This window comes from Streptomyces sp. NPDC058157, from assembly GCF_042884105.1.
In the GTDB taxonomy this organism is placed as follows: Bacteria; Actinomycetota; Actinomycetes; order Streptomycetales; family Streptomycetaceae; genus Streptomyces.
Window position 1 is genome coordinate 34,069 of record NZ_JBHVUQ010000010.1, and the last position, 50,387, is coordinate 84,455.

Here is a 50,387-nt window from a genome sequence, read left to right on the forward strand (position 1 = left end):
GCCGCCCCCCCCCCCCCCCACCACCGGGGTCCGTCCGGGCGGGACGGTCAGGCGATCGAGAAGGTCACGACCGACTGGTAGGTGTCGGCGAACATGAACGGCGGCAGCTGGAGCATCGCCGCGCCGCCCACGGCGAACTCGCCGCCGGTCAGCTCGTCACCGCCGGCCGCCTGCGAGGCGACCTTCATCGGGGTCTCGGTGATCGCGCCCGGCGCGCCCGCGGTGCAGGTGCTGGGGCTGTCGGGGTTGGTCACCGTGCAGGACGGCTGGATGCCGAGCTGGGCCTTGGCCATGGCGTGGCCCGTCGTCTGGTTCAGGAACGGCGTACGGGTCGCCGTGACGTCCCAGCCGAGGGTGCCGCCGCGGAAGTCCTGGACGGTCGCGGCGTTGAACGCGCCGAACACCGACTGGGCCTTGCCGTTGACGGTCACCGAGCCGAAGCTGACGGCGGGCTGGCCGTCCTTGGGGCCGAGGGCCAGCGGCCCGGGCAGCACCTCGACGTCCACCGGGTTCTTGACGCCGGCCTGCTCCTCGACGAACACGAACGGCTTGGCCGGCGGCACCGAGCCGTCGATCTTGATGGCGTCGGCCTTCTTCGTGACGGTGATGTTGCAGGTGGCGGCGCCGGAGGCGTCCGCGGTGCCGGTGCCGGTGTCACCGGTGGCGGCGCCCGCGAGGAGGGCGGAGCAGGTGACCGGGCCGGCCGGGAAGTTGGCGCCGGTGGCGACGACGGCCGTGCCCGCCTTGCCGCTGTTGGGCGTCAGCCTGGTGGTGACCGGGTCCTTGGGGAGGGCCTCGACGGCGATGGAGCCGACGGAGGCGCTGGGGCGCGGGTCGGGGGTGCAGGTGGTGGTGTAGACGGTGCCGCCGAGGTCGGCGTCGGTGACCACCTGGTCGATGGTGATCTGGATGGTGGTGCCCTCGCTGCCGTCCGGGATCTTGATCGTGCCGGAGAAGGCGGGCGGGTCGGACTTCTTGTTGGCTTCCTGGTGGCTGGGGACGGCGGGGCTGGTGACCGTCTGGGCGACCCCGCCGACGAGCAGCTTCGCCTTGATGGTGTTGACCGTGTCGATGGTGAACATCGGGATGACCGGGGTCTCGCCCGGGTCGATGGTGATCGGTACGGTCTCACCCGCCTTGGCGGTGTCCGGCACCGTGATCGTGTAGTCCTGGTTGCCGTTCGCGCCCGGCTGGGGGGCGGGGGCGACGCACTTCACGGGGACGGGAGTGGTCTTGGTCGCGGCCTGCGCCGGCCCGGTCAGGGCCACGACGCCGCCCGTCAGGGCCAGGGACAGCGCGCCCGCCCCGGCCAGCACTCTTCGCTTGAGCGTTCTCGAACTCACTGGGTCGCGACTCCTTCGTCATGACGAACCCTCCCCCCACCCGCTGTGTGGGGGAGGCCGAGCCGGTGCGGATGGCCGTCATTGACGCGTCGCGGTGCAGAGAAGTCAATGGATTGCCCGGGTGCGAAGCACACAGACATTGATGTCCCATCAGACCTGGTGGGACCGGAGGTCGGATACCGACCGGTCGGTGACCGGTGGGCGGGGTTCAGGCGCCCTTGGGTACCTGGAGGAGCAGATTCGGGGTGCCCGCGGGCAAGCCCGTGATCAGGTCCGGGGCGGCGTCGCGGAGCAGGGCCGCGCGGACCTGCTCGGGGGAGTGGACCGTGCCGCCGGCCAGGAGCAGCGCGGCGGCGCCCGCGACGTGCGGGGCGGCCATGGAGGTGCCGGTGGCCCGTGCGAGGGCGGTCGTGGAGCCCTTCCAGGCGGAGACGACGGCCACGCCCGGAGCCGAGAGGTCCACGCAGGGGCCGTGGTTGGAGAAGGAGGGGTGGTGGTCGCTCGCGTCGGTGGCGGCGACCGTGAGGGCCTGCGGGACGCCAGAAGGGGAGCCCAGGCAGGCGTCGCGGCCCTCGTTGCCGGCGGCGACGGTGACGGTGATCCCGTAGGCGGCGGCGCGGATGACGGCGGCGTCCATGGAGTGGCTGCGGGAGCCGCCCAGGCTCATGTTGGCGACGGCGGGCCGCAGCGGCAGGCCGCCGCGGACGACGTCCTTCACCATCCAGTCGAGGCCGCGCAGGATGTGCGACAGCCGCGCGTCGCCCCGGCAGTCGGCCACCTTCACCCCGACGAGGGAGACCCCCTTCGCGACCCCGTACGTGGCCCCGCCGACGGTGGCCGCGACGTGCGTGCCGTGGCCGTTGCAGTCGGCGGAGCCTTCCATCCACAGCGCGTTGTAGCCGGTCCGGGCGCGGCCGCCGAACTCCTGGTGGAGGGTGTTGATCCCGGTGTCGACCACGTAGACCGTGACGCCCTCGCCGGTCGCGGGGTAGGCGTACGCGCCGTCGAGGGGCAGCGCGCGCTGGTCGAGCCGGTCGAGGTGCCAGGGCGCCTGCGGCTGGCTCCCGGGGGCGGTGGGCCGCTCGGGGGCGCGGTCGGCGGGGGCGGCGGGGTCGGAGATCCGGTACACCGCGTCCGGTTCGACGGAGGCCACCCGGGGGTCGGCGGCGAGCGCGGCGGCGCGGGCCGCGGTGGTGGTCACGGCGAACCCGCTGACGGCGGTGTCGTAGACAGCGTCCACCCGGTCGCCCGCCTCCGTCGCCTCGGCGGCCAGGGCACGGGCCGGAGCGCGGGTGGTGGCGTCCTTGAGGACGACGACGTAGGGCGCGGTGGGCGTATCGGCGCCGGCGGCGTGCGCGGCGGGCTGCGGGGGCAGCACGGTGGCCGCCGCCAGCAGGGCGGCGGCCGGGAGGAACGCGGTCATCACGGTCATGCGCCCGATGCTCGGCCCGCCCGGCCACCCCCGCGCGGAGGGTGCGCCGACTGGCCCCACGACACACCACCCCACCGGGCGCGCCGCCCCGACCCCGGCCGCGCCGTCAGGCCACTGACCGTCAGGCGGGCGCGCACGTGCGTCGGGACGGGCGCGCCCTCAGGCCGTGCGCAGGGCCAGTGCGGCGGCGTAGGAGGGGGGTGCCGGGAGGTCGCGCAGGGTCCAGCCCGGCACCCGGGCGGGGGTGGGGGCCGCGCCGACGTAGGGCTCGACCAGGCCGTTGGCGAGGCCCGCTCCGGTGGCCTTGAGGCAGGCCTCCTTGCGGGACCACACCCGGGCCAGCGCCGCCCGCCGCCCGTCCTCCGGCAGCTCGCCGATCTCGGCCACCTCCGCCGGGTGCAGGCTGCTCAGGACGTCGGCCACCGCCGCCGCGCCGGGCAGCGCCTCCACGTCCACGCCCACCGGCACCGCCGCGAAGGCCAGGTACGCCAGCCCGCCGCTGTGGGACAGGGAGAAGTGCACCCCGCCCCCGGCCACCGCGGGCCGCCCGTGCGGGCCGCCGCAGTTCGGGCAGTCCTCACGGACGAGCCGGACCTGCTCGGGGGCCGTGCCCAGGTACGAGCCGAGCAGCACCCGCAGCCCCAGGTGCGAGGCCAGGTAGGTGCGCCGGTCGCCTGGCCGCACCAGACGGGCCGCCCGCTTCCGCTCGTCGGCGTCCAGCAGCGCCTCGGCCCCTTCGGCCTCGTGGCCGCCGATCACCCCGCGCGTGGTGTCCAGCGACCACACCGCCACTGCGGAACCCCTCGGGAGGTCTCCGGTCCGCGGTGCCGCACCGTCGAGTTGGTTCAGTTCCTCGATCACCTCACGAGAGTAGTGGTGGCGGCCGGCGTCCCGGTTAACCTCGTGCTGGAGATCACCGTGGACCAGGGGGAATCACACCGTGCGCAGTGCCGTCGTGACGCCGGAAGACGACCGGATCCGCTGGGTCGAACTCCCGGGGCAGGAGCCGGCCCGCGTCTACCTGCACGGCCTCGGCGCCACCGCCCCCGCCTACTTCGCGGCGAGCGCCGTCCACCCGAGGCTGGCCGGGCGGCGCTCGCTGCTGCTGGACTTCCTCGGGCACGGGCACAGCGACCGGCCCGAGGCCTTCCCGTACACCCTGGAGGCGCACGCCGACACCGTGGCGCGGGCGCTCACCGCCGCCGGCGTCGACGCGGCCGAGGTGATCGCCCACAGCATGGGCGGCGCGGTGGCCATCGTGCTGGCCGCCCGGCACCCGGACCTGGTCTCCCGCCTCGTCCTGGTCGACGCCAACCTGGACCCCCTGCCACCCGCTCCGGGCACGGCGGGCAGCAGCGGGATCGCCTCCTACACGGAGGAGGAGTTCCTGGCCGGCGGCTGGGCCGAGGTCCGCGACCGGGCCGGCGCCCACTGGTGGTCGACCATGCGGCTGGCGGACCGTACCGGGCTGTACCGCAGCGCCGTGCACCTCGCCGCGGGCACGACGCCCACCATGCGCGAGCTGCTGCTGGCGCTGAAGGTCCCGCGCACCTTCCTCCACCCGGAGGCGGACGGCGCCCCCGCCGGGGCCGAGGCCCTGGAGGCCGCCGGGGTCGCCGTCGTCCCCGTCCCCGACTGCGGGCACAACGTCATGCTGGACAACCCCGAGGGCTTCGCACGCGCCGCGGCCGAGGCCCTCGCACGGGACTGACCCGTCAGCGGCGCACGGCCGGGACGGCCCCGGGCCGCGGGTCGGCCGGCGTGCCCTGCGGTATTCGGGACCCCGGGGAGGGCGTTCCGTCGGTCCAGGCGTAGACCTTCTTGCCGCGCACCGACACCTGGTACTGGTAGTGGTCGCGGCACTCGGGCCGTGCCTCGGCCCGGACGTCGCGCGGCCACCAGCGGGCGCCCAGCCGGGGGCCGCCCGCCTTCTTCGCGGGCTCCTCGGCGCACTGCGGTCCGTCGAGGGGCGTCTTCCCCAGGGTGAACCGGATGAGCCGGGCCTTGCCGTCGGCGCGGGCCTGGATCCGTATGTCCGTGGCGTCCTTGGGCATCCAGCTGGGCAGCGCGAGGGCCCGGTCGCCGCGGGTGTGCGCCTCGGCGGCTCCGGCGGTCGCGAAGTGCCGGCCCTTCTCCTTGAAGAACCGGTCGTTGAGGGCGTTGGTGAGCGGGTTGGGCGGGAGATTGGGCAGCGCGAAGGCCGCGGTGGCGAGGGCTCCCACGATGGCTGCGGCGATGACGAGCGGACGACGGTTCATACCGACAAGTGTTCGCGGCGGAAGTCATCACCGCGTCCCTCCCCGGTACCAACTTCGGCTCTGCTGGAAGTCGCATACGGACTCATACCTGAGAGTGGTGCCGGGCGCGGCCGACCCGCTGCGGGCAGCAACGCCCGGGCCCGGCCCGCGTTATAGGGGCAGCCCCGGTCAACCCCCGGTGCGGCGAAGGCCCTCGGAACTCAGCACCGCGGCGGCCGCCGCCCGCCGCCGCGCCCCCGCAGGAACGCCCATGCGCCGCAGCCCCCTTCCCGCCTCCACGCGTCCCCTCCCTGCCCTCACGCGTCCCCTCTCCGCCCCCACGCGTCCGCTCCCCGCCCCCACGCGTCCCCTCCCCGCCCCCGGAGGTCCCCGTCGCCCCCTCGCGCGCCGTCTGTCCGCCTCCGCGGCGGCCGTCGCCGCCGCCCTGCTCCTCCTCGCCTCCCCCGCGTCCGCCGTCCCGGCCCTCCCGGCGGTCCCGGCGGACAAGCCGCAGGTGCTGAGCCGCTGGACGCAGGCCGCCGCGGCCAGCCAGGACGCCTGGCTGGAGGCCCGTGCGCACCGGGCCGACTGGGCCGCGTACGGGTTCGACTGGTCGACGGACTACTGCACGACCTCCCCGGACAACCCCTTCGGCTTCCCGTTCCGCGCGGCGTGCGCCCGCCACGACTTCGGCTACCGCAACTACCGGGCGGCAGGCGCGTTCCAGCCCAACAAGTCCCGGCTGGACGCCGCCTTCCACGCGGACCTCGAACGGGTCTGCGCGCGGTACTCGGGGGGTAAGAAGGCCTCGTGCGACGGTACGGCCTGGACCTACTACCAGGCGGTCAGGGCCTTCGGAGCAGCCGCGGACTCCGGCCCGGCGCCGTCGCCGGCGCCCTGAGCCGCCCGACCGGGCGACGGCCGTTTTGCGCCTGCAAGGATCTGATCGGGTGATTTTTCGCCAGCCGTGGACGGCGTCCCGCCGGGACGCCGCGCAGGGTTCTCCGGCGAAGAGGAGGAAGAGTGCCCCCGGCAGGACTCGAACCTGCGGCCAAGCGCTTAGAAGGCGCCTGCTCTATCCACTGAGCTACGGGGGCCGGTGGTGACCGTGGTGGCCTGGAGCCCCTTGGTGGGGGTGGGACTGCGGTCGGTGCCGGGTCAAGGATAGGGCTCCGGTTGCCTTGTCCCGGTTGCTTCCCTCGCGTGCCACGTTGTGGAGGTTCGGTGAAGCGGTCCCGATAATCGCAGGCAGGTGCGATTCTCGCACCGCTTTTGCGCCGCGGCGGCCTGGGTGTTGTGCACTCGTTATGCCTGCGTCCCACTCGTCCTCCGTGTCCATGATGTCCCACAGGAGTCGCGGTCGGCGCGCAGAGGGCGTATAAGCTTCAAAAATGGTCCCAAATTGGGCATTCTTCGCATGTGGTGACCTTGGATGTTCGGCCTCAGCTGCTCGATGCCCTGTCCGCCCTGCGCGACCGGGTCGCGTCCGTGCGTCTGCCGCTGCCCCTGCCCGGCGCCCCGCGCGCCCGCCAGACCAGAGCCGAGCTGCTCGCGCAGCTCGACGACTACCTCGTACCCCGGCTCAAGGCGCCCGAGGCGCCGATGCTCGCCGTCGTCGGCGGCTCCACCGGAGCCGGTAAGTCCACCCTCGTCAACTCCCTCGTCGGCCGCCAGGTCAGCGAAGCCGGAGTGCTGCGCCCCACCACCCGCACACCGGTGCTCGTCTGCCACCCCGACGACCACCACTGGTTCGCCGGGATGCGGGTCCTGCCCGACCTCATGCGCGTATGGGCACCCCAGGACGAGGACGACCTGCTCCCCGCCCGCAAGGGCCGCCCGCCCGGAACGCACCGCGCCGCCGCCACCCGCGAGCTGCGGATCGAGACCGTCTCCACCCTCCCGCGCGGCCTCGCCCTCCTCGACGCCCCCGACATCGACTCCCTCGTCGTCGAGAACCGGACCCTCGCCGCCCAGCTGATCTGCGCCGCCGACGTCTGGGTCATGGTCACCACCGCGTCGCGGTATGCCGACGCCATCCCCTGGCACCTGCTGCGCACCGCCAAGCAGTACAACGCCACCCTGATCACCGTCCTCGACCGCGTCCCGCACCAGGTGCTCGCCGAGGTCTCGCGCCAGTACGGGGCCCTGCTCACCCGGGCCGGACTGGGCGACCTGCCGCGTTTCACGGTGCCGGAGCTTCCCGAGTCGGCCGGCGGCGGCGGACTGCTGCCCGCCAGCGCCGTCGCCCCGCTGCTCGCCTGGCTCAGCCACCACGTCCAGGACCCGGCCGCCCGCCAGTACGCCGTCGGCCGCACGGCGCTCGGCGCGCTCGACTCCCTCCGGCGCCGCATGCCCGAACTCGCCTCCGCCGTCGCCGCCCAGCACGCCGCCGCCGTCCGGCTGACCTCGGCCGTCGAGGACGCGTACAAGAGGGAGGGCAAGCGGGTGCAGGGCCGCCTCGACAGCGGCGCGGTCCTCGCCGGGGACGCCCTCACCCGCTGGCGCGGCTACCCCCTCGACACCAGCGCCGACGAACTCCTCGACTCCCTGGCCGAATCCCTCGCCGCGCTGCTCCAGTGCGCCGTCGCCGCCGCCGACGAGCGCATCGCCGAGGTGTGGCGCCGCGAACCGGCCGCCGGGGCGGTTCCGCTGCCCGGCCCCGACCGGGAGGCGGCGGAACGTATCGGCATGGCCGTACGGCGCTGGCGGCGCGTGCTGGAGGAACTCGCGGAGGAGGAGGTCGCCAAGCTCGACAGGCAGCCCGCGCCCGACCCCGACGGCATCGCCGCCCTCCTCGTCGCCGCCCTCCTCGGCGGCAAACGGGCCCGCCCGGCGGGGGAGAAGCTCGCCGAGCGGATCGGCGTCCAGGCCGCCGTACGCCTGCGCGACCGGGGCGGGGAACTGGTCAGCGACCACCTCGACCAGGTCCTGCGCGCCGAGCGGGACCGCCGGCTCGCTCCGCTCCAAGCGCTCGAAGTGACCCCGGAACCACAGGCCGAACTGATCGCGGCGCTGTCCGTACTGCAGAAGGAGAGGTGAGGGGGTGACCGCCTTGACCGACCGCGACCGCGATCAGGCCGGAGACCGCGACCACGTCCGCGACCAGAACGGGGACGGGGTGCGCCTGCGCGACCGGGCCGGTGACCGCGTCCGCGACCGGGCCGCCGGCCGGACCGCCGCCCCGGGCACGGACGCGGACACCGGCGGCGACCCGGACCGCACGGACGGGCGCACGGACGGCCGCACGGACGGCCGCACGGGCGGCCGGGCCGCCGAACGCGCGGCCGACCGCTGGGACGACGGCTTCATCGCCCGCTCGCGCCACCGGACCACCCGCAAGGGGGGTTTCGGCAGGGCCCGTTCACGCGGGGCCGAGGACGGGCTCCCGGCCGAGGAGCCGGGGGAGGGGCCGGCCCGGGAGACGGACGAGGAGGGGTACGAGGAGACGTACGAGGGCGAGGAGGCCCTCGTGCGCGCCGTCTCCGGCGCCGGGAGCGACGGCGGCAAGGCCCCCGCGCCCCCGCTCAGCCCCGAGGCCCAGGCCCTGCGGACCCGCCTCGACGCGCTCCGTCAGCTGGTCGGACTCTCCCGCACCCGACTCGACGGGAAGACCCTCGCCGAAGCCGGCCGGGTCCTCGACGAGGCGGCCGCGCGCCGGGGCCTGTCCGCCCAGCACACCGTCGTCGCCGTCGCCGGAGCCACCGGAAGCGGCAAGTCCACGCTGTTCAACTCACTCGCCGGAGTGCAGATCTCGGAGACCGGGCTGCGCCGCCCGACCACCGCCGCGCCGATCGCCTGCAGTTGGTCGGACGGGGCCGCAGGCCTCCTGGACCGGCTGGAGATCCCCGGACGGCTGCGCCGCCGCCCCCGCGAGACCTCCGAGGCCGAAGCCCTGCGCGGGATGGTCCTCGTCGACCTGCCCGACCTGGACTCGGCGCTCGGCGTGCACCGCGAACACGTCGACCGCGTGCTGGCCCTGGTCGACGCCGTGATCTGGGTGGTCGACCCGGAGAAGTACGCGGACGCCGTCCTGCACGAGCGGTACCTGAGGCCGCTGGCCGGGCACGCGGAGGTGACGTTCGTCGTCCTGAACCAGGTGGACCGGCTCCCCGGAGAGGCGGCCGACCTCGTCCTGGACGACCTGCGAAGGCTCCTGGACGAGGACGGCATCGCGCTCGGCGAGCACGGCGAACCCGGTGCCACCGTCCTCGGGCTGTCCGCCCTGACGGGTGAAGGGGTCGGGGAACTGCGCGAGCTCCTCGGACAGTTCACCCAGGAGAAGGGCGCCGCGACCCGGCGGATCGCCGCCGACGTCGACCGGGCCGCCGCCCGCCTGCGCCCGCTGTACGTGGCCGACGGGCACAGCAGCCCCTCCGGGCCCGAGATCGGCGAGACGGCGCGCGCCGAGTTCGAGGACCGGCTCGCCGAGGCCGTCGGGGCGTACGCGGCCGGCCTCGCGGCCGAACGGGCCTGGCGGCGCAACGCCGGAAAGGCCTGCGGCACGCCCTGGCTGCGGCTGTGGCGCTGGTACGAGGACCGGCGCGCCCCCCGTTCGCTGGCCGGACTGTCCGCCCTGGCGGTGATCGGCCGCTCCGCCGCGCCCGTCGCGGCCGGGCCCGCGGAGGAGGAGGTGACCGCCCGGCAGCGGGTGGAACAGGCCGTGCGGACCGTCGCGGACGAGGCGGTCGTCGGGCTGCCCGAGCCGTGGGCGCAGGCCGTACGGGAGACAGCGGTCCGCGGGGCCGCCCGGCTGCCGGAGGCGCTGGACGAGCTGGCCGTGACCCTCGGCCCGGCCGTCCCGGCGCCCGGGGCGAAGCCGCCCCGGCCCGCCTGGTGGCCGGCGGCGGTGCTGGCGCAGGCCGCGATGACGCTGGTGCAGATCTTCGGCGGGCTGTGGCTGGTCGGGCAGATCGCGGGGGTCCTGGAGCCCAGGCTGCTGCCGCCCGTGCTGTTCATGGTGGCGGGCATCGTCGGCGGGCCGCTGGTGGAGTGGGCCTGTTCGATCGCGGCCCGCGGCCCCGCGCGCAGGTACGGGCAGGACGCGGAGCGCAGGCTCCGGCAGGCGGCGGCCGGCTGCGGCCGGGCGCGGGTGCTGGAACCGGTGGCGGCCGAGCTGCTGCGCTACCGGGAGGTGCGCGAGCAGTACGCGACCGTCTCCGCAGGGGGGACGAGGTTGTCCACAACCCGCCAGTAGTCCACAGGCCGCGGCGGTCCGCCGGTGGGACGGGCCAGCATGGTCGTACCTCGTGCGGACGGTCCGCGCGGGTCGTACGGAACGTGGGGAGGCGGCCGGGATGAACGACACCCTGGTGACGCTGGTGGGGCACGTGGCGACGCAGATCGACTTCAAGGAGACGGTGACCGGACCGTCGGCGAGGTTCCGTTTCGCGGTGACCCCGCGGTACTTCGACCGGCGGACCGAGGCTTGGACGGACGGCACGACCAGCTTCTACACCGTGTGGGCGCGACGGGTGCTCGCGGTGAACCTGGCGAGTTCCGTCTCGGTGGGGGAACCGCTCGTGGTGCACGGGCGGTTGAGGGTCAGGGAAGGGCCGCCGGACGGCGAAGGGGTCCGCTGGTTTTCGGCGGACATCGACGCGCTCGCCGTCGGACACGACCTGAACCGTGGAACTGCGGCCTTCCGCAGGGTGGTCAAGACGGAGACCCCGCTGATGGGCCCTCAGAAGGCGGGGGTGGTCTGAGTGTTCGATGAGGCTAGGATTCCCCGGTACTCACGGGCACCTGGGTCTTTGGCCCGAAGGGGAAGACTGTGTCGATTGCTGTTCCCGCGTCCTGCGCGTCCTCCGAGTTCCCCGCCGCGTCCACGGACGGACCGGCCCCCGCCGCGGCGGCCCCGCCGGTGGTTCCGCTTACGAGCGTGCCCGCTGCTTCCGCCGCCTCTGCGGGCCCTGTTCCCGATCCCCGTCCGCTGTTCGACCGCCGTCCGGTTCCCGAACCCCGCGCGGGTGGTCGCATGGATGACGGGCTGCCTGGCGTCGGCGTCGGGGCGGCTTCCGCGGCCGTGGGGAACGCGGTGCGCGGTGCCGTGCGGCGGCCGCTGGCCGTGGCCCTGCTGGCCGCCGCCGCCCTCACCGCCGCCCCGGGGGCCCGCGCCTGGGCCGACGACCAGGCGGTGGCCAGTGCGGCGGCCGGCGGTGCGAGCGCCGTGCTGGACGGGCTGAAGACCTACGGCCAGGCGGTCCTGCACGCCCGGGACGGCTCGGTCCGGCAGATCCCGGCCGGGCTCTACGAGATGCGCGTCGACGGCGGCGGCATGCTCCAGACGTACGGGGTCGGCGTCGCGGGCAACGCGCAGCCGCAGGCCCACTACACCGAGAGCGGCTGGGGCGGCAGCCCCCTCGGGAGCAACGCCGAGGCGGGCGGCCGGATCCGCTGGGTGCTGGAGCACTCCTACCCGCAGCACAACGACCTGGCCGGGCTGGCGAAGGCGGCCGGGGCCGGAGCGCTGACGGCGGAGAGCGCGGCTGCCGGGACCCAGGTGGCGATCTGGCGGCTGGCGGAGGGCGCGCAGGTCGAGGCCACCGACCAGGCGGCCGAGAAGCTGGCCGACTACCTCCAGCGGGAGGCGGGCCGGCTGCCGGAGCCCCCGGCCTCGCTCCGGCTGGACCCCGGCCGGGTCTCCGGTCCGGTGGCGGGACCCGCCGGCAGCCGGATCGGCCCCGTCACGGTCCGCACCGGGGCGCAGAGCGTGTCCGTCACCCCGGACGCGGCGGCCGTGGCCATGGGGGTGCGGGTGGTGGACGCCGACGGGCAGCCGGTGACCGCCGCGGCCGACGGCACCCGCCTGTACTTCGAGGTGCCCGCCGGCACCCCCGACGGGACGGCCTCGGTCATCGTGCAGGGCTCGACCAAGGTGCCGGTCGGGCGGGTCTTCAGCAGCGGGATCCCGGACGAGGCGCAGGTCGTGGCCGGCTCCAGCGAGTCGGCGTCGACCGCCACCGCATCGGCGGTCTGGCCGCAGCCGCCGGCCGGCCCGGCGGGGAAGGTGGGCACCCTGGCCGGCAGCGCCGAGGTGATCCCGACCGGTACCGCCGGTCCGGAGACGCAGTCGCCGGACGAGGAGCGGCTGGCCGTCAGCGGCAGCTCCGCGGCCACCCCGGTGATCGCCTCGCTGGCGGTGGGCCTGGTGGTGCTGGGCGGCATGGTGGTCCTGCTGCTGCGCAAGCGGCCGCTGGAAGGGGAGGAAGGGGAGACGGAGGGCTGAACGGGCGGCGGCGTGCTTCACGCGGGCGGGCCCGGGGTAAGCGCGGGAAATGGCAGATCATGATCAGCGACTGACCTGGCGGGGCACCGCCGCGCAGTGGGACCGGCGGCTGTTCGACGCCGTGGCCCGACGGCACTGGCCCGCGGCCGAGCGGGCGCTGCCCGCGCTCGGGCGGGCCGCCAACCACGGGGTGCTGTGGGGCGGGATCGCCACGGCGCTCACGGCCCTCGGGTCGCCGCGCACCCGCCGGGCCGCGCTGCGGGCGGCCGCCTCGCTCGCGCTGGCCTCCGCCACCGTCAACTCCGTCGGCAAGTGGTCCGTGCGCAGGCCGCGGCCGCTGATGGAGGGGGTGCCGCTGGTACGGCAGCCGGCCGTGCCGCCGTGGACCACCTCCTTCCCGTCCGGGCACTCGGCCTCGGCCTTCGCCTTCACGGCGGGGCTGGCGCTGGAGTCCCCGGTGTGGGGGGCCGCGGTGGCGCCGCTGGCCGCGTCGGTGGCGTTCTCCCGGGTCTACACCGGGGTGCACTACCCGTCGGACGTGGCGGCGGGCGCGCTGCTGGGGGTGGCGGCCGGGTTCGCCGTGCGCGAGCTCGCGCGGGGCGTGCAGCAGGCTCGGGCCGTCCCGGGCGACGAACGGCCGGCGGCCGGGGTGCCCGCGCTGCCGGACGGGGCCGGGCTGACGGTGGTGATGAACACCGGCGCGGGCACGGCCGGGGCCGCGGCGCTCGACGCGCTGCGGGACCGGCTGCCGAAGGCGGAGGTCGTGGAGTGCGGGGGCGAGGAGCTCGCGGCGGAGCTGGCGGCCGCCGCGGCCCGGTCGGCGGTGCTCGGGGTGTGCGGGGGCGACGGCACGGTCAACGCCGCCGCGACCGCCGCGCTGCGGGCCGGCGTGCCGCTCGCGGTGTTCCCCGGGGGCACCCTGAACCACTTCGCCCTCGACCTCGGCCTCACCGGCCCGGAGGACACCTGCCGGGCGATCGCCGAGGGCCAGGCCGTCCGCGTGTCAGTCGGCCGCTTCACCCCGACCGGCACGCCACGGCCCACCCGCCCCGGGCCCGCCCCCGACCGCACGGCCACCTCTGCCGACACCCCGTCCCCGGGGCCCGACACCCCGTCCCCGGGGCCCGACACCCCGTCCCCGGGGCCCGACACCCCGGCCCCGGGGTCCGGCGCCCTCGCGTCCCCGGGACCCGGCCCCCTCGCCTCCCCGGTCTCCGGTCCCGGTGCGGCGCCGGGCCCGGACTCCGGCCACGCCCCGGCTCCGGACTCCGGTGACGTCCCGGCCGCGGGATCCGGTTCCGCCGGGGCCGTGGGCTCCGGGGGAGGGGAGGGGGGCTACTTCCTGAACACCTTCAGCTTCGGGGTGTACCCCGAGCTGCTGCGCCACCGGCTGCGGTGGGCGCCGAGGATCGGCGGCGGGCCGGCCGCGGTCGCGGCCGCCTGGCGGGTGCTGCGCGCCGAACGGCCCGTACGGCTGACGCTGGCCGGGCGGCCCCGCAGCGCCTGGCTGCTTTTCGCCGGCAACGGCACCTACCAGGGCACCGGGCCCACCCCCCGGCGCCGCGACGGACTCGGCGAGGGCCTGCTCGACCTGCGGCTGGTCCACGGCGGCGGCCGGCCCGGCCCCCGCCTGCTCGCCGCCGCCTTCGCCGGACCGCTGACCCGCTCCCCGGCGCACGTGGCCATCCGGGTGCGCCGCCTGCACATCGAGGACATCCCGCCGGGCACCCCCTTCGCCTACGACGGCGAATACGCCCAGGCCCCGTCGGCCCTGCTCCTCGACACCCTCCCCGACGCCCTGCCCGTCTACCGCCCCCGCTGACGGCACGGGCAGACCTCACGGGCCGGCCGGCCCCGGCACCCCCAGGTCGGCCCGCATCACCCCGCGCATCCCGATCCACTGGTCGTTGGCCCGCAGCAGCATCACCCGTATCTCCTCGAAGACCTCCTCCGAGGAGGTGCCGGCCTCCTCCAGCCGCATGACCCGGTCGTACGCCCGGGCGAGCGTCAGAGCCATCGCGTCCAGCTCCGCCAGGACCAGGTCGGAGGCGGCCATCTGGGCCTCGGCGAAGGCGCCGTGCATCGTGTGCCGGGCGTCGTCCAGCGCCGCCCGCGCAGCCGGGGTGACCTCACCCCTGTGCACCCGCCACAGGTGGTTCATCAGCTCGACCCGGTACCGCCGGTAGCCGGCGTTCGCCGCCACGTAGCACCCGCGCCGCTTGTCCCTCTCGGCGACCCGCTGCTCACGCGCCCACTGGGCGTCGGCCGCCCGCTCCTGCCGCTCGAACTGGTCCGACTGCGCCCGTGACAGCAGGCGCTGCGACAGGACGGGGGCCAGGAGCGTCCCCACCACGGCGATCGTCGTACCGGCGAGCGCGACCAGGGTGCTTTCCATTGCTGCAGCGTCCTCCGAAGGATGCGGACCGGACCGGGACCGGCCGCCATCCTGCCGCCCGCCCGGGGCCCCCGCCGGGCTTTTCCGCCACCGGCCGCGCTCAGGCGCAGATCAGGGCGCTGACCATACGCGTTTCCCCCCGGGGATGGACGTACGGCAGTATGGGGTGTATCTGCCCACCATCGATCTGCCGGACGGTTTCTCTTGGCTGAGTTCATCTACACCATGCGCAAGACGCGCAAGGCGCACGGCGACAAGGTGATCCTCGACGACGTGTTCCTGAACTTCCTGCCGGGGGCGAAGATCGGCGTGGTCGGCCCGAACGGCGCCGGCAAGTCGACCGTCCTGAAGATCATGGCGGGCATCGAGCAGCCGTCCAACGGTGACGCCTTCCTGTCGCCCGGCTACTCCGTCGGCATCCTCATGCAGGAGCCCAAGCTCGACGAGTCCAAGACGGTCCTCGAGAACGTCGAGGACGGCGTCGGCGAGATCAAGACCAAGCTCAACCGGTTCAACGCGATCGCCGAGGAAATGGCGACGAACTACACCGACGAGCTCATGGAGGAGATGGGCAAGCTCCAGGACGACCTGGACCACGCCAACGCGTGGGACCTCGACGCCCAGCTGGAGCAGGCCATGGACGCCCTGGGCTGCCCGCCCGGCGACTGGCCGGTCACCAACCTCTCCGGTGGTGAGAAGCGCCGCGTGGCCCTCTGCAAGCTGCTGCTGGAGGCCCCCGACCTGCTGCTCCTCGACGAGCCCACCAACCACCTCGACGCCGAGTCCGTGAACTGGCTGGAGCAGCACCTGGCCCAGTACAAGGGCGCCGTCGTGGCCGTCACCCACGACCGCTACTTCCTCGACAACGTCGCCGAGTGGATCCTCGAGCTCGACCGCGGCCGCGCGCACCCCTACGAGGGCAACTACTCCACCTACCTGGAGAAGAAGGCCGAGCGCCTCAAGGTCGAGGGCAAGAAGGACGAGAAGCGCGCCAAGCGCCTCAAGGAGGAGCTGGAGTGGGTCCGCTCCAACGCCAAGGGCCGCCAGGCCAAGTCCAAGGCCCGTCTCGCCCGCTACGAGGAGATGGCGGCCGAGGCCGACAAGATGCGGAAGCTGGACTTCGAGGAGATCCAGATCCCGCCGGGCCCGCGCCTGGGCTCGATCGTCGTCGAGGTCAACAACCTCTCGAAGGCCTTCGGTGACAAGGTCCTCATCGACGACCTGTCCTTCACCCTGCCGCGCAACGGCATCGTCGGCATCATCGGTCCGAACGGCGCCGGCAAGACCACGCTCTTCAAGATGATCCAGGGCCTGGAGAAGCCGGACTCCGGCGAGATCAAGGTCGGCGAGACCGTCAAGATCTCGTACGTCGACCAGGGCCGCGCCAACATCGACCCCAAGAAGACCCTCTGGGCGGTCGTGTCGGACGAGCTGGACTACATCAACGTCGGCAACGTCGAGATGCCGTCCCGCGCCTACGTCAGCGCCTTCGGCTTCAAGGGCCCGGACCAGCAGAAGCCGGCCGGCGTGCTCTCCGGCGGTGAGCGCAACCGCCTGAACCTCGCGCTCACCCTCAAGCAGGGCGGCAACCTGCTGCTCCTCGACGAGCCCACCAACGACCTCGACGTCGAGACCCTGGGCTCCCTGGAGAACGCGCTGCTCGAGTTCCCCGGTGCGGCCGTGGTCGTCTCCCACGACCGCTGGTTCCTGGACCGGGTGGCCACGCACATCCTGGCCTACGAGGGCGAATCGAAGTGGTTCTGGTTCGAGGGCAACTTCGAGTCCTACGAGAAGAACAAGGTCGAGCGGCTCGGCCCGGACGCCACCCGTCCGCACCGCGCCACCTACAAGAAGCTCACCCGGGGCTAGGTCGCACATGGCCAGACACCACTACCGGTGCCCACTGCGCTGGGCGGACATGGATGCCTTCGGGCACGTCAACAACGTGGTCTTCCTCCGCTACCTGGAGGAGGCGCGCATCGACTTCATGTTCCGCCTGGCGCCCGGTGAGGGCAGCGAGTCCTTCACGGGCGGCTCCGTCGTGGCCCGTCACGAGATCGACTACAAGCTGCCGCTCGTGCACCGGCACGAGCCGGTGCTCATCGAGTCCTGGGTCACCCGGATAGGCGCCGCGTCCCTGACCATCCGCTACGAGGTCAAGGACGAGGCGACCGAGGACGCGCCCGAGACGGTCTACGTCCGGGCCGAGACGGTCGTCGTGCCGTACAACCTCGCCGAGGGGCGGCCGCGCCGCATCACGGACGAGGAGCGGGTCTTCCTCCAGGAGTACCTGGAGGAGCCCGCGAGCCGGGTCGCCGACCGCCGCAAGGGCGCGGAAGGGCGCATCGCGGCATGACCGAACAGCTGCACTTCGCCGACTCCGGGGAGGCGGCGGACCTCGCCGCCTTCCTGGGCCGGCTGGTGCACTACGACCGCGCCGCCGCGGTCCGCCTGCAGGCGCGGGCGGGCGGCGGCGCGCTGGCCGTCTTCGGACGGCCGCCGTCCTTCGAGGTCCTCGCCGTCCGCGCGGTGCGGCTCGCCGCACCCCTCGCGACGCCGCTGGACGTGACCGTGTCGGCGGGCGAGCTGCTGGAGTCGGTCGACGAGGCCGGAGCCGCAACCCGGGTGCCGGGCGCCGTCACCGGCCCGCCCTGGACGGGCGTCCTGCCGCCCCAGGGCGGCTGGCAGCCCGTGCCCGGACTGCCCGCGCCCGAGGCCGTACGGGCGGCCCTCGCCGCGGCCGTGGCCGAGTTCCGGGCCCGGGACGAGGCCCTGCCCCCGCAGCACCGCACCCGCTCCGAGCGTGACCGCATCGGCCGCGAGATCTGGTCGCGGACGCTCGGCGACACCGAGCTCCCGCTGCGCGCCGCCCACGCCGCGCAGTCCCTGGGCTTCCTGCGGCCCGTACGCGCCACCGTGCCGGCCCCCGCGCCCGGCGCCGCCGCGGCCCCCGCCCCGGTGGCGCTGTTCGCCTCCGGCGGCTGGCTGCGGCTCAGCACCCCCTACGGGTCCGTCGCGACCCGCCGTCCCGGCCCGGTCGGCGGGCTCGGCACCCTCCAGGTCCGCCCGGTCTAGAACGTACGGCCCCGCCCTCCAGCGGGGCCGTACGAGGTCTCGGACGTCTCAGCCCGCCGTGTTGATCATCGAGGCGGCCGCGTACGTCAGGTACCGCCACAGCTGCGCCTCGTGCTCCGGCGCCAGGCCCAGCTCGTCCAGGGCCTCCCGCATGTGCTTCAGCCACGCGTCGTGCGCCGCGGAGTCCACCTGGAACGGGGCGTGCCGCATGCGCAGGCGCGGGTGCCCGCGGTTCTCGCTGTACGTGCCCGGGCCGCCCCAGTACTGCATCAGGAACAGCGCGAACCGCTCCTCGGCGGGCCCGAGGTCCCCCTCCGGGTACATCGGACGCAGCAGCGGGTCTTCCGCGACACCCTGGTAGAAGCGGTGGACCAGACGGCGGAAGGTCTCCTCGCCGCCCACCTGCTCGAAGAAGGTCGTCTCCTGGACGTTGCTCTGCGGATCGTCATTCACCCGACCATCGTCTCAGACACCCGGACGGAGGACCCCGGACCTAGGACCGCCCGCCCCCACCGGATCAGGGAGGGCTCGCACGCGGCGGCCGCCCGCCGCACAGTGGAGACATGGGCACGGGCGGCACGGGCGGCAAGGGCGGAGCACACGCGGCGCGCACCCCGCGGGGAACGGGACCGCGGGAGCCGGCCCGCGATCTGCGGGAGATCGCGCACGCCGCCCAGGTGCGGGAGCTCACCGCCGCCGGGGCGCTGGAGGACCCGGCCTGGCGGGCCGCCTTCACGGCCGTCCCCCGGCACGTCTTCGTGCCGTACTTCTGGACCGGCCGTGGAGCCGGCCACGAGCGGCTGTGGGCCGAGGACCCCGATCCCGAGCGCCGGGCCCGCTGGCTGCGCGGGGTGTACACCGACGCCCCGCTCGCGACCCGGCTGCGGGACGGCGAGCTGCTCTCCTCCAGCAGCCAGCCCTCGCTGATGGCGAGGATGCTGGAGGCCCTCGACGTCCGCGACGGGGACGACGTGCTGGAGGTCGGCGCGGGCACCGGCTACAACGCGGCGTTGCTCTGCCACCGGCTCGGCGAGGAGCACGTCACCACGGTGGACCTGGACGAGGAGATCACCGAGTCGGCCCGGGCGCACCTGGCGCTGCTCGGCTACCGGCCCGCCGTCGTCACCGGGGACGGGGCGCGCGGCTGCCCCTCCCGCGCCCCCTTCGACCGGATCCTGGTCACCTGCACCCTGCCGCTGGTCCCGCACGCCTGGCTCGGCCAGTGCCGGCCCGGGGCGCGCATCCTGGCCCCGCTGTCGACCGGGCTCATCGCGCTCACGGTCCGCGACGCGGACTTCGCGGAGGGCCGCTTCCTGCACACCTCCGCCTACTTCGTCCCGCTGCGCGGGGCCACGGCCGGACCGCCGCCGCCCGGCGCGGGCGGTCCGCTGCACGGGGTCCCGTACGAGCTCGTGGAGAACGAGCGCTTCCAGTTCCTGCTGATCCTGACGGCGGGCGTCCTGCGCCCCCGGGAGGCGCTGGACCTGTGGCGCGGCGAAGGCCGGCCGGCCCGCGAGCGGTTCGGGGTCACGGTCACCGCCGAGGGGCAGTGGGCCTGGCTCGACGACCCCCAGGGGCCCTACGTGTGGCCCCTGGGGGAGGGGAACGGCTAGCCGGTCAGCCGCGCCGGATGGTGATGGTGGTCCAGGCGCCCAGGTGGACCCGGTCGCCGTCGGCGAGGGGGACCGGGACGTAGGGCTGGATCGGCTCCTCGCCCATGTTGACGGTGGTGCCGTTGGTGGAGTTCTGGTCCACCACCGCCCAGCTGAGGTCGGGCTGCTGGACGAGCACCGCGTGGCTGTGCGAGACGCCCGGGTCCTCCGGCGGCACCGACAGGTCGATGTCCGGGGACTCGCCCGTCGAGGCGCGGCGGCGGCCGATGGTGATCTGGCCGCCGGAGAGCGGAAGGTGCAACTCCGGGGAGTAGGCGGGCAGGTTGAGCCCGGCCGCCTCCGGACCGCTGCGCTGCATCATCGCCATGAAGTACGAGCGGTCGGGGCCGATCGTCGCCGTCCAGGAGCCGCCGGTGCCGGACTGCTCCGGAACGGGCGCCGCCGGGTACTCCGCCGGGTATTCCACGGGGTACTCCGCCGGGGCGGACGGCCGGAAGGACGCCTCGACCGGCGCCGGTGCCACGGGCGGGGGCGGCGGGGCCACCGCCACCTGCGGGGCGGGCGGCTCCGGGGCGGCCGGCGGCGGCAGCAGCCAGTCGTCCTCGTCCTGGAGCGGCTCGGCCGGGCGGTTGACCCGGGAGGGCCGGGAGCCCTGGTACTCGAAGTGGTCCTGGGAGTACACCGGCTGGGGCGGGAGCGGCGGCGGGGGCGGCGGGGTGCCGCCGGTCACCGGGGCGGCCGGGGACTGCGCACCCGTACCGGCCGGGCCCGCGTCGGGGGCGGCCGGCGCCGGGGCGTACGGGTTCGCCGTCCGCGTCAGGAAGTTGTACCGGCACTCCTCGCAGAACGGGGCCATGGCCTCGCGCGGGGTCCTGCACTGCGGGCACAACTCCGCCTGGGCGGTCGGCTCACCGGTGGTCGGAGGGTAGCCGTAGGAGGAGGCCGCGGAGGGGCCCACCGGGGCAGCCATCCGGTGGCCGCAGACCTCGCACCAGTCGTCGGAGGCGGACTGGTGCCCGTTCGGACAGGTCGGCATCGCGGCGCTTCCCCCTTCTGCCCGCGTCATCGCCGCAGGCGTCTACTCAGGTCTTCTTCACTCGGACGGTCTGTGTCGAACGCGTTTCAAGGGTCATCTCGTCGGCATCGGCGACCTTGGCTTTCAGGCGCACAGTACCCGCCGCCGCGTCGACGACATCCACCACCTTGGAGAGCAGTCTGGCGGTGTCGGCGTTCCCGGAGGCGCTCGCCAACTGCACGGCACGGCCGAGTTTGGCCGTGGCGCCGTCGACATCGCCCATTTTGCGGGCATGCAGCCCCTGCTGGATAGCCTGCGCGAGCTCCGCCTGCCCCGTGTAGTGCGCCACCTGCGGGCTGATCGCGGTCGACGCGGCGAGGTCGTCCGTCCACACCGCCCGGACCAGCCCCTGGGCAACCGGGGACCCCGGCCCGCCGGGCGGCCCCGGCAGGACCAGCGAGGCGCGGGCGGCCAGCATCTCCTGGCCTACGGAGGCGTCCGGCACCCGTACGCACAGGTGGTAGTCGCGCGACTCGTCACCCCAGGAGCCCGTCGGGTAGTCCCCGGCGCGCGGCCCCGCCTCGGCGCGGCGGCCCGTCAGGTCCTGGACGGACGGCGAGACCTGCTTGACGTACCGGATCTCCGCCCCGACCGGGGTCCACACGCGCAGCGCGACGTCCGCGACCTCCTTGCCCATGACCTTCTCCATCATGAGCGTGAAGTCCTCGGCGAGGTGGGCCGGATCGGCGACGATGTCGGCGGAGCCCAGCAGGGCGCTCGCGATCCCCGTCACCTCCTTGACCTCCCAGTCCGTCCCCACCCCGCGCGCGTCGCAGGTGAAGCGGCCGGCGCAGGCTTCGAGGGTGGCGCGCAGCACGGCCGGGTCCTCGTGCTCGTTGCGGCCGTCGGTCAGCAGGATGCCGTGCCGGATGGCGGCCGGGGAGCGGCGCAGCAGGCCGTCGGCCAGCCGCAGCCAGGTGCCGATGGCGGTGCCGCCGCCCGCGCCCAGGCCGCGCAGGGCCTCCTTGGCCCGCGCCCGGGTGGTCGCGTCGGCGGTGGCGAGGAGGCCCTGGCCGGGATAGACCTCGCGGGCCTCGTGGGTACCGGCGATCACGGCGAAGGCCGTGCCGTCGCGGAGGGTGTCGATCGCGGCGGCGGTGGCCTCGCGGGCGCCGCGCATCTTCTCCGGCGGGTAGTCCATCGAGCCGGAGCAGTCGACCATGATCACCACGGCCGCGTCCTGCCCGAGCGCCCGCGCGGTGGTGGCGGTGGCGCCGCCGCTGGAGGTGACCGTGACGATGGCGTGGACGTCCCGCCCGCCCTGGGGGAGGAACTCGTTCTGGTACACCTCCATGCTGAAGCGCGGGGCGCGCGGCTTGGCGAAGTTCGCCATCGGGGTGACTCCTCGGGGGCTGTCGGGGCGGAGCGGGGACCGGGGCGGGCGGACGGGGCTCAGCCCAGGGGGTGCGGCGGCTCGGCGCGGGACGCCTCCGCCGCTTCCGCTTCCGCTTCCGCTTCCGCTTCGGGTTCCGCTTCGGGTTCCGGCGGCGCGGCCGCGAACGGCACCACGGCGACGGTGATGTTGTCGTGCCCGCCCCCGTCGAGGGCGTGACCGACCAGCACCTGGGCGCAGTGCAGGGGCCGTTCGGCCGCGTCGGGCGGCAGGATCCGGGCCATGTCGACCGCGGACTCGGCGTAGTTCCACAGGCCGTCGGTGCAGACGACGACCACGCCGGGGTGGTCGGGTCTGAAGCTCGCGGTGTGCGGGTCCAGGTCGTACGCGTCGGCCCCGAGCCAGCCGGTGATGGCGTGCGCCCGGACGTCGGCGTAGGCCTCGGCCTCTCCCATCAGGCCCGCCGCGACCATCTGGGCGGCCCAGGAGTCGTCCTCGGTGAGCCGGCGGGGCACGGCCGCGCGGTCGTCGGGCACCCAGTAGGCCCGGCTGTCGCCGACCCAGCCGACGGTCAGCACACCGCTGCTGACGACGGCCCCGACCAGGGTGCAGGCGGGGGCGTTCTGCGCGCCGGGGGGCTGCGGGGCGAGGGCGCTCACCGCGGCGCCGGCCGCGAGGATCGCCTCGTGCATGGCCTCCGCCGGGTGCGCGCCCCGGGGCAGCGCGTCGAGCAGTGCCTCGCTGGCGGCGCCGGCGGCGGCGGCCGACGCGTCGTCGGGGCGGCTGGCGGAGGAGACGCCGTCGCAGACGATGGCGACGGTCGCGGCGGAGCCGTCGGGCAGGGCCGTGGCCGCCACCGCGAAGGAGTCCTCGTTGCGGTGGTGGCGCAGCCCCCGGTCACTGACGGCGGCGACGCTGCACAGCTCCTCCTCCAGGTGGTCCCGCTCCCGCGGCTGGGCGTGGCCGCAGTGCTCGCAGTAGCCGTCGGTGTCCACGGCCCCGGCCCGGCAGGCGACACAGGTCCGCCCGCCACCGCTGCCCTGCGGGGCGGCGGCGTGGGGGTCCTGGCCCGGTTCCCCCTGCGGGCCGGAGGCGGACGGGTCCTCGTGCGGGTTCCCCTGCGGGGCGCCGGCGGCCGTTCCCTGGCCCAGGCTTGCGTGCGGGGTGGCGTCGTACGCGCCCTGGTCCACGTCCCCCTGCCGGGCGGCGCCGTACGGGCCCTGGCCCGGGTCCCCCTGCGGGGCGCCGGCTGCCGGGCCCCGGTCCAGGCCCTCGTGCGGGGTGGCGCCGTACGCGCTCTGGCTCACGTCCCCGGCCCCGTAAGGGCCCTGGTGGGGGTCCCCCTGCTGGGCTGCGGCAGGCGGGACTTCGTGCGGGAATCCCGACGGGGGGTCGGACGGGGCCTCGTGCGGGCTCCCGTACGGAGCCCCGTACGGGCCCTCGTGCGGGGCGGTCTGTGCGGGGGCGCCGTAGTCGTCCGTGCGGGCGGCCGGGTAGGGGTCCGCTTGCGGTTCCGGTCGTGCGGCGGCGCCGTACGGGCCCTCGGGCACGGCGGCTCCGGGGCGGCCGTGGTGGGCGTCGTCCGTGCCGCCGTACGGGGCGGCGCCCCAGGGGGCGTCGCCGGGGGACGCGGGGGCGGCCGGGACGGAGCCCGGGGTCGCGGGAGTGCCCTCCCAGCCCGGCGCGGGCACCCCGGCGGCCGAGCCGAAGCCCCGGTCCTCCTGCCGTGCGGGCGCACCGGCGTAGCCGCCCGCCGGAACGCCGTAGCCCGGGTCGGCCCCGCCCGCGGGGGAGCCGAAGCCCCGGCCCGCCGGAGCCGGGACCCGGGCCGCGTGCGCGGGACCGGTAACCCCGTCCGCGGACCCGCCGGCCGGGCCCGGGTCGGGCAGGGTCGGCGTGCGGTCCGGCGGAGGGGTCGGGGAGGAGAGGGAGTATCCGCACACCCCGCAGAAACGGTCACCCTCCTCCAGGGGCTCCGCGCAGCTGGGGCAGCCAGACAGCCGATGCATCGACATCACTCACACCCACGTCCGGGGACGGAAACGGTTGGCCCGCTCCACCAGTTCGATCCTCTCCTCGCCCCGCTGTGCCAGCCGGGCGAGGACGCGGTAGGAGCGCTCCAGGCCGAAGCGCAGCCCCCGCTCGTCCAGTTGACTGCCGAGCAACGAGCTCCGGCCGGGGTCGGCACCCCGGCTACCCGACAGTACCCAGTCCAGGGCCGAGCCCAGAACCTCCGTAGCCAGCCGCTCCTGGCGTTCCGGGTCCAGCCCGAACCGCCGCAACGCCTCGACCTGGTCCGACGCCGCCCCGAGGTCCGCCAGCAACTCCTCCTGCGGCGACCGGTCGCGCAGGCGTGCCCGTACGGCCGCCACCCGTGCGGCCGTGTAGTGGATCGAGGATTCCGGTACGGACTCCAGTGTGCGGACGGCCGCGGCCCGGTCCCCGGACGCCAGTTGGACCCGGGCCAGCCCGAAGGCCGCGCTCACGAAGCCCGGGTCGGTGATCCAGACGAGCCGGTAGTACTCGGCGGCGTTGTCCAACTGGCCCAGGATCTCCGCGCACAGGGCGAGCGCCAGCTTCGGCGCGGGCTCGCCCGGGAAGGCGTCGTAGACGGCGTCGAAGGACAGGGCCGCTATCTCGTCGTCCCCGGTGGCCAGCGAGGCGATCCCACGCGCCCACACCACCCGCCAGTCGTCCGGGTACGCGGCCTCCAGCTCGGCCAGGGCCCGGGCGGCCACGGCCAGTTCGCCCAGCTCCAGCCGGGCGCGCAGCTCCCGCAGCCGCAGCTCGGCGGAGTCGGAGGCGGCCGAGCCCAGGGCGCCGAGCAGGTCGGCGGGCGCGGAGGCGAGCAGGCCCGCCAGGAACCCGGCGTTCGGGTCGGCCGGGTCCACCAGCGGCACGGGCAGGGCCAGCGCGGTGTCACGGACGTCGAGCGGAGCCAGTCCCGCCGTCGCGGCCGGGAGGGGGAGGGGGGCGGCGGTCGCCGGAGCCGCCGGGACCACCGGGGCGGGACGGGGCCCGGGCAGCCCGGCGCGCCCCACGTGCGTGGCGCTGGTCCCGAGCACGGAAACCCCGGCCGCGCCCGCGGTGCCACCGCGGACGGCCCCGCCGGGACCCGGCCCGCCGTATCCGGAAACGGCCTTCCCCGGCACGGAGTTCCCCGCGCCGGATCCCGGCGCCGCGAGCCCGGACGGCAGGTACGCCGCCGCCCCGGCCCCGGCCCCGGACGGCTGCGGCTCCGGCATCCCGGCCCCCGGCACCTCGGGTACCGCAGCGGCGGGCGCGAAGCTCGCCCCCGCCACGCCCGCCCCTGGGGCCCCCGCCGCCCAGGGTCCCCGCGCAAGGGAGCCGGTATCCGGGCCCGGCGCCCCCGCGAGCGCCCCCGCGCCCGCCCCGGCGGCCGCCGCACGGCGGCGTCCGAGGGCGAAGCCGCGGCGGGGCAGGGGGCGGGCGCCCAGGCGGGAGACCTCCGCGTCCGGGGTGTCCTCGTACAGCGCGGTGTCCGGGACCCGCAGCTCGGGGCCGAACAGCGTCGACAGCTGCGGCCGCGGCCGGCCCGTCTGGAGCGCGACCACCTCCCGCAGCACGCCCGTCAGCTGGTCCGCCATCTCCTGCGCGGACGCGAACCGCCGGCCCGGATCCGGATCGGTGGCCCGCACCAGCAGCCGGTAGAAGGACTCGTACCGCTGGAACACCTCGATGTGCTCCGGGTCCGGCAGCGAGTCCACGAACACGTTCGTGTAGCCCTGGAAGTCGAACGTCAGCACCGCCAGCGTCCGCGCCACCGTGTACAGGTCGGAGGCCACCGACGGCCCCAGCTCCGCCACCTCCGGCGCCTGGTAGCCCACCGTGCCGTAGATGGCCGACTCCTCGTCGTCCATCCGCCGCACCGCGCCCATGTCGATCAGCTTCAGCTGGTCCTGCTGCTGGATCGCGTTGTCCACCTTGAAGTCGCAGTACAGCAGGTTGCGGCTGTGCAGGTGCCCCAGGGCCTCCAGCGCCTCGATGCCGTACGCGCACGCCTGCTCCACCGGCAGCGGATCGCGCCGCCCGTCCGGCCGGCGCCGCTCGTTCGCGATCTCCTTCAGCGACTTGCCGCCCACGTACTCCATGACGATGTACCCGTCCAGCGAACCCGTCCGCTGGTCCAGGTGCTCCACGAAGTTGTAGATGCGCACGATGTTGGAGTGCTCGATCTCCGCCAGGAACCGCCGCTCGGAGATCGCCGCCTCCATCGCGTCCTGGTCGCCGGTGTCCAGCAGGCCCTTGAGCACCACCCACCGGTCCGACACCGCCCGGTCCACCGCCAGGTAGACCCAGCCCAGCCCGCCGTGCGCCAGGCAGCCCGCCACCTCGTACTGGCCGTGCACCACGTCCCCGGCGCGCAGCTTCGGCACGAAGGAGTAGGGGTGCCCGCACTTGGTGCAGAACCCCTCCGTCCGCCCCGGCCGCTCCCCCCGCGCCCGGCCCACCGGAGCCCCGCAGTCCGCACGCGAGCAGAACCGCTTGCGCTCCGGCACCTCGGGGTTCGCCAGCACCGCCGCCGAAGGATCCGGACGCGGCACCTCCGGGACGCTGACCAGCCCCGCCCCCAGCCGGCTGCGCCCAGACCCGCCGGGCGCCGAACCCGAACTGCGCACCGAAACCGACCGGCTGGACCCCGAACCCGGCAGGGAACGCGACAGCCGCCCGGACACCGAACGCCGCGAGGACGAGGACCGGGAGGAGGCCGAACGCGCCGAAGCCGAGGAACGCCCGGAGCCGCGCGAGCCCGCCGACCCCCGGGAGTCCCCGTGCCGGGCGGCGCTCGTCATCCCCGTCGGCGGGGACACCAGCTCCTCCGCACCCGCCGCGACCGCGCCCACCGGGGCCAGCCCGCAGGTGTCGCAGTACACCTCGCCGCCGCCCATGTCCTCGTACGCGCCCGGGCAGCCGGAGCGCAGGCACGCAGATCCGATCAAGCTCACGTCTCCTCCTCCCCGGGCCCGCCGGGCCGTCGGTCCTCCGGCGGGGCCAGCGCCTCCGCCGCCGCCCGCTGGTAGCGCAGCACCGCCCCCTCCGCCACACGCAGGTCGCACGGCGCGCTCCACAGCATCCGCCGGGCCGCGTCGTACCGCTCGACCAGCAGCGGATCCTCCGCCAGGCCGAGCCGGGCCACCTTCGCCCGGTACGCGTCCAGCCGCCCGCGCAGCTCGGCCCGTACCGCCAGGGGTGCCGTCACCGCGGTCAACGATTCGCGGGCCCGCCGGAGTTCCTCCTCGGCCCGGTCCTCCAGCGCGTCCAGCAGCGGGGACAGCCGGTGCCACTGCGACCGCCTGCGGTACTCGGCGGCCGCCGCCAGCTGCTCCTGCAGGGCCGTCGGCGGGCCGCTGACGGCCGGCACCTCCGACGCCGCGATCTTCGCCAGCACCTCGCCGCGCGCCGTCCGCGCCTCGGACAGCGTCCGGTCGGCCCGCGAGAGCACGTCCCGCAGGGCGATCAGCCGGGCCTCCGCGTCCTGCCGCACCGTCAGCACCGCCTCCACCTCCCGGCGTACGTCGTCCAGCGCGCGGGCCGCCCGGTCGTAGCGGCCGGTGTCGGGCCGGCCGCCGCCCGGGGCGGAACTCCCCGAGGCGGGCACCCAGAACGCCAGCGGGTCCGCGATCACCGCCTCCCGCAGCTGCGCCAGCTCGGCCGTGATCTCCTCCAGGTCGTCCCCCGACGGGTGCTCGCCCGGCCGGACCCCCACCGAACGCGCCAGCGCACGCGTCCGGTGCAGCTCGGCGGCGAGCAGGTCGATGCGCGCCGGCAGCGCCGACCACACGGCGTCGGCGGCGACCACCACGTCCAGCGAGGCGGCGTACAACTCGTTCATCCGGGCCACCAGCTCGGCCAGCGAGAACCGCTCCGCCAGCGCGGCACCCTCCGCCCCGGCCCCCGCGATCGTCACGCCCGGCCCGCGCAGCCGCTCCGTCAGCTCCGCCAGGTCCTCACGGCTCGGCCAGCGGCGCCGCTCGCGGATCTCCCGCGCGGCGGCCAGCGCCCCGCTGTAGGCGTCGAAGTACGTCCACAGCCGGGTCACGGCCGCGTCCGCGGCGGCCCAGCGCTCCTTGGTGACCCCGCTCAGCGCCGCGCCCTCCAGCAGCCGGCGCCCCGCGTGGTCCTGCAGCGCCAGCAGCGAGGTCTCCACGGCCTCGTGCTCGGCGCCCAGGCGCGTCAGCGCCCGGTCGACGTCGTCCCGGTCCATCAGCCCCGTCCGGCTCACGTACGGCTCCGATCCCGCCCCGTGGACATGCGGTACCCCGACCACCGGCCTCAGCCCTCCCGGTACTTGGGCGCGGGCGGCACCGCCGCCTTCGGCAGCACGTCCTCGAAGTGCTTGCGGTAGGACGTCGCCCACCGGCTCTGGTCACCGCCCGCGCGGTAGTCCTCCAGCACCTTGTTGACCCGGCGCACCAGGTCCGGGGCGTCCTTGTTCATCGCCACACCGTAGAACTCGCGGGTGAACGGCGCGCCGACCAGCTGCACCGACGGGTCCTGCGCCGCCTGCCCGGCGGCCAGCGCGTTGTCCGTGATGATCCCGTCGACCTCGCCGAGCTGGAGCCGCACCAGGCAGTCCAGCTGGTTCGGCACCGACACCGGCACCGAGCCGTAGCCCTGCGACTTCAGGGCCGCCTCCGCGGTGGACCCGGCGGCCGTGCAGACCCGCCGGCCCTTCAGCGAGGCGTCGTACCCGGTGATCGGGGAGCCCTTGGGCGCCAGGACCTGCTGGCCCGCCTCGAAGTAGGCGGTGGAGAACGCCACGTCCTCCAGCCGCTTGCAGTTGATCGTCATGGTCCGCACGACGATGTCCACCCGGCCCTCCTGGAGCGCCGGGATGCGCTGGCTCGTGGGGATGGCCCGGTAGATGACCGCCTCCTCGTTGCCCAGGATGTCCTTCGCTATGGCCTTGACCAGGTCTATGTCGAAGCCGTCGAGGTGCCCGTCGGGATTGCGGTAGCCCCACTTGAAGCTGTTCTGGTCCACGCCCGCGACCAGCTTGCCCGCCTTGCGGATCCGCTCGATCGCCGGCCCGTCCAGCGCGGACGGCCGCAGGCTGGCCTCCGGGTCCTGGCAGGTGTCGGTGAGGGTGAACGGGGCCGCCGCCACCGACGCGGGCTCCCGCACCACCCCGGGGTGGTGGCCGCCGGCCGGCGAGGAGTGCGCCAGCGGCAGCAGCACCGAGGCGGCCGTCATCGCGCAGGCGGCGGCCATCGCACTGACCCCGCCCCAGCCGCGCAGCCGCCCCGCCGCACGCCGCAGCCGGCCGGGCCGCTCCGCCGGTGTCCGCCGTATCCGCATCGCACTCACCTGTACTCCGAAAGCCTGCGACCGATACCGAGGAGGGCCGCGCCCGCGCCGACGGCCGCCAGCGCCGCCGCACCCGTCGTCAGCCCGCCCAGCGCGCCGAGCCCGCCCCGCGCGGCCAGGGTGAACTGCTTCTGCTCATGCGCCACGGCCTGCTCCAACGAGGCGTCCACCGTGTCGAACGAGGCCCCGCTGCTGTCCTCGTGCCCCTTGCCCCCGATCACCTGGGGCAGGGCGAGCTCGTAGTCGCCCCTCATGTCCGAGTCCCGCGCCGCCGCGTGCCGCTGCTTCCACTGCGCCACGCCCGCGGCCGCCTTCGCCACCGGATCCCGGCCGCTCGCGTCGTCGGCCAGCTCCAGCGCCCGCGCCAGCCCCGCGTCGAGCTGCTTCATGTTCTTCGCGTAGTCCACGTCGTACTTGTCGGACTTCTTGTCCTCGGCCAGCACGGCGCCCCGCGCGATCAGCGTCAGGTTCTCGTTCGCCCGCGCCTGCAGGGAGGCGATCCGGGCGTCGTTGAGCACCTTCAGCGACTCCTGGCCGTCCGCCCGCGCCTCGCCCAGCCCGGACCGGGCCACCGTCTGCCCCACCGTCAGCCACAGCAGCACCACCGCCGTCGCCGCCGTCGCCGCCAGCAGACCGTGATTGAAGACCCGGTGCGTGAGCAGGTAGTTGCGCCGCTGCGCCCACACCAGGGCCGCGAGCGCCAGCAGCCCCGCGCCCGTCGCCGCCAGCGGCCAGCCCCGGGCCTCGTCGTAGTCCGTGTACAGCCGCCCGGTCTCCGCCTCGTACAGCCGCTGGGCGGCCGGCAACAGCACCGTGCTCATCTGCTCGTTGGCGTAGCGCAGGTACGCGCCGCCCAGCGGCAGGCCCTGCCGGTTGTTCGCGCGCGCCTGCTCGATCAGACCGGTGTAGCGCGGCAACTGCTCGCCGAGCAGCGCGATCTCCTTGCGGGACTCCCCGCCCGCCCCGGTGTTCGCCGCGGCGCTCACCAGCAGCCGGGAGGCGTTCGCCATGTCCTTCTCGTAGCGCTGGCGGACCTCGCGCGGCTCCTGGGCGCCCGCGAGGAAGCCGCTGGAGGAGGCCGTGTCGGCGTCCGCCAGGGAACGGTAGATGCTCGCCGCGTCCGCGCTCAGCGGCTGGCTGCGGCCCACCACGTCCTGCGCGGCCGTCACCCGGCCCGAGATCTCCCAGACCGCCACCGCGCCGAACAGCAGCACCAGCGCGGCCAAGGCCGCGCCGATGATCCGCAGCCGGCCCGGCTCGGTCGTCGCCGCCGCGCGCAGCCGCTCCACACCCTCGGCCCAGGCCGTACCCCGCCCGGCCGGCCCTGCGGGCACCCCGGCGCCGCCGCCCCCGGGCGCGGACGGGCGTGTCGTGATGGCCACCCTGACCTCCCCCTCGGTCCCTCTGCTCCGCAGCAGTATGGCCGTAGTGGCGCCGGACCACAGCACCCGGTGCTCGATCTTGGACGATCCCCTCCCCGGACCGCCCCGACCGCCTCCCCCCGACCTCCCCCGCCACCCCTTCACCGTGAATACGCCGGACCCGCCCCCACGGTTCCCCGCGTCCGCCCCCGGCGCCGGTTCACCCGATGGGATGGGTAGCAGGCGTTCATGCCGTAGGGCGGCCATCTCCGCATAGCTTGGTGCCGTGACGGCGGAGGAGGCGGAGGACGCCCGGCATACCAGGTGGACGTACCGGCTTCGCGTGTCGTTCACCGCGTCCGCCGCGCTGCTGGAAGAGTGGGACCGTTGCCGCTGGATCTGGAACGAATGCGTGGCCAAGTCCAAGCAGGTCCAGACCTGGAACCGCAATCGCCCCGAAGGCGTCGGCACACGCACGTGTGGTCCAGCTCAGCTCGACAAGATGCTGACTGAAGCCCGCAGGGCGACCGCATGGCTCCGAGAAGGCAGCTCGGTCGCGCAACAGCAGGTGGTCCGGGATTTCGGCAGGTCCAGGGCCAAAGCGCAGAAGGACATCCGCGACGGCGTTCCCATGGCACGCAGGGCGGGCATGCCGAAGTGGAAGAAGAAGCGCGAGGCGCCGGCCACGCTGAACTACACCCGGCGTGGCTTCCGGTTGAAGGACGGACAGCTGCACCTTGCAGGGGGGATCGTCCTGCGGGTGGTGTGGTCTCGGGCGCTGCCGGCCGACCCGTCCAGTGTGCGGGTGTACCACGACAGCCTTGGGCACTGGTACGCCAGCTTCGTGCTTCCGATGCAAACGGAGCCATTTCCGTTGTCCGGGCGGGTGATCGGTGTCGACTGGGGTGTTCGCGAGACCGCGACCACCACCAGCGATGACCACGACCTACCGCATCACTGCTACGGCAGGAAAGCCGCCAAGAACCTGGCTCGCTATCAGCGAATGACAGCCAGGAGGAAGCCGGTCAGGGGAAAGGCGGCCTCGAAGGGCTACCTCAGGGCGAAGAGGCAAGCGGCGAAGCTGCACAAGAAGGTGGCCCGTCAGCGTCAGGACACAGCTCGGAAATGGGCGAAGTCCGTGGTCCGGGATCATGACGTGATCGCGGTGGAGGACTTCCGGCCGAAGTTCCTGGCGAAGTCGACCATGGCCGGGAAGGCCGCTGACGCAGCCATCGGCGCGACCAAGCGTGCCCTGGTCGAGATGGGACGCAAGCACGGGCGCACCGTGCTGCTGGTACATCCGGCGCATACCACGATGGACTGCGGACGGTGCGGAGCGAGAGCCAAGCACGCACTGCCGCTGGGTCTGCGCACGTACACCTGCACCGCCTGCGGAGCCGTGTCCCCCAGGGACAAGAACTCCGCACGCGTGATGCTCGTCCGGGCTGGTTTGGCCCCGGCTGGTGCCGATCGCGGAAGACCTGACCAGGCGCAGCCTGGCCAGGCTGCGTGAGCCAGGAATCCCCTCCTTTCTTCACCCAGGGGAGCATTCAACCGAAATGGGCACGGAGCCTCTCGTGCGCCTCCGGTGGCGCCGCGGCCGCGTCCAGGCCCAGGAGGGCCGCGCCCAGGACCGGCGGGGCCGTGACCACCGAGGGGCGGGCGTGCGGGGCGCGGGCGGACAGGAGCCGGGTGACACGGGCGTCGAGCTGCGGATGGCGGGCCGCGAGGATGCCGCCGCCCAGCAGCACCGGCACCTCCTCCGCCAGCAGCCCGAGCCGCTCCAGCGCCACCGACGCCAGCGCCACCACCTCCTCCGCCTGCCGCTCCACGATCGCCGAGGCCACCGGATCGCCCTCCGCGGCCACCGCGAACAGCACCGGCACCAGCTCGTGCAGCCGCTCCCGCGGGATCCCGCCCAGGTGCAGGGCCTCGATCAGGGGGGCCATCGCCGTCAGCCCGAAGTGCCCGGGCAGGGCCTTCGCCAGCGCGGTGGGCCCGCCGCGCCCGTCCTCGGCCCGCGCCGCCCACCACACGGCCTCCTCCGCCAGGCCGCCCCCGCCGCCCCAGTCCCCGGAGATCCGCCCCAGCGCCGCGAAGCGGGCGGTGCGCCCGTCGGGCAGCATGCCCACGCAGTTGATGCCCGCCCCGCACACCACGGCGACCCCGCGCGGCCGGTCCACCCCGGCCCGCAGGATCGCGAAGGTGTCGTTGCGGACCTCGACGGACCGCGCCCAGCCGCGCGCGGCGATCGCGTCCGCCAGCTGCCGCTCCTCCACCGGCAGGTCGGCGTTGGCCAGGCAGGCGGAGACCCGGACGGCGTACGGGGGTCCGGCCAGCCCGGCGGCGGAGGCGGCCTGGGCGACGGCCTCCCCGAGCACGTCCACGGCGGGCCCGATCCCCGTCCGGGGCGGCTGGAAGCCCCCGGAGCGGCCGGTGCCCAGGACCGTGCCGTCGGTGCCGACCAGGGCCGCGTCCGTCTTGCTGTTCCCCGCGTCCAGCGCGAGCACCGCGACGGGGGAGGGGCGGTTCACGCCCATGGCAGGTGCTCCTTGTTGTGCGCGAGCAGCCGGTCCGTCAGCGCCTCGGCCAGGTCGAACTGCCCGACCAGCGGGTGCGCGAGGAGGGCCCGGGCGACCCGGTCGCGCCCGCCGCGCAGCGCGGCGTCCAGCGCCAGGTCCTCGTACGCCGTCACGTGCGCGAGGAGCCCCGTGTACAGCGGGTCCGGGCGGGGCACGGCCAGGGGTACGGGCCCGGAGCCGTCGACGGCGGCCTGGACCTCGATCACCGCGTCGTCCGGGAGGAAGGGCAGGGTGCCGTCGTTGCGGGTGTTGACCACCTGGACGGCCGGGCCGCCGCCGCCCAGCAGGGCCGCCGCGAGGTCCACGGCCGCCTCCGAGTAGAAGGCCCCGCCCCGCTTGGCCAGCAGCGCGGGCTTCTCGTCGAGCGCGGGGTCCGCGTACAGGGCGAGGAGTTCCCGCTCCATCGCCGCGACCTCGGCGGCCCGGGAGGGCTTCTCGCCGAGCTCCCGGACCACCTCGTCGTGGGAGTAGAAGTAGCGCAGGTAGTAGGAGGGCACCACGCCGAGCCGGTCCAGTACCGCGCGCGGCAGCCGCAGGTCGGCGGCGATGGCCTCCCCGTGCTCCGCCAGCAGCCGGGGCAGCACGTCCGCGCCCCCGGGACCGCCGAGGCGTACGCCGAACTCCCAGGTCAGGTGGTTGAGGCCGACGTGGTCGAGGTGCACGTCCGCAGGGGCCGCGCCCAGCAGCGCTGCGAACTTCCGCTGGAGGCCGATGGCCACGTTGCACAGCCCGACCGCCTTGTGCCCGGCCTGGAGCAGGGCCCGGGTGACGATCCCGACGGGGTTGGTGAAGTCGACGATCCAGGCGCCGGGGGCGGCCCGCCGCACCCGTTCGGCGATGTCCAGCACCACCGGGACGGTGCGCAGGGCCTTCGCCAGCCCGCCCGCGCCGGTGGTCTCCTGGCCGACGCAGCCGCACTCCAGCGGCCAGGTCTCGTCCTGCAGCCGGGCCGCCTGCCCGCCGACCCGCAGCTGGAGCAGGACGGCGTCGGCGCCGGCGACGCCCGCGTCCAGGTCGGCGGTGGTGGTGATCCGGCCGGGGTGCCCCTGGCGGGCGAAGATCCGCCGGGCCAGGCCGCCGACCAGCTCCAGCCGTTCGGCGGCGGGGTCGATCAGGACGAGTTCGGTGACCGGCAGGGTGTCGCGCAGCCGCGCGAACCCGTCGACCAGTTCGGGGGTGTAGGTGGAACCGCCGCCCACCACTGCGAGTTTCATCGCTTTCAGCCTTTCACGCCGGTCAGGGTGACGCCCTCGACGAACGCCTTCTGGGCGAAGAAGAAGAGGAGGATCACGGGGGCCATGACGAGCACGGTCGCCGCCATGGTGAGGTTCCAGTTGGTGTGGTGCGCGCCCTTGAAGGACTCCAGCCCGTAGCTGAGGGTCCAGGCGGCGGGGTTGTCGGAGGCGTAGATCTGCGGGCCGAAGTAGTCGTTCCACGCGGAGAAGAACTGGAAGAGGGCGACGGCCGCGATGCCGGGCTTCGCCATCGGCAGGACCACCCGCAGCAGGGTGCGCAGCTCGCCGCAGCCGTCGACGCGGGCCGCGTCCAGGTACTCGTCGGGGATGGTCAGCAGGAACTGGCGCAGCAGGAAGACGGAGAAGGCGTCGCCGAAGGCCATCGGGACGATCAGCGGCCACAGGGTGCCCGACAGGTCGAGCTCCCTCGCCCAGAAGAGGTACATGGGGATGACCACCACCTGGGGCGGCAGCATCATCACGGCGATCACGAGCAGCAGGGCGAGCCGCCGGCCGCGGAAGCGGAACTTGGCGAGGGCGTAGGCGACGGGTACCGAGGACACCACGGTGAGGAGGGTGCCGAGGCCCGCGTAGAGGAGGGTGTTGCGCCACCAGGTGAGGAACCCGGGGGTGTGCCAGACCTTCGCGTAGTTGCCCCACTCCCAGGTGCGGGGCCACAGGTCGCGGGTGAGGGCCTGCTGGTCGGCCATCAGGGAGGTGAGCAGGAGGAAGACGAAGGGGAGGAGGAAGAAGAGGGCGGCGGCCACGGCCAGGGCGTGCACGCCGATCCAGTGCAGGACGGCCCGCCGGCCGGCCTGCGCGGTCCGTACGGTCATGCGTCCGCTCCCGTCAGTCCGCCGCGGCGGCGCATCAGCAGGGCGGTGAAGGCCATGGAGAGGGCGAACAGGACGAGCGCGAGCACGCAGGCGGCGCCGTAGTCGAAGCGCTGGAAGCCGAGGTTGTAGACGAGCTGGGGCAGGGTCAGCGTGGACTTGTCGGGGTAGCCGGGCTCGAACTGCTGCCCGGAGCCGCCGATGACCCCGGCGGCCGCCTTCCCGGCGACGAGCGGCTGGGTGTAGTACTGCATGGCCTGGATGACGCCGGTGACCACGGCGAACAGGACGATCGGGGAGATGTTCGGCAGGGTGATGTGCCGGAACCGGGCCCAGGCGCCGGCCCCGTCGAGTTCGGCGGCCTCGTACTGCTCCTTCGGGACGTCGAGCAGGGCCGCCATGAAGATCACCATCAGGTCGCCGACCCCCCACACGGCGAGTGCGGTCAGCGCCGGCTTGGACCAGCCGGGGTCGGTGAACCAGCCGGGCGCCGGCAGTCCCGCGCCGTCGAGGAGGGTGTCGACGGGGCCGGTGCCGGGGTTGAGGAGGAAGACGAAGGCGAGGGTCGCCGCCACCGGCGGGGCCAGATAGGGCAGGTAGAACAGGGTGCGGAAGATCCCGGCGCCGGTCTTGACCTTCGTGACGAGCAGGCCGACGCCCAGGCCGAAGACGACCCGGCAGGACACCATGACCACGACCAGCCACAGGGTGTTGCGCAGGGCGGGCCAGAAGAGGGGGTAGTCGGTGAAGACGTAGCTCCAGTTGGCCGTGCCGTTGAAGGCGGGCGGCCGGAAGCCGTCGTAGTGGGTGAAGGAGAAGTAGACGGTGGACAGCAGCGGGTAGGCGAAGAAGACGGCGGAGCCGATCAGCCAGGGCGACAGGAACGCGGCGGTCCGCAGGGCGGCCCGGCGGCGCTTGGCCAGGAGGGCGGGCGGGGCCATCGGACTACTCGGCCTTGGCGATGTCGGTGTCGATCTGCCGGGCGGTGGCGGCGAGGCCGGCCCGGAGGTCGGGGACCTCGCCCTTCTCGGTGCGGTACGCGAAGTTCTGGAAGGTCAGCTGATAGGTGCCGCCGTCCGCGCGGGCCGGGGTCGTACCGGACTTGGGGTGCCGGGCGATGTCGAGGAAGGTCTTGAACTGCGGGTCCACCTTCAGCTGCGGGGATTCGAGGGCCGCCAGCGTCGAGGGCACGTTGTGGATGGCGTTGGCGAAGGAGACCACCGCCTCGGTGTCGGTGGTCATGTACCGCACGAGTTCCCAGGCGGCGTTCTGCTTGCGGCTCGCCGCCGATATGCCCATGACGGTGCCGGAGAGGTAGCCCTTGCCGTAGTCGGCGGCCTGGTCGTCCGGTACGGGCAGCGGAGCGGTGCCGATCTCGAAGGCGGCCCCGGCCTCCTTGGCCATCTCCGGCCGCCACTCGCCGTCGATCTGCATCGCGACCAGCCCCTTGTGGAAGGGGTGTTCGGAGCTCCACTCGTCGCCGAACCCGGCCCGGAAGCGTTCCAGCTTCTCGTAGCCGCCCAGCTTGTCCACCAGGTCCTTCTGGGCGGTCAGCATCTTCGCGAAGGCCGGGTCCTCTCCCACGGCGGAGCTGCCGTCGGCGGCGAACCAGGTGGGGCTCCACTGGGCGGCCAGGCGCATGGGGGTGGTCTCGTAGCCGTGGAAGGTGGGCATCACGCCGAGCTGTTCGTACGAGTCCCCGCGCGGCTTGGTGAGCTTCTGGGCGTCCTCGGCGAACCGGCTCCAGGTGCGGGGCGGTTCGGTGATGCCGGCGGCGGCGAAGGCGGTCTTGTTGTAGACGAGCCCGTACGCGTCGGCGAGCAGCGGCAGCGTGCACTGGTCGCCCTTGTACTGCGTGTACTCCAGCAGGGTCGCGGGGAAGACCTTCGCCTTGTCCAGCCCGGACTTCTTCAGGAAGGGGTTCAGGTCGGCGAAGGCGCCGGAGTTGCAGAATTTCCCGACGCTGTCGGTGGTGAAGGAGGAGACCACGTCGGGGGCCTTGTCGCCGCCCGCGCGCAGCGCCTGGTTGATCTTGTCGTCGGTCATGTTGCCGGTGACCTTGACCTTGATGTTGGGGTGCGCCTTCTCGAAGCGGGCGATGTTCTCCTCGATGGCCTTGACCTCGCCGGGCGCGGACCAGCCGTGCCAGAAGGTGAGGGTGGTGTCCGCCTTCGGGTCGTCGGAGGCGGTGGCGGCGCCCTGGCCGGTGCAGGCGGTGGCGAGCAGGGCCAGGGCGGATAGGGCGGCCAGGGCGGTGGCCGTGGTGCGGGGGCGTCCGGCTTCGGGCATGGCGGGGCTCGCTCTCTGGGGGAGGAACTTCCGGTGAGGGGATGCCAGTCGGGGGTGGGGGCGGGGGTGGGGGGCGTTCAGCGGGAGGTGTCGAAGACTTCCTCGCGGGTGGTGGCCAGGGCGCTCTCCAGGGCGCCGCGCAGGACGGGCCGTTCGCGGACCTCGCCGGGGACCAGCCGGGGCCGGGAGGGGGCCAGCTCGGCGAGCTCGGCTTCCAGCAGGGCGCGCAGCGGGTCGCCGCCCGCGGCGATCGCCTCCCCGGCGAGGACCACGATCTCCGGGTCGAGTACGGAGACCAGCGAGGCCAGACCGGTCGCGAGGGCGGTGGCGTACGAGCGGAGGAAGTCCAGCCGCGCCCCCTCGGGATCGGCGGCGGCCCGCCGCAGCAGGGCGACGGCGGCGGCCACCTGGGCGTCGCGGGGGAGCCCGGCGGTGTCGATCCCGGCCTCGGCAGCGAGCGCGGGCAGCACCTGCACGCCGGCCAGCTCCTGGTAGCCGCCGGTGTTGGCGCGTGCGACCTGCCGGACCAGGGGGGTTCCGGGGACGGGCAGGAAGCCGACCTCGCCGGCGCCGCCGGTCCAGCCGCGGTGCAGCCGGCCGCCGAGCACCAGGGCGGCGCCGAGGCCCTCCTCGTTCCACAGCAGGACGAAGTCCTCGTGCCCGCGGGCCGCGCCGAGGCGCTGCTCGGCGACGGCGGCGAGGTTGACGTCGTTCTCGTACTCGACCGGGACCGGCAGGGCGGCGGCCAGCTCGTCGAGGAGGGTGGGGGAGTGCCAGCCGGGGAGGTGGCTGGCGTAGCGCAGCCGGCCCGAGCGGGGGTCGAAGGCGCCGGGGGTGGCGATGACCACGCGGTGCAGGTCCGTCAGGGCGAGGCCGGCGTCCGCGAGGGCTCCGGCCAGGGCGCCGGTGACCTGGCCGACGGCGTCGGAGCCCTCGGTGTAGGGGAGCTCGAAGCGGCCGGCGACGGTGCCGGTGAGGTCGGCGACGGCGGCGAGCACCCGGTCGGGGGTGACGTCGAGGCCGCCGACGTGCGCGGCGCGGGCGTTGACCGCGTAGAGCTGGGCGTTCGGGCCGGGCCGGCCGCCGTCCGTCCCGGTGGCCACCACCAGTCCGGCGGCCTCCAGGCGGGCCAGCAGCTGGGAGGCGGTGGGCTTGGAGAGGCCCGTGAGCTGCCCGATGCGGGTGCGGGACAGGGGGCCGTGCGTCAGCAGCAGCTCCAGGGCGGCGCGGTCGTTCATGGCGCGCAGCAGGCTGGGCGTTCCGGGCGTGGCGGCGGGCATGACGAGGCTCTCCCTCACCGAAGCGAACTGTTAGGTAAGTTTCCTATCGCTCGCTGAGCCCTGTCAATGAAACCGCCCCGCCGGAAGACCGGCGGGGCGGTGGCTCTGGGGCCGCGGGGTCACTTGGTGACCGGGGGCGCGGCCGGCGGCGGGATCGGGGTCGTGGCCAGGGACTGCGGCGAGGCGGGGTTGGCCAGTACCGACGGGGCGGCGACCGAGGCCGACGGGTCGGCCGGAGCCTCCTCCTCACCGGCCGCCTGGAGGCCGCCGATGATCGGGATCCCGGCGGCGTCGAAGGCCTCCTTGATCCGCCAGCGCAGCTCGCGCTCCACCGCGAACTGCTGCCCCGGCATCGTCTTCGCGGACACCTTCACGGTCATCGAGGCCAGCAGCACCTCGTCCAGGCCCAGCACCTCCACCGGGCCCCACAGGCGCTCGTCCCACGGGGACTCCTTGGCGAAGGTGTCGGCCACCTCCTGGAGGGTCTCGCGCAGCCGCGGGAGGTTCTCGGTCGGCTTGACCTGCACGGCCACGCCCGCGGTCGCCCAGCCCTGGCTGAGGTTGCCGATCCGCTTGATCTCGCCGTTGCGGACGTACCAGATCTCACCGTTGTCGCCGCGCAGCTTCGTCACGCGCAGACCGACCTCGATCACCTCGCCGGAGGCCACGCCCGCGTCGATCTTGTCGCCGACGCCGTACTGGTCCTCCATGATCATGAACACGCCGGAGAGGAAGTCCGTCACCAGGTTGCGGGCACCGAAACCGATCGCCACACCGGCCACACCGGCACTCGCCAGCAGCGGGGCCAGATCGATCTTCAGCGCGGCCAGCACCATCAGCGCCGCCGTCCCGAGGATCAGGAACGAGGCCACCGAGCGCAGCACCGAACCGATCGCCTCGGAACGCTGGCGCCGCCGCTCCGCATTGACCAGCAGCCCGCCGAGCGCGGTGCCCTCGACGGCCTCGGCGCTGGTGTTCATCCGGCTTATCAGCTTGGTCAGCGCCTTGCGCACGACCGAGCGGAGCGCGGCCGCGATCACGATGATCAGCAGGATCCGCAGGCCGATGCTCAGCCAGGTGGCCCAGTTCTCCTCGATGAAGCTCGCGGCGTTGGTCACGCTCTCGGTCGCGTCGTCGGTGGCGGTCGCTGCCAACGGGAGCAGGGTGGCGGGCGAGGGCACGGGGGAACCTCCAGGCATAGCGGCCTGCCCGTGGAAACGGAACCTGGTGTACGGGCAGGTCTTCCACACTAACGGGGCTCGGGCCCGACCTCGTTGCCGTGTTCGAGGGAGAGACCGCCCTCACCTGGGGATGAAGGAAGTGTGGTTGAAAACACCTCGGGCCCGTTACCGGCGCGTGGTGGCGTTTCGACCAGCCGTAAGGGGAGACTGGAAAACAGATCGTCCCGGCGCGAGCCACGCGCCGCCGGCGTACAAGGAGGCAGTCCGTGCCGCACGTCCTGGTCCTCAACGCGTCGTACGAGCCCCTCGGCGTCGTACCGCTCCGCCGCGCGCTCGTCCTCGTCCTGGAGAACAAGGCCATCTCCCTCGAGGAATCCGGCGCCTTCCTGCACAGCGCGACACAGGCCGTCCCCGCTCCCAGCGTGGTCCGGCTCAAGCGCTTCGTGCGGGTCCCCTACCGGGGGCCCGTTCCACTCACCCGCCGCGCGCTGTTCGCCCGCGACGGCGGCCGCTGCATGTACTGCGGGGCCGTCGCGACGAGCGTGGACCACGTGATCCCGCGCAGCCGGGGGGGCCAGCACGTCTGGGACAACGTGGTCGCCGCGTGCCGGCGCTGCAACCACGTCAAGGCGGACCGCCACCTGCTGGAACTGGGGTGGAGGCTGAGGCACCAGCCGGCTCCGCCGTCGGGGCTGGCCTGGCGGATCATCGGGACGGGGCACCGGGATCCGCGGTGGATGCCGTACCTCCAGCCGTACGGGGCGGACGACGCGCTGGAGCGCATCGGGGTGGGGGTGGGAGCCGCCGCGTCCTGAGGGACCGCTGCACGGGGCGCTCCTGGGGGCTCCGCCCCCAGGAGCGCGCCGGACGGCTACGGCACCACCGCGAACGCCGTCGCAGACCACAGGCTGCACCCGTAGCGCGTCGCGCGCCGGTCGCACGTGACGCGCAGGAACCGGGTGTCCGCGGCCGGGTCCAGCCGGAGGGTGTCGGTCCCGCCCCGGGAGGAAACGGAGGCGGCGGGCCGCCAGGTGACCCCGTCCGCCGAGGTCTCCACCCGGTACGCCGACGGGTACGCCTCCTGCCAGTGCAGGCTCAGCACCCCCACCCGCGCCGGAGCGGCCAGCTCCGCCTGCCACCACGCCCCGTCCACCGGCTTCGAGGACCACCGCGTCGCCTCCGAGCCGTCCACCGCCGCCGACGCCGGGAACCGCGTCGACTCGTCGCCCGAGGAGGTGACCTTCGCCGTCCGCAGCAGGTCCGGGCCGCCGGTGCGCGGCACCGCCCGGACCGTCAGCGTGCGCACCTGGCCGTCGAAGGCGAGGGGGATCGCGTACGTGCCCACCGGGGTGGACGCCGGGAGGCGGACCTCCACCGGCAGCGAGAGCCGGCCCCCGCGCGGGAGCGTCACCTCGCCCGGGAGGCGGACCTCGATGCCCGCGGGCGCCGGCCCCGAAAGCGACAGGGCGCCCTTGACCTCCCCCGGCCGCACCGCCGACAGCTCGGCCGTCACCGTCCGCGCGGCCCCGCCGGCCTCCACGTCCACCCGGCCCCCACCAGCCAGTTCGAAGCCCGCCTGCGGGTCGTCCGCGAACCACGGCACCACCTGGTGGACCACCGGGGCCTCACCGGGCCACGACAGCCGCACCGCGTCCGCCCGTACGCCGCCCGCGTCCGCCTGGGTCCACCCGGACCCCGAGGCCTCACCGATCCGCCGCCAGCCCTCGCCCGGAACCCGCACCTCGACCGCCGCGCCCCGCGACCCCGGCGCCAGCGGGTCCGTCATCACCGTGACGGCCGCCAGCGGCCGCGGCTCCTCCAGCGTCACGGTCCACGAGCCGGCCTCGCGCCGCACCGCACCGGCGGGCCGGGACGCGCCGGTCCAGGCGTCCGACTCCGCCGCGGCCTTCGCCAGGAACGGGTCGAGCACCGAGGCGTCCACCCGCACCCCGCTCTGCTCCGCCAGCGCCTCCCGCGCCGCCGCCAGGTCCCGCGAGGCCTGCCAGGCCGCCGCCCCGTCACCGCGGGCCTCCGCGCGCAGCAGGTCCACCGCCAGCTCGCCCGCCGCCCCGTACCGCGAGAGCCGCTCCAGCCAGGGCCCCGCCTCCGCGGAGAGGCCCGGCAGCCGCGCCGGGGCCTCCCGCAGCACCGTGAACGCCGCCCGGAGCCGGTCGCCCGCGGCCTTGTCCCCGGCCGCGCGGGCCCGCCAGAACTCCTCCACCAGGGGCTTCAGATAGGCCGACTCCTCCAGCTTCAGCCCCGAGGAGGCCGTGTTCCCCGCCAGCGCGGCCAGCGCCGCCCGGGTCCGCTGGTCGGGGCCCGACAGGTCGCGCACCGCCGCCGCCCAGGACTCCCCGGGCCGGTACCCGGTCGCGTTCCAGGCGTAGTCGGCGGCCGTGAACAGCGGGATCCGCGACAGGGTGCCCTGCGGCATCGCGTTGGCCAGCACCGCCGCCGAACCGCCCGCCACCGCCGGATCGCGCCCGGCGTACGGGCCGAGGAAGATGCGGTCCGGGTCCCAGTCGTTGACCGGGTAGTTGTCCATCGTCACCAGCGGGTGCCCCAGCGCGGACCGCGCCCCGGCCAGCTCCTTGCCGGTGATGGTGCGCGGCACCACGCCCACGCCCGTCCAGGCCACCTCCACCCGCGGGTCCAGGGCCTGGGCCAGGGCCGTCCGGTAGGCGGTGGCACCGTCCTGGAAGTACTCCGTCGGCAGCACGGACAGCGGAACCGCACCCGGATGCCGCTCGGCCAGGTGCGCCGCGAGCTCCCCCGCGACCTCCGCGTGCGCCTTCGCCGCCGCCACCGGACCCGTCCCGTACCGCACCCGGTCGGCCCGGCAGCCCCATTCGGCGTAGCTGACGTCCTGGAACTGCAGCTGGAAGGCCCGGAACCCCAGGTCCCACATGGCGTCCACCTTGCGCAGCAGCGCCGCCCGGTCGTCCGCCGAGGCCAGGCACATGGACTGCCCGGGGGAGACCGCCCAGCCCAGCACCACGTGGTCGGCGCGGGCCCGGTCGGCCAGTGCCCGGAAGTCCTCGCGGGCCGCCGCCGGGTACTCCTCACGCCAGGCCGTCGTGCGGTACGGGTCGTCACCGGGCGCCAGCAGCAGCCGGTTCTGCTTGGTGCGGGCCAGGAAGTCCAGCTGCGCGAGCCGCTGCTCCCGGGTCCACGGCTGCCCGTAGAACCCCTCGGTGACCCCGCGCACCGGCGCGGTGGGCCAGTCCCGCACCAGCATCCCGGGGACCTTCCCGCCCCCGGCCGCCAGCAGCTGACGCAGCGTCTGCGCGGCGTGGAACAGCCCGTCCCCGCCCACCCCGGCCAGCGCCACCGTGTCCCGGCCGCCGGTCTTGCCCACCGCCAGGCGGTAGCCGCCCTCGGGCAGGTCCCCGGCCGGGGCCGCGCCCAGCGCCAGCAGCGCCGCCTCCGCGTCCGCCCCCTGGAGCCGTACGACGAGGGCCCCTTCGGGCAGCACCGCCCCCGGCGGCCGGTCGTGCAGGGTCCGCACCCCGGCGGCGCGCAGGGCGGTGCGCACCAGGTCCACGGCGTACGGGTCCACCCCCTGCGGCGCCACCAGCACGGCCTCCGCCGCCACCGGCACCTCCCGGGCGGGGTCGGCGTGCGCCGACTGCGGCCGCGGCCACACCGCCGGACCCTCGGCGGGGGCTCGGGGAACGTCGTAGGCCGGGTCGAGGAGCGGTCCCGGGCCGCCGGAGGCCACGGCGGCGGCGCCGCCGTCGGGGCGCGGCACCGAGGGGGACTTGGGCGTGGCGGCCAACATGCCCTCGGGGACCGAGGCCGCCGCCCCGCCCAGCAGCGAGCCTATGACGGCCACCGCCGCGGCGGTGCTCCGCTTCCTGCCCCTGAGCTGCACGGAGCCTCCCCGTCCCGAGTCGTCCCCCGCCCGTACGAATGAGCCCGAGCCCACCACCCGTGCGGCTGAAGTGTCAATGCGGGTGGGGTGATCTGACCAAGATCGGCCAGGAATGCGGTGCCCCGGACTGGGTATGGCTGCGGTGTCCGGCGCAGGTGTTGCATGGGCGGATCCGCCGGACCAGCCGGGTCCGGAGCACCGGCCCGATGCACGTACGAGGGAGCCCCCATGAAACCCCGCCCCGCGCTGCCCGCCGCCCGCAGCCGTGCCCCGCTCGCCCACCTGCCCGTGCAGTCCGGCCCCGCGGACGTGCCCCCGGGGACCGCGGCTCCGTTGTCCGGGTGTGCGGACGCCCCGCTGACCAGTGAGACGCCGCTGCCCGGCTCGGCGTACGCCCCGCTGACCAGCGAGACCCCGCTCGTGCCCGAAGCCCCGCTGACCAGCGAGGCGGTTTCGTAACCCTTCGACCACCGAGGATGCAGATGGACGACCTCGCCCGGCTCGCGGCCCACCACGGCGTCGCCACCTCCTACCAGCCCGCCGAGGACGTCACCGTCCAGGTGCCCCCGGCCACGGTCCGCGCGGTGCTCGGCCTGACCGGCGTCCCCGTCGACACCCCCGAGGACGTACGGCAGTCGGCCGACTCCGCCGAACGGGACGCGGCCGGGCGGCTGTTGCCGCCGACGCTGGTCCAGTGGCGGGGCGGGGCCGCCCCCGCGGCCCTGGCCGGGCTGCCGGCCGGGACCCGGCTGCGGGTGACCCTGGAGGACGGGGCCGGGGAGGCCGCGTGGGACGCCCGTCTGCCCCTCGGGGTGCACCGGCTGACCGCCGAGGCCCCCGACGGCCGCACCGCCGAGGCCACGCTGATCGTGGCCCCGGACCGGGCCCCGGCCGCGCCGGAACGCGTCCACGGGCTGCTCGTCCAGCTGTACTCCCTGCTCTCGGAGCGCTCCTGGGGCATGGGCGACCTCGGCGACCTCGCGGAACTGGCCCGCTGGGCCGCCCGTACCCACGGCGCCGGGTTCGTCCAGGTCAACCCGCTGCACGCGGCCGTCCCCGACACCCCGACCGACCCCTCCCCGTACCGGCCCGCCTCCCGCCGCTTCCCCGACCCGGTGTACCTGCGCGTCGAGGACCTCCCCGAGTGGGAAGCCTGCCCGCAGCGCGAGGCGCTGGCCGAACTGGCCGGGCGGGGCGGGGAACTGCGCCGCGAGGTGCTGGAGAAGGGCGCCCTGATCGACCGGGACGCCGTGTGGGCCCTCAAGCGGGCCGCCCTGGAACTGCTGTACGCCGTCCCGCGCACCCCCGCCCGCGAGGCCGCCTACCGGGCGTACCGCGCCGCCCAGGGCCAGGGGCTCGACCTGCACGCCGCCTGGTGCGCGGCCGCCGCCGGGGAGGACCCGGAGGAGCGCGCCGAGTTCCACGCCTGGCTGGTCTGGCTGACGGACACCCAGCTGACCGACGCCCAGCGGGCCGCCCGGGAGGCCGGGATGGAGGTCGGCATCGTCCACGACCTGGCCGTCGGCGTGCACCCCGAGGGCTCCGACGCCCGCCACGGCCCCCTGCACGCCCGGCACGTCTCCGTCGGCGCCCCGCCGGACGCCTTCAACGCCCGCGGCCAGGACTGGGGGCTGCCGCCCTGGCGCCCCGACGTCCTGGAGGCCCACGCCTACGCCCCCTTCCGGGCCCTGCTGCGCGGGGTGTTCCGGTACGCGGGCGCGGTGCGCATCGACCACGTGATGGGCCTGTTCCGGCTCTGGTGGATCCCGGAGGGCACCCCGCCCGCCGAGGGTACGTACGTCTCCTACGACGGCGAGGCCATGCTCGCCGTCCTGGTCCTGGAGGCCCACCGGGCCGGCGCCGTGGTGGTCGGCGAGGACCTGGGGACGGTCGAGCCCCGGGTCCGGGAGGCGCTGGCCCGGCGCGGGATCCTCGGCACCTCCGTGCTCTGGTTCGAACGGGACTGGTCCGGGGACGGGCGGCCGCTGGCCCCGGAGGCCTGGCGGGCCGACTGCCTGGCCACCGCCACCACCCACGACCTGCCGCCCACCGCCGCCAAACTGGCCGGCGCCCACGTCGAACTCCGCGACCGGCTGGGCCTGCTGACCCGCCCGGTGGAGGAGGAACGGGCCGAGGACGCCGCCGACACCGCGCAGTGGCTGCGGGTGCTGGACGGGCTGGGGCTGGAGGCCAAGGACGAGGAGGGCGCCGTGAGGGCCCTGTACGCCTTCCTGCTGCGCACACCGGCCCGGCTGGTCGGCGTCTGGCTGCCGGACGCGGTGGGGGACCGGCGGCCGCAGAACCTGCCGGGCACCTGGGACCAGTACCCCAACTGGCGGCTGCCGGTGGCGGACGCGGCGGGCCGGCCGCTGACGCTGGAGGCGCTGACGGCCTCGCCCCGGGCGAACGCCCTGCTGAGCGCGGTGCGGGAGGGCGCACGGACCCGTACGGCACCCCCGGGCGCGCGCCCGCTTTAGGTGTTCGCTACGTTTGCACCGTGGACAAGAAGAACGCTCTGCGCGCCGGCGCCGTCTCGGCCGGAACCGCGCTGATGATGCTGCTGATGACGTCTCCCGCCCTGGCGCTCACCCGCGACGACGGCGACGACCCGGGCAAGGGGCTGAGCATCGGCGAGACGCTCGGCCTGTACGTGGCCGCGCCGATCGTGATCTTCCTGATCATCGCGGGTCTCGTGATGGTCGGCGACAAGTCGCGCAAGCAGCAGAACCAGGGCTGACCCGCCCCCGGGCGGTCCCAGCACCCCGTACTTCCGGGCGCCGGAGGTTCGCGGAGCCGGCATGAGCCGGCCCCGTGGCGACCTCCGGCGCCTCGGCGTACCCGGACGCGGGAGGCCGCACCCCGGGCCGCCTCGGCGCCCGGTGCCCCGGCGCCCGGTGCCCCGGTGCGGGGAGGCCGGGGCCGCCGCGCTCAGGGCATGTCCGCGAGGAGCTTGCGCAGCAGCCCGCCGAGCACCTCGACCTCCTCGGGGCTGAAGTCGGCGAGACCGGCCCGGTTCACCTCGATGCCGGCGGAGACCGCCTCGTCCACGAGGGCCAGGCCCCGCTCCGTGAGGGTCACCTGGAGCCCGCGCCGGTCGTGCGGATCGGGGCTGCGGGTGAGCAGCCCGGCCTTCTCCAACTTGTCCAGACGCCCGGTCATACCGCCCGTCGTGAGCATCAGGGTGGCCGACAGCTGCCGCGGCGAGAGCGTGTACGGGGTTCCGGATCGCCTCAGCGTGGCGATCACGTCGAACTCGCCGCGGGACACTCCATGGCGGTTGTACGCCCGCTCCACCGCGTCTCCCATGGCCTTCGAGATCCGGTAGATCCGGCCGAAGACGGCCATGGGCGTGGTGTCGAGGTCGGGGCGCACCGCGTACCACTGGTCGGTGATCGCATCGACGGCGTCCTTGGCGATGTCCTTCTTCAGTGCGGTCATACCCGCAAGTATCTGCTTCCGCTTACTCGCCCACAAGAAAGTGGCTTGCCAAAAAGTAGCTTAGTGCTAAGCTACTTACGAGCGACCTACTCGGGGAGGCCGGGACGGGCCCCCGGGTAGGTCGCCACCCAAGCACAGCCCGCCGTACCCGCCACCTGCCCGAGGAGTGAGTGACCGTGAACCGAGTCACCACCATCGTCCTGACCGCACTCGCCCCCATCTCCTGGGGCTCGACCTACTTCGTCGCCAGTGAGCTGCTGCCGCCGGACCGGCCGCTGTTCACCGGCGCGATGCGGGCCCTGCCCGCCGGTCTCCTGCTGGTCGCCCTCTCCCGGACCCTCCCCAAGGGCGCCTGGTGGTGGAAGTCGGCGGTCCTCGGCACCCTCAACATCGGCGCCTTCTTCCCGCTCCTCTTCCTCGCCGCCTACCGCCTCCCCGGCGGCGTCGCCGCGGTCCTCGGCTCCGCCGGCCCGCTGTTCGTCGTCGGACTGGCCGCCCTGCTGCTGGGGGAGAAGGCCAAGCTGCGCAACGTGCTCGCCGCGGTGGTCGCCGCGCTCGGTGTGAGCATGGTGGTGCTGACCTCCCAGGCCCAGCTCGACCTCGTCGGCGTCATCGCCGGCATCGTCTCCTCGGCCTCCATGGGCGCCGGCACCGTGATGACCAAGCGCTGGGGACGGCCCGAGGGCGTCGGTCCGCTGGCCGTGACCGGCTGGCAGCTCACCGCGGGCGGACTGGTCATCATCCCGATCGCCGCCCTGATCGAGGGCGCCCCGCCGGCCCTGGACGGCAAGGCCTTCCTCGGCTACGGCTACATGATGCTGATCAACACCGGAGCCGCGTACTTCCTCTGGTTCCGCGGCATCGGCAAGCTCTCCGCCACCTCGGTCACCCTGCTCGGCCCGCTCTCCCCGCTCACCGCCGCCGTCATCGGCTGGGCCGCCCTCGGCCAGGCCCTGAGCCCCGTCCAGGTCCTGGGCATGGTGATCGCCTTCGGCGCCACGGTCTTCGGCCAGCTCCCGGGCCGCGCCGCGAAGGCGAAGGCCGCCGGGCCGGTGGAAGCCCCGCGCACCGAGACCCCGAAGGTCCGGGTCGCCTGAACCCCCGGCCCCCGTCCCTCCCCCCCCGCTCCCTCCCCCCCCGGTCTCCCCGGGAGGTCGTCCCCCGACCTCCTGGGGACCTTTCATTTCCCCTAAAGCAACTCATCGAAATCTTTCGATGGACCTGGATGGTCGATCAATGCGACGGTAGTCCCACCACACCCGCACCACCGAAAGGGGAGACCAGAAGTGGCCGTCACGGACCGCGCCCGGACCGCAGCTCCAGAGGACCGGCAGCAGACCACGAGCAGCACGGGCAAGAAGGGGGCCGTGGGACTCGGCGTGCTCCTCGCCCTGCTGGCCACGGTCGTCTGGTCCGGCAGCTTCGTCGCCACCCGCGGCATGTCCGGGACCGTCCCGCCGGTCCAGGCCGTCTTCTGGCGCTGGATCATCGCCGCCGTCGCGGTCACCCCCTTCGCCGCCCGCCAGGCCTGGCAGCAGCGGGCCCTCATCCGGCGGCACATCGGCTACATCAGCCTCGCCACCCTCTTCGGCGTCACCCTCTACAACACCCTGGTCCACCAGGCCGGACTGACCACCTCCGCGTCCAACATGGGCACGATCATGGCCGCTTCGCCGGTCATCATGGCCCTCTACGCCCGCCTCGGCGGCGAACGGCTCGGCGCCCGACGCGTCTTCGGCATGCTGCTGGCCGCCTTCGGCGTCCTCCTCCTGGTCGGCAAGGGCTCCCTGACCCTCGACTTCGGCGCCGGCGACCTGTGGATGTTCGCCGCCGCCTTCTCCTTCGCCACCTACAGCGCGCTCCTCAAGCGCAAGCCCGCCGAGATCGGCGGCCTCGCCTTCCTGATCACCACCTTCGTCCTCGGCGCCCTGATGCTGGCCCCCGCCTACGCCATCTCCCTCCACGTCCAGGGCGGCTTCGCGGCCACCCCCGGCACCGTCGGCCCGCTCCTCTACGTCGGCGTCTTCTCCTCCGCCGTCGCCTTCTTCTCCTGGAACAAGGCCGTCTCCCTGATCGGCGCGGCCCGCGCGGGCGTCGTCTACTACCTCCAGCCGGTGTGCGTCGCCGGCCTCGGCCTCCTGCTCCTGGGCGAGCACACGGGCCCGGCCCAGCTCCTCTGCATGGCCCTGATCCTGGCCGGCGTGGCCCTGGCCAGTGCGACCCGCCGGTAGTTTCACCCCCGTGACGGACTGGGACATCAAGAAACTCCGCATCCTCCGGACCCTGGCCGACCGGGGCACCGTGACCGCGACGGCCGAGGCGCTGCACATGACGCCCTCGGCCGTCTCGCAGCAGCTGACCAACCTCGCCCGCCAGCTGGGCGTCGTCCTGCTGGAGGCCCAGGGCCGGGGCGTCCGCCTCACCGACGCCGCCCACCTGGTCCTGCGCCACACCGAGGCGGTCTTCGCCCAGCTCGAACGCGCCGACGCCGAACTGGCCGGCTACCTCTCCGGCGAAGTGGGCGAGGTCCGCGTCGGCGCCTTCGCCACCGCCATCCCGGCCCTGGTCGTCCCGGCCGTCGCGGCCCTCGAACGGGACCACCCCGGCGTGGAGGTCCGCGTCCGGGAGACCGAGGCGGCGGAAGCGTACGAGCTCCTCTCCGCCGGAGCCGTCGACCTGGCCCTCTCCCTGGCCGCGCACACCCCGGCGGACGACGCCCGCTTCACCCGCCTGACCCTCCTCGAAGACCCCCTGGACGTGGCCCTCCCCCCGAACCACCCCCTGGCGGACGCCCCCGGCGTCCGGCTGGCCGACCTCTCGGCGGACCGGTGGATCTACGGCGGCAGCGGCCCCTGGTCGGAGATCACCCGCAGCGCCTGCGAGGCGGCGGGCTTCCAGCCCCGGCAGGCCCACTCGGCCTCGGGCTGGACCTCGATCCTGGCGATGGTGGAGGCCGGCATGGGCGTCGCCCTGGTCCCCCGCATGGTCTCGGCCCGCGCCTCGGGCGTCCGCCTGCGCGTCCTCCCCCACGACCACCCCACCCGCCACGTCACGGCGGCCCTCCGCCGGGGCGCGGAAACCTCCCCGGCCATCGCCCGGGTCCTCCAGGCCCTCCACACGGCAGCAGCGGCCCGACGCTGAGACCCCGGGCGGGGTGGGGGAGGGCGGGGTCCCGGCGGGGCGGTCTCGGAGAAGGGTTGGGGGTTTCCCGCCAGTCTCATCGTCCTTCCGTGTCGGGCCGGCCTGTCAAGGGCGCT

General features: G+C 74.7%; 41 protein-coding genes and 1 tRNA gene. 19 read left to right on the forward strand and 23 right to left on the reverse strand.

The genetic code is table 11. From position 1 onward, the window contains the following. Nucleotides 1-47: 47 nt before the first annotated feature. The 3 genes from ACFVXK_RS04625 to ACFVXK_RS04635 all read right to left on the reverse strand — a co-directional run bounded on the left by ACFVXK_RS04625 (nucleotide 48) and on the right by ACFVXK_RS04635 (nucleotide 3,636). Nucleotides 48-1,343, reverse strand: a complete 1,296-nt coding sequence (locus ACFVXK_RS04625; protein WP_389610057.1) for a hypothetical protein — start codon at nucleotides 1,341-1,343, stop codon at nucleotides 48-50. A 208-nt stretch (nucleotides 1,344-1,551) separates the two neighbouring features. Next, the gene (locus ACFVXK_RS04630) at nucleotides 1,552-2,775 is read right to left on the reverse strand and encodes a S8 family peptidase (RefSeq protein ID WP_389610058.1); all 1,224 of its coding nucleotides are present in this window, start codon (nucleotides 2,773-2,775) and stop codon (nucleotides 1,552-1,554) included. Nucleotides 2,776-2,934: 159 nt separating this feature from the next. Next, nucleotides 2,935-3,636, reverse strand: coding sequence for a 4'-phosphopantetheinyl transferase family protein (locus tag ACFVXK_RS04635; RefSeq protein WP_389610059.1), 702 nt, complete (start codon nucleotides 3,634-3,636; stop codon nucleotides 2,935-2,937). Between the two features lie 79 nt (nucleotides 3,637-3,715). Between ACFVXK_RS04635 and ACFVXK_RS04640 the strand changes: the two genes are divergently transcribed. Continuing rightward, complete coding sequence (locus tag ACFVXK_RS04640; RefSeq protein WP_389610060.1) at nucleotides 3,716-4,486, forward strand: alpha/beta fold hydrolase; 771 nt, start codon at nucleotides 3,716-3,718, stop codon at nucleotides 4,484-4,486. A 4-nt stretch (nucleotides 4,487-4,490) separates the two neighbouring features. On the opposite strand, the gene ACFVXK_RS04645 is transcribed toward ACFVXK_RS04640, so the two are convergent. After that, nucleotides 4,491-5,033 (reverse strand): hypothetical protein, encoded by a 543-nt coding sequence (locus ACFVXK_RS04645; protein WP_389610061.1) that lies wholly within the window; start codon nucleotides 5,031-5,033, stop codon nucleotides 4,491-4,493. A 391-nt stretch (nucleotides 5,034-5,424) separates the two neighbouring features. Here ACFVXK_RS04645 and ACFVXK_RS04650 point away from each other — a divergent pair, with 391 nt between their 5' ends. Further along, nucleotides 5,425-5,913: a phospholipase gene (locus tag ACFVXK_RS04650; RefSeq protein ID WP_389610096.1), complete on the forward strand. Its 489-nt coding sequence runs from the start codon at nucleotides 5,425-5,427 to the stop codon at nucleotides 5,911-5,913. 123 nt (nucleotides 5,914-6,036) lie between these two features. On the opposite strand, the gene ACFVXK_RS04655 is transcribed toward ACFVXK_RS04650, so the two are convergent. Then, nucleotides 6,037-6,109 (reverse strand) — tRNA-Arg (locus ACFVXK_RS04655). Between the two features lie 322 nt (nucleotides 6,110-6,431). Between ACFVXK_RS04655 and ACFVXK_RS04660 the strand changes: the two genes are divergently transcribed. The 5 genes from ACFVXK_RS04660 to ACFVXK_RS04680 all read left to right on the forward strand — a co-directional run bounded on the left by ACFVXK_RS04660 (nucleotide 6,432) and on the right by ACFVXK_RS04680 (nucleotide 14,059). Further along, on the forward strand, nucleotides 6,432-8,051 hold the full coding sequence (locus ACFVXK_RS04660) for a dynamin family protein (RefSeq protein ID WP_389610062.1): 1,620 nt from the start codon (nucleotides 6,432-6,434) through the stop codon (nucleotides 8,049-8,051). Nucleotides 8,052-8,055: 4 nt separating this feature from the next. Further along, entirely contained in the window at nucleotides 8,056-10,206 is a 2,151-nt protein-coding gene (locus tag ACFVXK_RS04665; RefSeq protein WP_389610063.1) for a GTPase, read from the forward strand. Nucleotides 10,207-10,306: 100 nt separating this feature from the next. Beyond that, the gene (locus tag ACFVXK_RS04670) at nucleotides 10,307-10,714 is read left to right on the forward strand and encodes a single-stranded DNA-binding protein (protein ID WP_389610064.1); all 408 of its coding nucleotides are present in this window, start codon (nucleotides 10,307-10,309) and stop codon (nucleotides 10,712-10,714) included. Between the two features lie 272 nt (nucleotides 10,715-10,986). Beyond that, on the forward strand, nucleotides 10,987-12,237 hold the full coding sequence (locus ACFVXK_RS04675; RefSeq protein ID WP_389610065.1) for a TQXA domain-containing protein: 1,251 nt from the start codon (nucleotides 10,987-10,989) through the stop codon (nucleotides 12,235-12,237). Between the two features lie 49 nt (nucleotides 12,238-12,286). Further along, complete coding sequence (locus tag ACFVXK_RS04680) at nucleotides 12,287-14,059, forward strand: phosphatase PAP2 family protein (RefSeq protein ID WP_389610066.1); 1,773 nt, start codon at nucleotides 12,287-12,289, stop codon at nucleotides 14,057-14,059. A gap of 15 nt (nucleotides 14,060-14,074) precedes the next feature. On the opposite strand, the gene ACFVXK_RS04685 is transcribed toward ACFVXK_RS04680, so the two are convergent. Further along, nucleotides 14,075-14,632 (reverse strand): hypothetical protein, encoded by a 558-nt coding sequence (locus ACFVXK_RS04685; RefSeq protein ID WP_389610067.1) that lies wholly within the window; start codon nucleotides 14,630-14,632, stop codon nucleotides 14,075-14,077. 204 nt (nucleotides 14,633-14,836) lie between these two features. Here ACFVXK_RS04685 and ettA point away from each other — a divergent pair, with 204 nt between their 5' ends. The 3 genes from ettA to ACFVXK_RS04700 are packed head-to-tail and all read left to right on the forward strand — an operon-like array spanning nucleotide 14,837 to nucleotide 17,707. Further along, nucleotides 14,837-16,501 (forward strand): energy-dependent translational throttle protein EttA, encoded by a 1,665-nt coding sequence (ettA, locus tag ACFVXK_RS04690; protein ID WP_389610068.1) that lies wholly within the window; start codon nucleotides 14,837-14,839, stop codon nucleotides 16,499-16,501. A 7-nt stretch (nucleotides 16,502-16,508) separates the two neighbouring features. After that, nucleotides 16,509-16,988 carry an acyl-CoA thioesterase gene (locus tag ACFVXK_RS04695; protein ID WP_389610069.1) on the forward strand — a complete coding sequence of 160 codons (480 nt, stop codon included), beginning with the start codon at nucleotides 16,509-16,511 and terminating at the stop codon, nucleotides 16,986-16,988. After that, nucleotides 16,985-17,707 (forward strand): hypothetical protein, encoded by a 723-nt coding sequence (locus tag ACFVXK_RS04700; protein ID WP_389610070.1) that lies wholly within the window; start codon nucleotides 16,985-16,987, stop codon nucleotides 17,705-17,707. Before ACFVXK_RS04695 ends, ACFVXK_RS04700 begins: the two co-directional genes overlap by 4 nt. A 48-nt stretch (nucleotides 17,708-17,755) precedes the next feature. On the opposite strand, the gene ACFVXK_RS04705 is transcribed toward ACFVXK_RS04700, so the two are convergent. Then, the gene (locus ACFVXK_RS04705; RefSeq protein WP_362057865.1) at nucleotides 17,756-18,160 is read right to left on the reverse strand and encodes a globin; all 405 of its coding nucleotides are present in this window, start codon (nucleotides 18,158-18,160) and stop codon (nucleotides 17,756-17,758) included. A 110-nt stretch (nucleotides 18,161-18,270) separates the two neighbouring features. On the opposite strand from ACFVXK_RS04705, the gene ACFVXK_RS04710 reads away from it, so the two are divergent. Then, a complete protein-coding gene (locus ACFVXK_RS04710; protein WP_389610071.1) occupies nucleotides 18,271-19,320 on the forward strand; it encodes a methyltransferase domain-containing protein in 1,050 nt (349 codons plus the stop codon). 4 nt (nucleotides 19,321-19,324) lie between these two features. On the opposite strand, the gene ACFVXK_RS04715 is transcribed toward ACFVXK_RS04710, so the two are convergent. The 7 genes from ACFVXK_RS04715 to ACFVXK_RS04745 form a co-directional block, all read right to left on the reverse strand. Further along, entirely contained in the window at nucleotides 19,325-20,356 is a 1,032-nt protein-coding gene (locus tag ACFVXK_RS04715; protein WP_389610072.1) for an FHA domain-containing protein, read from the reverse strand. A 46-nt stretch (nucleotides 20,357-20,402) separates the two neighbouring features. Next, nucleotides 20,403-21,728, reverse strand: a complete 1,326-nt coding sequence (locus ACFVXK_RS04720) for a VWA domain-containing protein (protein WP_389610073.1) — start codon at nucleotides 21,726-21,728, stop codon at nucleotides 20,403-20,405. A 59-nt stretch (nucleotides 21,729-21,787) separates the two neighbouring features. Further along, a complete protein-coding gene (locus tag ACFVXK_RS04725; RefSeq protein ID WP_389610074.1) occupies nucleotides 21,788-23,737 on the reverse strand; it encodes a protein phosphatase 2C domain-containing protein in 1,950 nt (649 codons plus the stop codon). Nucleotides 23,738-23,746: 9 nt separating this feature from the next. Then, entirely contained in the window at nucleotides 23,747-26,686 is a 2,940-nt protein-coding gene (locus ACFVXK_RS04730) for a tetratricopeptide repeat protein (protein ID WP_389610097.1), read from the reverse strand. 5 nt (nucleotides 26,687-26,691) lie between these two features. After that, nucleotides 26,692-27,954 carry a hypothetical protein gene (locus ACFVXK_RS04735; protein ID WP_389610098.1) on the reverse strand — a complete coding sequence of 421 codons (1,263 nt, stop codon included), beginning with the start codon at nucleotides 27,952-27,954 and terminating at the stop codon, nucleotides 26,692-26,694. Nucleotides 27,955-28,022: 68 nt separating this feature from the next. Continuing rightward, a complete protein-coding gene (locus ACFVXK_RS04740; RefSeq protein ID WP_389610075.1) occupies nucleotides 28,023-29,048 on the reverse strand; it encodes a glutamate ABC transporter substrate-binding protein in 1,026 nt (341 codons plus the stop codon). A 5-nt stretch (nucleotides 29,049-29,053) separates the two neighbouring features. Then, nucleotides 29,054-30,439: a hypothetical protein gene (locus ACFVXK_RS04745; RefSeq protein WP_389610076.1), complete on the reverse strand. Its 1,386-nt coding sequence runs from the start codon at nucleotides 30,437-30,439 to the stop codon at nucleotides 29,054-29,056. Between the two features lie 265 nt (nucleotides 30,440-30,704). On the opposite strand from ACFVXK_RS04745, the gene ACFVXK_RS04750 reads away from it, so the two are divergent. Beyond that, the gene (locus ACFVXK_RS04750) at nucleotides 30,705-31,931 is read left to right on the forward strand and encodes an RNA-guided endonuclease InsQ/TnpB family protein (RefSeq protein ID WP_389610077.1); all 1,227 of its coding nucleotides are present in this window, start codon (nucleotides 30,705-30,707) and stop codon (nucleotides 31,929-31,931) included. Nucleotides 31,932-31,968: 37 nt separating this feature from the next. Here the strand turns inward: ACFVXK_RS04750 and ACFVXK_RS04755 are convergent, their stop codons facing one another. The 7 genes from ACFVXK_RS04755 to ACFVXK_RS04785 all read right to left on the reverse strand — a co-directional run bounded on the left by ACFVXK_RS04755 (nucleotide 31,969) and on the right by ACFVXK_RS04785 (nucleotide 39,836). Further along, entirely contained in the window at nucleotides 31,969-32,958 is a 990-nt protein-coding gene (locus tag ACFVXK_RS04755; protein ID WP_389610078.1) for an N-acetylglucosamine kinase, read from the reverse strand. Continuing rightward, nucleotides 32,949-34,214: a 6-phospho-beta-glucosidase gene (locus ACFVXK_RS04760; RefSeq protein ID WP_389610079.1), complete on the reverse strand. Its 1,266-nt coding sequence runs from the start codon at nucleotides 34,212-34,214 to the stop codon at nucleotides 32,949-32,951. Before ACFVXK_RS04760 ends, ACFVXK_RS04755 begins: the two co-directional genes overlap by 10 nt. A 5-nt stretch (nucleotides 34,215-34,219) precedes the next feature. Continuing rightward, nucleotides 34,220-35,071, reverse strand: a complete 852-nt coding sequence (locus tag ACFVXK_RS04765) for a carbohydrate ABC transporter permease (RefSeq protein ID WP_389610080.1) — start codon at nucleotides 35,069-35,071, stop codon at nucleotides 34,220-34,222. Further along, nucleotides 35,068-36,009, reverse strand: a complete 942-nt coding sequence (locus ACFVXK_RS04770) for a carbohydrate ABC transporter permease (RefSeq protein ID WP_389610081.1) — start codon at nucleotides 36,007-36,009, stop codon at nucleotides 35,068-35,070. The genes ACFVXK_RS04765 and ACFVXK_RS04770 overlap by 4 nt, the downstream gene beginning before the upstream one ends. Nucleotides 36,010-36,013: 4 nt before the next feature. Next, complete coding sequence (locus ACFVXK_RS04775; protein ID WP_389610082.1) at nucleotides 36,014-37,357, reverse strand: ABC transporter substrate-binding protein; 1,344 nt, start codon at nucleotides 37,355-37,357, stop codon at nucleotides 36,014-36,016. Nucleotides 37,358-37,434: 77 nt separating this feature from the next. Then, a complete protein-coding gene (locus tag ACFVXK_RS04780) occupies nucleotides 37,435-38,637 on the reverse strand; it encodes an ROK family protein (protein WP_389610083.1) in 1,203 nt (400 codons plus the stop codon). 119 nt (nucleotides 38,638-38,756) lie between these two features. Then, complete coding sequence (locus ACFVXK_RS04785) at nucleotides 38,757-39,836, reverse strand: mechanosensitive ion channel family protein (RefSeq protein ID WP_389610084.1); 1,080 nt, start codon at nucleotides 39,834-39,836, stop codon at nucleotides 38,757-38,759. A 248-nt stretch (nucleotides 39,837-40,084) separates the two neighbouring features. Between ACFVXK_RS04785 and ACFVXK_RS04790 the strand changes: the two genes are divergently transcribed. Continuing rightward, complete coding sequence (locus tag ACFVXK_RS04790; RefSeq protein WP_389610085.1) at nucleotides 40,085-40,633, forward strand: HNH endonuclease; 549 nt, start codon at nucleotides 40,085-40,087, stop codon at nucleotides 40,631-40,633. Nucleotides 40,634-40,689: 56 nt separating this feature from the next. Here the strand turns inward: ACFVXK_RS04790 and ACFVXK_RS04795 are convergent, their stop codons facing one another. After that, nucleotides 40,690-43,692 (reverse strand): beta-N-acetylglucosaminidase domain-containing protein, encoded by a 3,003-nt coding sequence (locus tag ACFVXK_RS04795; protein WP_389610086.1) that lies wholly within the window; start codon nucleotides 43,690-43,692, stop codon nucleotides 40,690-40,692. Between the two features lie 228 nt (nucleotides 43,693-43,920). Here ACFVXK_RS04795 and ACFVXK_RS04800 point away from each other — a divergent pair, with 228 nt between their 5' ends. From ACFVXK_RS04800 to ACFVXK_RS04810, 3 genes are read left to right on the forward strand one after another with little or no spacing between them, the layout of a single operon-like run. Further along, nucleotides 43,921-44,151: a hypothetical protein gene (locus tag ACFVXK_RS04800; protein WP_389610087.1), complete on the forward strand. Its 231-nt coding sequence runs from the start codon at nucleotides 43,921-43,923 to the stop codon at nucleotides 44,149-44,151. A 17-nt stretch (nucleotides 44,152-44,168) separates the two neighbouring features. After that, entirely contained in the window at nucleotides 44,169-46,169 is a 2,001-nt protein-coding gene (locus tag ACFVXK_RS04805) for a 4-alpha-glucanotransferase (RefSeq protein WP_389610088.1), read from the forward strand. A 20-nt stretch (nucleotides 46,170-46,189) separates the two neighbouring features. After that, nucleotides 46,190-46,429: a hypothetical protein gene (locus ACFVXK_RS04810; protein WP_365145164.1), complete on the forward strand. Its 240-nt coding sequence runs from the start codon at nucleotides 46,190-46,192 to the stop codon at nucleotides 46,427-46,429. 191 nt (nucleotides 46,430-46,620) lie between these two features. On the opposite strand, the gene ACFVXK_RS04815 is transcribed toward ACFVXK_RS04810, so the two are convergent. Next, nucleotides 46,621-47,130: a MarR family winged helix-turn-helix transcriptional regulator gene (locus ACFVXK_RS04815; RefSeq protein ID WP_389610089.1), complete on the reverse strand. Its 510-nt coding sequence runs from the start codon at nucleotides 47,128-47,130 to the stop codon at nucleotides 46,621-46,623. Nucleotides 47,131-47,300: 170 nt separating this feature from the next. On the opposite strand from ACFVXK_RS04815, the gene ACFVXK_RS04820 reads away from it, so the two are divergent. The 3 genes from ACFVXK_RS04820 to ACFVXK_RS04830 all read left to right on the forward strand — a co-directional run bounded on the left by ACFVXK_RS04820 (nucleotide 47,301) and on the right by ACFVXK_RS04830 (nucleotide 50,271). Beyond that, entirely contained in the window at nucleotides 47,301-48,227 is a 927-nt protein-coding gene (locus ACFVXK_RS04820; RefSeq protein ID WP_389610090.1) for an EamA family transporter, read from the forward strand. Between the two features lie 189 nt (nucleotides 48,228-48,416). Continuing rightward, nucleotides 48,417-49,361 carry a DMT family transporter gene (locus ACFVXK_RS04825; protein WP_389610091.1) on the forward strand — a complete coding sequence of 315 codons (945 nt, stop codon included), beginning with the start codon at nucleotides 48,417-48,419 and terminating at the stop codon, nucleotides 49,359-49,361. 10 nt (nucleotides 49,362-49,371) lie between these two features. Then, on the forward strand, nucleotides 49,372-50,271 hold the full coding sequence (locus tag ACFVXK_RS04830) for a LysR family transcriptional regulator (protein WP_389610092.1): 900 nt from the start codon (nucleotides 49,372-49,374) through the stop codon (nucleotides 50,269-50,271). Nucleotides 50,272-50,387: the final 116 nt, after the last annotated feature.

Bases quoted from the DNA above. Each gene is read 5' to 3' on its own strand.
- ACFVXK_RS04630 (WP_389610058.1), bottom strand. From the start codon at position 2,775: ATGACCGTGATGACCGCGTTCCTCCCGGCCGCCGCCCTGCTGGCGGCG.
- ACFVXK_RS04645 (WP_389610061.1), bottom strand. From the start codon at position 5,033: ATGAACCGTCGTCCGCTCGTCATCGCCGCAGCCATCGTGGGAGCCCTC.
- ACFVXK_RS04670 (WP_389610064.1), top strand. From the start codon at position 10,307: ATGAACGACACCCTGGTGACGCTGGTGGGGCACGTGGCGACGCAGATC.
- ACFVXK_RS04675 (WP_389610065.1), top strand. From the start codon at position 10,987: ATGGATGACGGGCTGCCTGGCGTCGGCGTCGGGGCGGCTTCCGCGGCC.
- ACFVXK_RS04680 (WP_389610066.1), top strand. From the start codon at position 12,287: ATGGCAGATCATGATCAGCGACTGACCTGGCGGGGCACCGCCGCGCAG.
- ACFVXK_RS04685 (WP_389610067.1), bottom strand. From the start codon at position 14,632: ATGGAAAGCACCCTGGTCGCGCTCGCCGGTACGACGATCGCCGTGGTG.
- ACFVXK_RS04695 (WP_389610069.1), top strand. From the start codon at position 16,509: ATGGCCAGACACCACTACCGGTGCCCACTGCGCTGGGCGGACATGGAT.
- ACFVXK_RS04700 (WP_389610070.1), top strand. From the start codon at position 16,985: ATGACCGAACAGCTGCACTTCGCCGACTCCGGGGAGGCGGCGGACCTC.
- ACFVXK_RS04710 (WP_389610071.1), top strand. From the start codon at position 18,271: ATGGGCACGGGCGGCACGGGCGGCAAGGGCGGAGCACACGCGGCGCGC.
- ACFVXK_RS04715 (WP_389610072.1), bottom strand. From the start codon at position 20,356: ATGCCGACCTGTCCGAACGGGCACCAGTCCGCCTCCGACGACTGGTGC.
- ACFVXK_RS04720 (WP_389610073.1), bottom strand. From the start codon at position 21,728: ATGGCGAACTTCGCCAAGCCGCGCGCCCCGCGCTTCAGCATGGAGGTG.
- ACFVXK_RS04725 (WP_389610074.1), bottom strand. From the start codon at position 23,737: ATGCATCGGCTGTCTGGCTGCCCCAGCTGCGCGGAGCCCCTGGAGGAG.
- ACFVXK_RS04735 (WP_389610098.1), bottom strand. From the start codon at position 27,954: ATGGACCGGGACGACGTCGACCGGGCGCTGACGCGCCTGGGCGCCGAG.
- ACFVXK_RS04740 (WP_389610075.1), bottom strand. From the start codon at position 29,048: ATGCGGATACGGCGGACACCGGCGGAGCGGCCCGGCCGGCTGCGGCGT.
- ACFVXK_RS04755 (WP_389610078.1), bottom strand. From the start codon at position 32,958: ATGGGCGTGAACCGCCCCTCCCCCGTCGCGGTGCTCGCGCTGGACGCG.
- ACFVXK_RS04760 (WP_389610079.1), bottom strand. From the start codon at position 34,214: ATGAAACTCGCAGTGGTGGGCGGCGGTTCCACCTACACCCCCGAACTG.
- ACFVXK_RS04765 (WP_389610080.1), bottom strand. From the start codon at position 35,071: ATGACCGTACGGACCGCGCAGGCCGGCCGGCGGGCCGTCCTGCACTGG.
- ACFVXK_RS04770 (WP_389610081.1), bottom strand. From the start codon at position 36,009: ATGGCCCCGCCCGCCCTCCTGGCCAAGCGCCGCCGGGCCGCCCTGCGG.
- ACFVXK_RS04775 (WP_389610082.1), bottom strand. From the start codon at position 37,357: ATGCCCGAAGCCGGACGCCCCCGCACCACGGCCACCGCCCTGGCCGCC.
- ACFVXK_RS04780 (WP_389610083.1), bottom strand. From the start codon at position 38,637: ATGCCCGCCGCCACGCCCGGAACGCCCAGCCTGCTGCGCGCCATGAAC.
- ACFVXK_RS04785 (WP_389610084.1), bottom strand. From the start codon at position 39,836: ATGCCTGGAGGTTCCCCCGTGCCCTCGCCCGCCACCCTGCTCCCGTTG.
- ACFVXK_RS04800 (WP_389610087.1), top strand. From the start codon at position 43,921: ATGAAACCCCGCCCCGCGCTGCCCGCCGCCCGCAGCCGTGCCCCGCTC.
- ACFVXK_RS04805 (WP_389610088.1), top strand. From the start codon at position 44,169: ATGCAGATGGACGACCTCGCCCGGCTCGCGGCCCACCACGGCGTCGCC.
- ACFVXK_RS04815 (WP_389610089.1), bottom strand. From the start codon at position 47,130: ATGACCGCACTGAAGAAGGACATCGCCAAGGACGCCGTCGATGCGATC.